Genomic DNA, 57,671 nt, shown 5'->3' with positions numbered 1-57,671 from the left:
TCAATAAGTAATTTATCTAAAGGAGATTATGCAATAGTCAAAAAAGCCTTTACCAATAATGGGAAATTAAAATGGTACTATTTTATGTATAAAGAAGTCATTGTAAATATAAAATCTTTAGGCAATAAGCTTCAAGAAACTGAAATTGAACGAGAAAAACTTGAAGTTGCAAAAACCGATTGGCTTGCTGGTGTATCACATGATTTGAAAACGCCATTATCATACATCACAGGATATTCATCTCTAATGCTTAACAAAAACCACAGTTTTAGTGAAGAAGAGAGAACGATATTTTTAGATAACATATATAAAAAAGGAGTATATATTGAAAAATTAATAGACAATTTAAGTCTGACATTTTTTATAGATTCGTCTGGAAAAATACTGCTTAAACACACACAGGTTGAAATGGTTGCATTTCTTCAAAACCTTATTGCTGATGTAGCTAATAATCCAAAATCTAAAAAACAGATATTTGGATTTTATACAGATTTAGAATGTTTGTATTTAGCCATAGATGAGACATTAATGTATAGAGCTCTTTATAACCTTTTAATGAATTGTGTTGAACATAATCCTGATGGTACAGAAATAGAAATTTGCTTAAAACAGAGTTCTGAACAAATTTACATTAATACTACTGACAATGGGGTTGGGATAAATGCGAAAAAAGCAGATGATATTTTTGACAAATATTATAGTAGCAAAAATCATAATACACAAAACAAAGGATTAGGATTGTTTATTGTTAAACAGATTATTGATGCACATGGAGGGAATATTTCGGTTTCAAGCATTTTAGGGAAAAGTACATCCTTTCAAATTATATTGAAACAAGATAAAAATTAGTTATTATATAAAAATCCCAAGTTAAAATAAACTTGGGATTTTTATATAATAACCAATTTTTATAAAATTTCTTCTTTAAATTTATTTTGACAAAATAAATTTAAATTAACATATCAATATTTATACATAGCATATATGCAACTTATTCTTTTAATGCTACCAGGTTTATACTTAATATAATCATAGGTACAATTACATAAATAAAAGCTGTAGCTGATGACACAATTCCAGAGTCATTTACTAAAAGAGTTACAAAGCATCCTGCTATTGACGCTATAAAGCCTTTAAATACAATTGGGTATTCATCAATTAATTGTTTAAAATATCTAATCTGATTAATCATAAGAACTAAAATTACTCCGATTCCAGTTAGTAGTATATTTACCCATGCACTGGTTTGAGCTAGCTTCAAGTTCATCTCTATCTTTCTACTAAATGTTTGTATTATTTCTCCTGGTCCATTAGTATAAATTTCTTTTACAAACATACCTAAATGTGAGTTACTTCCTGAAATCATATCTATAGCTACAAAAACTCCTAAAACAAGCAATACTGCTATACCTAATAATACAACTTTTTTTAAGTCTATTTTTACATTGTATATCAATAGTATAAATAGTAAAAATGCAACACATTCAGAAATAGCACTTCCAACATTTGCTCCCATAATTGGAGATGCACTTGTAATTAATATAACTAAAGAAAAAACTATCACAGACCATTTTGGTATCTTTTTATATGTAAGTAAAACTGCAAACGTAAGTATCGCACTACCTATTGCTACTCCTTGATATTCATTACCTACTCCATAGTATCTAGCTCCAATTATACAATCATAACTCATTACATTACTTTTCATTAAATATGAACCAAATGCAGAATCAATAACCATAATCAATATGGTTAAACCTGTAAAGAATAACATGTTTTTTAAATCATTCTTTATTAAAACTTTGCTTATTAAGTATATAGTAAGCGTTATTATAATTATTCCTAAAGATATTGCTACTGGTGTTTTAAAATTCATTATTGGAGTTATCATAAATGATAATGGCATTACTATTCCTATTTTTAGAAATTCTTTTAGTATAAAAAATATTGTTTCTTTGTGATTTTTTAATATATGCTTTCTAAATAAAATTAGAATCATAGCAACTATCCACGACAAGAAGACTATACTTACAAATCCATTAAGTGTTATAGACCTTATACTTGAAACAGATACTATCTTTTGGTACTCATCCATCAGATATTCTTTATTATCATCTCTGTTAATAAGTTCATACTTCTTTCCAACCATATTTTGATTTTTTATATCAAAGTTATTTAATATCTCAGCTCCAACATCTAGATTAGTCACAATACCTTCTCTTCTCGTAGTTGAAGATGATAACAGCCCTTTTCCATTACCATTTAATTTTATTATTGGAGAAAGCCTTCTTTTATTTTTGTAATCTAAGTCACTTGGAAATGCACTTGATATATAAACAGTGTCATTCTCTCCAACCATAGAAAATACATTTTTTAAGTATACATCTATATTTTTTTCTATGTTATTTTTTATGCTCGCATATGTTTCTTCAGTTAGATTTGGTTTATATAAATCTAATCTATATGTATCTCCAAGCTCTACAAAAACTACATCATTGTTTTTGTAAGCTTCTCTAGTCTCTGTAATCAATTTATTATAATCAGTTGATATTCCATAAGGCATAGATAAATCTTTCTTATTTATATTATCTACATTTCCATTAGGAATTCTCCCATACTCATCCATTGCAACTAGGCATAAGTTTCTATTTTTTATGAGTTGACCATTTTCAATTATATCTGCATTTCCCAACACAGATGTTTTTAGCCCATTATCAGATAAACTTTGACCTAATGACCCTAGTACAGAACCATACTCCCCAAAGTTTAAATTTTCATTTATAGACTTATTTATGGTTAAGTTATTTATACCTTTTGCATTTTTTCCTGTAGCTGCTTTAAAAACTATGTCCCTATCTTTACTTGAGCTCTCAAAATTAATATCTTCTTCATTAGCTACATTAGCTCTTCCACCAGCACCCATACTAGCATATGACCGTCTGTCATCACTACCCTTATCGCCTCTTATGTTCATTAGACCGATATATCCTCTATTATCTAGTTCTTCTCTCAATGATTTTATTCTCAACATATTGCTCATACTAGTTCTATTCATATCTATAAATACTACTTTTCCATATGTTGGCATATCATCTGCAAAACTATATTGACTCATCGATGTTAATATTATGATAAATGTTGCTAAGAAAGATATAATTTTTTTTCTCATAAATTCTCCCTGCTTTCTGATTTAAATCCTCACCTTTAAGAATACATTAAACATTGTCGTTATAAATAAATAAATTTGGACCATCTATTTAAAATAAACAGCCCAAACTATTGGTTTATTTGAATATATTAATTTTTAGGTTTTGCAAATATCATTCTACCTGCAGGAGTTTGAAGAACAGATGTCACAAGCACCTTTATAGTCTCATTCATATGCTTTCTTCCTCCATCAACAACTATCATAGTTCCATCATCTAGATATGCAACACCTTGTTGAGCCTCTTTTCCTTCTTTAACCACTTGAACAACCATATCTTCACCTGGTATCGCAACTGGTTTTATGGCATTAGCTAACTCATTTATATTTAATACTTCAACACCTTGGAATTGAGCAACTTTATTTAAGTTATAATCGTTGGTAACAACTTTTCCATTTAAAACTTGAGCAAGCTTTAGTAATTTGCTATCAACTTCAGCTATTTCGTCAAAGTCTCTCTCACTTATTTCAACTTCTATATTTAATTCTTTCTGAATTATATTTAATATATCCAGACCTCTTCTACCTCTTACTCTTTTTAAATCATCTGAAGAATCTGCAATGTGTCTTAGTTCCTCCAAAACAAAAGCAGGAATAATAAGTTTTCCCTCTATAAATCCTGTTTTACAAATATCTGCTATCCTTCCATCAATTATTACACTTGTGTCTAATACTTTTGGAGGAATTGCTTTTATATCTTTTTTATTTTCTTTGTCCTTATCTTTATCTTTAATAGGATTTGCTAATCTTCCTAATTTTCCAATATTAAATAAATCATTTTTACTTTTAAGCGCAACTTTCATTCCAAGATATCCTAGGAATAAATATAATAGTAAAGATAGTATCCCACCTACTATTGGTATTCTATTTACTAATCCACTTAATAAATATGCAATCACAAATCCTACTATAAGCCCCATAGACCCTAACAATATATCAGTTTGAGGATATTTTGATAATTCTTTATCCACTATTTTAGCAATTTCTTTTACTCTATTTACAACCCATGGTTCTATAAGATATCCTAAAATGGCTATTATTATACCTGCTACTACAGCTGCGATATAACCATATGTTTCTTTCCCAAATGTTAATATTTCAAAATCTTTCATTAATGTTAAATAGGTCGTTATACCTATCGTAAATCCAAGTAAAATAAACAATATCCTTGTTACTTTCCTTATCAATGCTTCACCCCCTAGTTATACTTATCTATTATAGACCAAAGTGTATATTATATTCAAGAAAAAAGTAGTAAAATTCATTTAAAATTCATCATATGTGTCTATCTAATAATACTAATTGTTTCATTTTTATGAGTCCATTTTTTATATATGTTGCTCTTATTTCACCTATTCCTTCAACTTCATCTAATTCTTCAATAGACGCATCTAATATTTGCTGGAAGTTTTCAAAATAATTTACTAAGTTTTCTATTATTGCTGTTGGTAGTCTATGTATTTTACTAAGAATTCGATAGCCTCTTGTTTTTATAGGCATATCCATACTTTCTGAAAAACCACTATACCCTAATAGTTTTGCCATATTAACCAATTCTATTAGTTCTTCTGAATTTAAATTTTTAACTTTTTTCATAAGTTCCTTTATTTCTGTATTTTCTTTATTATAATCTTTGAATATTAATTTCTGATCTATTCTAGTTGTACCCATTAATTCTTCTAATTGCATACTTACTAAAGTTCCCTCATCACCCAATTCTATCACATATTTTTCAATTATACTTGTAACTCTCATTACCATTTCCATTTTTTGCATGACTAATGCAACATCATAAATAGTTACCAAATCATTAAACTCTAAAGCGTTTAAATTTGTTATAGCTTGATCTAATACGGTCTTATATTTTTCTAGAGTTTGTATAGCCTGATTTGCCTTAGTAAATATCTTAGATATATCTTCGACCACATACTTCTCATTTCCTCTATAAACTGTTATAACATTTCTTCTTTGTGATATTCCTATGACTATAGCACCAGTCTGTTTTGCTACTCTTTCAGCTGTTCTATGTCTTGTTCCAGTTTCTGATGTTTCTATAAAATAATCTGGTATAAGTTGTGCATTAGCAAATAGTATTTTCTTTATATCACCACTTAAAACTATTGCTCCATCCATTTTAGCTAATTCATATAAATATGATGGCGAATATTCTGCATTTATAGCAAATCCACCATCTACTATTTTCATTACATCTTCGTTAGTTGCAATTACAATTAAGCCACCTGTCTTAGCTCTTAGTACATTGTTTAGACCTAATCTAAGTGGAGTTCCAGGAGATATCATTTTTAATGCATATAACATATTTTTATTATCTAGAAAGTTCTCCATATTTATTGATTCCTCCCAAGCACTATATTTATGGCTTGTCTTAAGTTATCTACTGGCCATATTTCTATACCTTTGGTGTCTTTTACAACCTCATAATTACTTCTAGGAACTACTATCTTTTTAAATCCAAGTTTTTTACATTCAGCTATTCTCTTTTCTATAAAACTTACTGCTCTAACTTCTCCTGTAAGACCCACTTCTCCTGTAACAGCTATATCTTCATCTATAGGTATATTTCTAAAACTAGATGCTACAGAAATAGCTATTCCTAAATCAATTGAAGGTTCATTTATTTTTATCCCTCCAACTATGTTTATATAGACATCTTGATTTTGTATTTGCAATCCTACACGTTTTTCTAATACTGCTAATAACATACCTACTCTATTATAATCTACACCTGTAGATGTTCTCTTTGGTATACCAAAGCTTGTAGGTGAAACTAATGCCTGTAATTCAAGTAACATCGGTCTTGTACCTTCTACAGTAGATATTATTACTGACCCTGCCACATCTTTAGGTTTCTCAGATATTAAAATTTTAGATGGATTATCAAGTTCTACTAATCCTAAATCTCTCATTTCAAATACTCCAAGTTCGTTCGTTGAGCCAAATCTATTTTTGACAGCTCTCACTAATCTATAAGTATTATATCTTTCACCTTCAAAATATAGAACAGTATCAACCATATGCTCTAATAATTTTGGTCCTGCTAGTGAGCCTTCTTTTGTCACATGACCAACTATAAATGTTGAAATACCCATTTTTTTAGAAATTTTCATAAATTTTGAAGTACCTTCTTTAATTTGGCTGACAGTTCCTGGTGCCGAGGATATTTCTGGACTAAAGACAGTTTGAATTGAGTCTAGAATTATTAATTCTGGATTTACACTTTCTAAATAAGATTCAATTATGCTTAAATTATTTTCAGCAAATATATACAGATTTTCTGAGTTAATTCCTAATCTTTTAGCTCTCATTTTTATTTGAGATTCTGATTCTTCTCCAGTTATATATAAAACAGTTTTTCCCAAATTAGCAACGTTACTAGAAACTTGAATTAAGAGTGTCGACTTACCTATACCAGGGTCTCCACCAACAAGTACTAAGGAACCTTTAACTATACCTCCTCCAAGTACTCTATCCAGTTCATTTATATCGGTTGTAAATCTTTCTTCTTCTTTGCTTTCTATTGAATTTATACTAACTGGTTTAGATGAAGATTTATCTATTATAAAGACCTCTTTTTTTGTGCTTTTTTGGTCTACTTCTTCTACAAATGTATTCCACTTTGTACATTCAGGACATTTTCCAAGCCATTTAGCTGTTTCATATCCACAAGATTGACATACATATTTTGTTTTTATTTTTGCCATACTTTTATCATCCTTAATTTATTATTATATACTATAATTTTAGCATATGTGAAAGACAATATGTAAAGATTAAATAAAATAATTAAGGGCAATGAATTATTATAGATTCATTGCCCTTAAAATTTTGTTTAAGTTATAAAACTTGTATCTACAAGATTTTAAAATGCAACTCTATTAAATTATTTAGTTTCAAAAACTATTTTTTCATCTTTTACTTTTGCTACTACATTACTTCCCTTTTTCACATCACCTTTTAATATTGCTTCAGATAATTCATCTTCTAACTCTTTTTGTAAAGCTCTTTTAAGAGGTCTTGCTCCATATTCTAAATCAAATCCAGATTTAGAAATTAATTTAACGGCTTCGTCACTCATTTCTAATTTTATATCCATTTCTTTTAGTCTTTCTTGTAACTTAGCCACCATTAAAAGTATTATTTTTGATATGTGGTTTTCATTTAATGAATGGAAAACAATTATATCATCTATTCTGTTCAAAAACTCAGGTCTGAATCTCTGTTTTAATTCACCCATTATATTTTCTTTCATTTTTTCATATTGAGACTTTTCTTCTTCATCTCCTTTAGCTATACTAAAACCTAAAGTTTTTTGTCTTCCAATCGTAGACGCCCCAACATTTGATGTCATTATTATGATAGTATTTTTGAAATCTACAGTTCTTCCTTTTGAATCAGTCAATCTACCATCATCTAAGATTTGTAATAGAATATTAAATACATCTGGATGAGCTTTTTCTATCTCATCAAATAAAATAACTGAATATGGATTTCTTCTTACCTTTTCAGTTAATTGGCCACCTTCATCATGACCAACATAACCTGGAGGTGAACCTATCATTCTTGATACAGCATGTTTTTCCATATATTCAGACATATCTATTCTTATTGTTTGATTTTCATCTCCAAACTGTACCTCTGCTAATGCCTTAGATAACTCCGTTTTACCTACTCCTGTAGGACCTAAAAATAAAAACGAACCAATTGGTCTATTAGGGTCTTTAAGACCTGCTCTTGACCTTCTAATTGCCTTTGAGATAGCTTTTACTGCTTGCTCTTGACCTATGACTCTATTGTGTAAGATTTCTTCAAGTCTTAGAAGTCTATCAGCTTCTTCTTCAAGAATTTTATTGACAGGTATTCCTGTCCATAAGCCAACTACTTCAGCAATAACTTCTCCATCAACTAAATCAGAATGTTTAGATGATTTATTCCATCTTTCTCTTACATCTTCTAATTGTTTTTTTAGTAGACCTTGTTCATCTCTTATTTTTGCTGCTTTTTCAAAATCTTGGCATCTTACAGCTTCTTCTTTTTCTTTATCTATATTTTCTATTTCTAGTTCTAATTTTTTTATTTCTGAAGGAGGTGTATTTTCCTTTAATCTTACTTTTGATGCGGCTTCATCAATCAAGTCTATAGCTTTATCTGGTAGATATCTATCTGATATATATCTAGTTGATAATTCTACAGCTGACTTTATAGCATCGTCAGTTATCTTAACTTTATGATGAGCTTCATATTTATCCCTTAATCCTTCTAATATTTTTATTGAATCTTCTTTACTTGGTTCATCTACCATAACTGGTTGGAATCTTCTTTCTAGTGCAGAATCTTTTTCAACATGCTTTCTATATTCATCAATTGTAGTTGCACCTATAACTTGTATTTCCCCTCTTGCTAAAGCTGGCTTTAATATATTCGATGCATCTATAGAGCCTTCTCCTGTAGACCCAGCTCCTATTATAGTATGCATTTCATCTATAAATAAAATTATATTTCCATTTTTAACAACTTCATCTACAACTTCTTTGATTCTCTCTTCAAATTCTCCTCTATATTTAGCACCTGCTAATAAAGAACCCATTTCTAAAGAGTATAATGTTTTATTTTTTAATGTTTCTGGTACATTTCCTAGAGCTATATTTGTTGCTAAACCTTCCGCTATAGCTGTTTTACCCACTCCTGGGTCTCCTATTAACACTGGATTATTTTTTGTTCTTCTACTTAATATTTGTATTACTCTTTGTATTTCTTTTTCTCTACCTATTACTGGGTCTATTTTATTCTGTTTTGCATATAGAGTAAGGTTTCTTCCATACTTATCAAGTACCTTAGACTCCACTTGATTTTGGTTGCTCGTGTAACTATTTTCTGCTTTATATTGATTTTTATCACTAATTCCCATCATATCAATTGTTAATTGGGCAAGAGTTCTATCATTTACTCCTGCATAATTTAAAATCTTATTAGCTATTCCTTCACCTTCTTGAATGATAGATAATAGTATATGTTCAGTTCCAATATAATTTGTTTTTAATTTATTTGCAAACATTCCTGATAGTTCTAGTATTTGTTTACTTCTTGGACTTAATACTATATCCTCTGGAATCCCGTCTCCTTTGCCTTCCATATCAATTATTTTACCCTCTAAATAAGCCTCTGTAAATCCAACTTTACTTAGAACCTTAGCAGCTATACCTTCTTCTTCTCTTAAAAGACCTAGAAGTATATGTTCACTTCCAACAATATTATGTCCTAATGTTTTAGCTGATTCAAATGCTAAATCTATTGCCTTCTTAGCTCTTTGTGTAAATCTATTGAAGTTCATAATTTATCCCTCCTCTTAATTTTTCCAAAGTCTCTCTAATGTATGTTGCTCTATTTATATCTCTATTCTCAACATCATCACTCTTATACATTATTGACTGATGTGCAGGTTGTATACCTATCATAAGTTGTTCTATAGCTTTTAAATCTAATTTATCTATATAATTCATTTCTATGCCCATTTTTATATTTGATAGATGACTCATAGCCTCTGAGCTACTCATTACTCTTGAATTTTCAAGAATACCTATTGACCTAAATATTTTATCTTCTAATTTTATACCTAATTTTTTTTGCAATATTTCTCTTGATTTTATTTCTTTTGAAATTGCATCTTTTGTAAGACCACTTACATTCTCTATGATGTTAGATTCTGTTCTTCCAAGTGTAAGTTGATTGGATATTTGATATATGTTTCCTAATGCTTCTGTTCGTTCTCCATATATACCTCTTATAGCTATCCCTATTTGTGAGGATATTTTATAAAGTTCATCCATATAACCTAGTTGACTTAATGCTGGTAAATGCATCATTACAGAAGCTCTCATTCCTGTACCTGTATTAGTTGGGCAAGATGTAAGATAACCTAACTTTGTACTAAATGCGTATTCTAAACTTGATTCTAACAAATCATCTATCTCATTTGCTATGTTATATGCATATTCTAAATTTAAATCATCACACATAGTTTGTATTCTTATGTGGTCCTCTTCATTTATCATTATACTTACAGTTTTATCTTTCTTTACTATAACTGCACTTTTATCATTTTCCGCTAAATCAGGGCTTATTATATGTTCTTCAACCATAAGCATTTTTTTAGATTCATCTAAATCTTCAATTTTATAGAAATCAAACTCTTCTTTTTGTTCTAAACTAGAATTCATAAATACATTTTTTACTTTTTCTATTATTTCCATAGCACTTTCTTTATCTAATCTATTTGGAAAAGGATAATTATTTAAGTTTCTAGCTAGCCTAACTCTTGATTTCATGACTATGTTTTCTCTCATAATATCACTCCAATCTTAGTCAATAGAACCTTTTAAATATTTAATTTTATCTCTAAACTGAGCAGCCAATTCATACTCCTCATTTTTTATAGCTCTATCTAAGTCTTCTTTTAATTCCTTAATCTCATTTTCTACACTTATCTTATAAAAAGATTTTTTAGGTGCCTTACCTGTATGTTCTATATGTCCATGTATATTTTGAAGCATAGGATTTACTTGACTACTAAATGCATTATAGCATTCACTGCATCCAAACCTTCCATTATTCTTAAATTCACTGTATGTCATATTACAGTTTGGGCAAACTAACTTTTCTTCAAGTTCTTTTTTTGGTTGAAATCCTAAGTTAGAGAATATATCCATCATTGAAAAAGGCATATCTAAATTAAAATTCATTTCTGTATTCTCTTTTGCACATTCACTGCATAGGTACATTTCTGTCTTTTCTCCATTGACTATTTTATTATAATATACGGATGCTTTATTCTTATTACATTTTTGACATAGCATAAACTATCACTCCTCTATACTAAATAACCCTATTATTATATTCTTTAGAATGTTAGACCTTACCTTCTCTTTTAATTCATATATTGGCATACATAATGATTTATCATCTATTGCATATAATATTAATTTTAATTCTCTTTCACTAATTAGACCTGACTCTTTTAAACTTTCCAATAATTCTTTTGCTTTTTTATATGATATTTGATTTCCTATCTTTTCATTTAAAAGTTCTCTAATATGCCCATCTTTACTTTTTCGTATTTTTTCTATCTGAACATATCCTCCGCCACCTTTTTTACTTTCAATATAATATCCTTTATCTATTGTAAATCTTGTTGTTAACACATAATTTATTTGTGATGGTGCACAACTAAACAAGTTTGCTAGTTCATTTCTTTGAATTTGTATGCTATTATCTTCTTCCATCAAATCTTTAATAAATTTTTCAATTATATCTGTCATAGTTGCCATTAATATCACCACACACCTTTTTAATTTTGACTTTCTTTGACTATTATTTTACACCTATTATTTAAATTTTTAAAGCCCTAAATTATATATTTTTATATTTTTTATAACAATCTAGATATGAGTTTATGACTTCACTGATTGTAAGGTTTTATTTATTATACTTATAATAAATAAATTTAAAACTTTTGCTTTATTAGGTCTCAATACTTTTATATATCTTCTATATTTTAAATATACCTTCTCACTTTTATTATTAAACATTTCTAAAAAATAATAATAAAAAAATACTTTCTTTTTATTAAACCTTTTAAGAAAGTACTTTTTATTTTTTATCCATTAAAAATACATAAAAAACTAGGTATATGTTTGTCTAAAAAACCTATACCTAGTTTAAATACAAAAAATATTTTTAATAGTATCCTATTAATTATTTACTATTATATTTTGCTTATTATTTTGCAGTAGCTAATCCAATTATTTTTTCTGCAAATTGTGATGGTACTTCTCCATATTTTGCTAATTCCATTTCAAAGTATCCTCTACCTTGTGTCATTGCTCTTAAATCTATTGCATATTTAAATGTTTCTGCCTGTGGTGCTTCTGCAAATATTATTTGTTTACCTTTATTATCTGGCTCCATTCCAAATATTTTTCCTCTTCTCTTATTTATATCACCCATAACATCTCCCATATATTCTTCTGGCACAGTTATCTTTAATTTCATTATAGGTTCTAGTAGTATTGGATGAGCCTCTTCCATACCCTTTTTAAAAGCTGCACTTGCTGCCATTTTAAAGGCCATTTCAGAAGAGTCTACATCATGATATGAACCATCATAAAGTGTAGCTTTTATATTTGTAACAGGATAACCAGCTAATACACCTTTTTGCATAGAGTCTTTTAAACCTTTTTCAACTGCAGGTATATATTGTTTTGGTACAGAACCTCCAAATATCTCTTCTGTAAATTCAAAATCAGATTCACATCTTTCAAATCTTATTTTTACATCTCCATATTGACCATGACCACCTGATTGTTTTTTATGTTTTCCTTGTACATCTGCTGTCCCTTTTATAGTTTCTCTATAAGGCACTTTAAGGTCATTTAGTTCAACATCAACACCAAATTTATCTTTCATTTTATTTTTAATTGTTTTTATATGAAGTTCTCCTTGTCCTCCTAAAAGGGCTTGTTTTGTCTCTGTATTTCTATAAGAATGTAATGTAGGGTCTTCTTCTACTAGTTTATTTAATACAGATGCTACTTTTTCTTCATCACCTTTATTCTTAGGAGTTACTGCATAGTATATCTGTGGCTTAGGGAAATCTATATTTTCCAAAGCTTCTGCATCTTTATCTATAGATATGGTATCTCCTGTTTTTAGAGAGTTAATTTTAGTTACTACTACTACATCTCCAGCTTTAGCTTTTTCTACTTCCACTAATTCACTATTTTTCAATGTATATATATTAGCTATCTTTTCCTTTACATTTTTATTTATATTAAAGATATCTTTATCTTTAGAAAGTACACCTTCAGTAATTTTTATATATGACATTTTACCAACAAATGGGTCAACCATAGTCTTAAATACTAATCCTCTAAATGGTTTACTTTCTTCTGTAAAAATAGGTTCTAGGTAATTTGATATAGTATCTAATATTTCTTTTGTTCCTATATTATTTATAGTTGAACCACATATTACAGGTATAATATCACCTCTTTGTATCCCTATAACAATACCTTTTTGTATTTCTTCTGTAGTTAATTCTTCACCATTAAAATATTTATCTAATATTTGGTCATCTGTCTCTGCTATAAGTTCCATTAATGCTTCTTTAACACTCATAGCTTGTTCCTTGAATTCACCTTCTAAATCATCTATGTTTTCAAATACATTATGTAACTTTACAAAGTTTTTATCTTTATATATAGGACTTATCATAGGAACTATCTTATTGTTGTACTTTTCTCTTAACATTGCTATTGCGTCTTTATATCTTGCTTTTTCATTATCTATTTTATTTATAAACATTATCTTAGGAATACTCTCAGTTAGTTCCAATGATTTCTCTGTACCAACTTGAATAGGTGCTGTTGCATCTATTACTATTATTGCTGCATCACTTGCTCTAAGAGATGATACAACGTCTCCGCTAAAGTCAAAATATCCTGGGGTATCCAATAAGTTAAACTTATAATCATTATACTCTATAGGTATTAATCCCATACTATAAGTCATATTTACCTTGTCTGTTAATTTAGGTATCTTATTAGTGTTTGCTGTGTAAGCTATAGTTTCGATTAGATTTGTTTTTCCACATCCGCTATGTCCTAATACCGCTACATTTCTCAACATTTTACTATCATAAACCTTCATATAAGCACCCACCTTTTAAATTTATGTATTTTCTCTTAGCTGTTATTTCCTAAGAAATAGTCCAGAAAATGTTTATTATTTTTAGAATTTTTAGATAACATTTTCCTTACTAGCTTTATTTCTACATATGGATGTAATTTTCCTCTTTTTTTTAACAAAAATTTAATTTAAATAAATAAAAACACTCTAAAACATTTTTTATTAAATGTTCTAGAGTGTTTTTTTAATTATCTTAATTCAATTACTTCATTATCATTAATAATTGTTTATCTTCAACCATATCATCTTCTTTTACTTTGATTGACTTAATTACTCCATCAGTCTTAGCAACTATTATAGTCTCCATTTTCATAGCTTCTATAACTATTAGTGGTTGATTAGCTTTTACTTCATCCTCTTCTTTAACCATTATTTTTATAACTTTTCCTGGTATACTTGCTCCAATTTGAAGAGGGTCATTCATATCCGCTTTCTCAACATTATGAATTTTACCAGAGAAGTTTCTATCTTTTATTTCTACTTCTCTAACCATTCCATTCAATTCAAATCCTATAGTTCTAAATCCATTTTCCTTAACTTCACCGATTTCAACTAATCTTATTGTTAATACTTTACCTTCTTCTATCTCTACTTCACATTCTTCATTTTTATTTAAACCATAGAAGAATACATCACTTTCAAGTTTAGATATATCATTATAGTGTTGTAAATGCTTGATATAATCCTCATAAACTTTTGGATATAAAGCGTAACTTATAACATTTCTTATATTAGCATTTATATCATATTTCTCATCTAGATATTTAGCTATTTCATCAAAATCTTCTGCTGGTAATAATGAACCAGGTCTTACTGTAATAGCTTCTTCGCCTTTTAAAACTACTTCTTGTAAATCTTTTGGTATTCCACCTTCTGGTTGACCAATCATACCTTTACAGTAGTCCACAACAGAATCTGGGAATGATAAGTTTTTACCTTCTTCAATTATATTGTCTTTATCTAATTTATTTTTAGTCATAAAGATAGCTAAGTCTCCTACAACCTTTGAAGATGGAGTAACTTTTATTATATCTCCTACTACTTCATTAGCTTCTTTATATTTTTCTTTAACTTCGTCAAATCTATTAACTAATCCTAAACTATCAGCTTGAGGTTTTAAGTTTGTATATTGACCACCTGGTATTTCAAAATTATATATTTCTGCGCAAGAGTTAGTTAAATCACTTTCAAATTTGCTATAAACTTTTCTTAAATCCTTATAATATTTACCTAACTCATCATATCCAAATAAATCTATACCCGTATCTCTTTCTGTATTTTTAAGAGCTTCTACTATCGCATTAAGTGACGGTTGACTTGTAAGCCCTGCCATAGATTCTAATGCAGCATCAATTATATCTACACCAGCTTCTGATGCCATCAAACAAGTTGCTACACCATTTCCACTTGTATCATGAGTGTGTAAATGTATTGGTGCTTTTATATTTTTCTTTAGCTCTTTAACTAGAGTGTAAGCTGAATATGGTTTAAGAAGTCCTGACATATCTTTTATTGCTATTATATCTGCTCCTAAACTTTCTAATTCTTGTGCCATCTTAATATAATATTCTAGATTATACTTAGTTTTAGTCTTATCTAGTATATCACCTGTATAACACATAGTTGCTTCAACAATTTTTCCAGTTTCTAAAGCTGTATTTATAGATGGTTTCATATTTTCAACCCAGTTTAATGAGTCAAATATTCTAAATACATCTATACCTTGTCTAGCAGATTCTTTTGTAAATTCTTCTATTACATTATCTGGGTAGTTTTTATATCCAACTCCATTTGATGCTCTAAGCAACATTTGGAACATTATACTTGGTATTTCCTCTCTTAGCTTTTGCAATCTACGCCAAGGTGATTCTTTTAAAAATCTATATGCAACATCATAAGTAGCTCCACCCCACATTTCAAGTGAGAATAAATCTTTTTGATATTTTTCTGTTGGCTGAGCAGCTTTTAATAAATCATATGTTCTTATTCTTGTTGCTAATAATGATTGATGTGCATCTCTCATTGTTGTATCTGTTAGCAACAATTTCTTATCATTTTTTATCTTTTCTATATATGCAGATTTGCCTAACTTATCAAAAAGTATTTTGCTTCCTTCTGCCTTTGAACCATCTTTATCCATTCTTGGGTCATGTAATGCATCAAATAGTGGTTTTTCTTTACAAGCATTATCATTTACAATTACATCCCCTATAAATTGAAGTAATTTTGTACCTCTATCTTTACTTTCTGTTATTTCAAATAAATCTGGATTTTCATCTATAAACTTAGTACTACATTTACCATTTGAGAATATAGGATTATTTAAAACATTAACTAAGAATCCTACATTAGTTTTAACTCCTCTAACTCTAAGCTCTTTTACTGATCTTATAGTTTTATTTATAGCTCCTTGGAATGTTCTATCCCAAGAAATTGTTTTAACTAACAAACTATCATAGTGAGGACTTATATTTGCACCTGTAAATCCATTTCCACCATCTAGTCTTATACCAAATCCTGAACCAGTTCTATAAACTTGAATTTTTCCTGTATCAGGCATAAATTTATTCTTAGGGTCTTCTGTAGTTATTCTACATTGGATAGAATACCCTCTTATTTCTACATCATCTTGTGATTTTATATTTATTTCTTCACTATCTAAACTATAACCTTGAGCTATTAGTATTTGACTTTGAACTATATCTATTCCTGTAACCATCTCTGTTACAGTATGTTCAACTTGTACTCTTGTGTTCATTTCTATAAAATAATGTCCACCATTAGCATCTACTAAGAACTCTAATGTACCAGCATTAGAATAGCCAACATGTTTTGATAATTTAACTGCATCTTCACATATTTCTTGTCTTACTTTATCATCTAGTGAAAAAGCTGGGGCATATTCTATTATTTTTTGGTGTCTTCTTTGAACAGAACAGTCTCTTTCGTATAAATGAACTATATTTCCATAGTTATCTCCTAATATTTGAACTTCTATATGTTTTGGATCAGCTATATATTTTTCTATAAATATGATATCTTCTCCAAAAGCTTTTCTTGATTCACTACAAGCAGTCTCATATTCAATCTCTAAGTCTTCTTCACGGTGTACAATTCTCATACCTCTACCACCACCACCGTTAGATGCTTTTATCATAACAGGATAACCTATTTTATTTGCAACTTCTTTTGCTTCTTCAGTACTTTTTATTGCTTTTTCTACACCTGGTATAGTTTGAACATTAACTTCTTTTGCGATTTTCTTAGAATTTATCTTATCTCCCATCATATTCATTACTTTAGATGATGGTCCTATAAAAGTAATTCCATTCTCTTCACATTTACGAGCAAACTCTGCATTCTCTGCTAGAAAACCATATCCTGGATGTATCGCATCAACTTTTTTTCTCTTCGCCAAGTCAATTATTCCATCCATGTCTAGATATGCATCTATTGGACCTTTGCCTTCCCCTATCAGATATGATTCATCTGCTTTTGTTCTAAATAATCCATATTTATCTTCTTTACTATATATACCAACACTTTTTATCCCCAATTCTGAACAGGCTCTAAATATTCTTATAGCTATTTCGCCTCTATTAGCTACTAGTATTTTATTAAACTTTTTAAGCATACTCTATTCTTCTCCTTTATTGTTTGTGTAATATTAAAGATTATAGACTAAAATACTTTATTTTTGAAGATGTTTAAGCAAGTTCCTTAATTAATAAGATAAATTTATAAATATAAGTAATTTTTAGACTGTGTAAACTCAATTTACCTCACTAAAATTAAGGCATTTTTTATGGAATTTCAGGCAAATTTATGTGAAAATTTCTACAATTGACTTGATTTTATACTGTTTTTTCTTACGTTTACATAATTATTTTCATCTTTACGTAAGATTTTATATATTTTTTTAATATCGTTCATACCCTAATCTATTTGTCTAGATACCCTCTTCACTACATCTGAAAGTTTTAAATGACCTAAATCTGCATAAGCTATAGCCAATATTATTTTTACGACTCCATCTACCTCATCTAATTTATATGCTCTAGCATTTATTATTGTGTATTTTGGCATAAATTCTTCTAAATCTAGTGCAAGTTCATCAGATAAAGTCATATATTCATCAAATTTTTCTTCATCAGATAAGTTAACAGAATCATATTGTTCACTTATTATAGTATCTAAGTAACTCAAATCTATACTTAACTGATACGCAATTACATCTTCTCTCTTTGTACTTTTACTTAAATCTTTTTCAACTTTAAATTTGCTATTTTTATCTATAGTTACTTTTAGTTCTTCGCTATCAACTATTTCATTTCCTATTATTATATACAAGTTCCTTACCTCCAAAATATAAAAACTTTTTTAATCAAAAATAAAACCTCTAGTAAAATTACTAGAGGTTTGCACTGGTGGGATTAACAGGGCTCGAACCTGTGACCCCCTGCTTGTAAGGCAGGTGCTCTCCCAGCTGAGCTATAATCCCTCGATGTTTATATGGTGCGCCCAAAGGGACTCGAACCCCTAACCTTCTGATTCGTAGTCAGACACTCTATCCAGTTGAGCTATGAGCGCATTTTTATTGGAGGCGACACCCAGATTCGAACTGGGGATCAAGGAGTTGCAGTCCACTGCCTTACCACTTGGCTATGTCGCCGCCTTTTTGGTGATCTATCCGCGACTCGAACGCGGGACACCCTGATTAAAAGTCAGGTGCTCTACCGACTGAGCTAATAGACCGTATTAGTTGGGGTGGATAATGAGAGTCGAACTCACGACCTCCAGAGCCACAATCTGGCGCTCTAACCAACTGAGCTATACCCACCATGTATTCATAATTTAATGTGGTGGGCCATCAGGGACTCGAACCCCAGACCTACCGGTTATGAGCCGGGCGCTCTAACCAACTGAGCTAATGGCCCACATTAAATTTTGGTAGCGGTAATAGGAGTCGAACCTATGACCTTTCGGGTATGAACCGAACGCTCTAGCCAACTAAGCTATACCGCCATATTTTGGTGCCCAGAGGCGGAATCGAACCACCGACACGGGGATTTTCAGTCCCCTGCTCTACCGACTGAGCTATCTGGGCATTTGGCGGAGAGGGTGGGATTCGAACCCACGGCCCCTTTCGAAGTCACTGGTTTTCAAGACCAGCTCCTTAAACCACTCGGACACCTCTCCATTGGTGATCTATCCGCGACTCGAACGCGGGACACCCTGATTAAAAGTCAGGTGCTCTACCGACTGAGCTAATAGACCATGTTATTTGGCTGGGGATGCAGGACTCGAACCTACGCATACATGAGTCAAAGTCATGTGCCTTACCGACTTGGCTAATCCCCAATATATATGTGGTGAGCGCACAGGGATTCGAACCCCGGACACACGCCTTAGAAGGGCGTTGCTCTATCCAGCTGAGCTATGCACCCACATTACAATATAAACATAAAATTTGGAGCGGGAAACGAGATTCGAACTCGCGACTTCAACCTTGGCAAGGTTGCGCTCTACCACTGAACTATTCCCGCTCGTTTATTAAATTGAATAAAAATGGTGCGGATGAAGGGAGTCGAACCCCCACGCCAATGGCGCTAGATCCTAAGTCTAGTGCGTCTGCCAATTCCGCCACATCCGCGCATTTTTTTGGTGGAGGATGGTGGATTCGAACCACCGAAGTCGATGACAACAGATTTACAGTCTGCCCCCTTTGGCCGCTCGGGAAATCCTCCGTATTAATTTTACATGGAGCTGGTGATAGGAATCGAACCTACAACCTGCTGATTACAAGTCAGCTGCTCTACCGTTGAGCCACACCAGCATTTTTTTGTTTTGGCGACCTGGAAGGGGTTCGAACCCTCGACCTCCAGCGTGACAGGCTGGCATTCTAACCAACTGAACTACCAGGCCGCAAATGGTGGGACCAACAGGGCTCGAACCTGTGACCCCCTGCTTGTAAGGCAGGTGCTCTCCCAGCTGAGCTATGGTCCCATTTTTGGAGCGGGTGAAGGGGATCGAACCCTCACAGCTGGCTTGGAAGGCCAGAACTCTACCATTGAGCTACACCCGCATATTTAATTGGTGACTCGTAGGGGAATTGAACCCCTGTTACCGCCGTGAAAGGGCGGTGTCTTAACCTCTTGACCAACGAGCCGTTTTGATTTTTAATGGTTGCGGAGGCAGGACTCGAACCTACGACCTTCGGGTTATGAGCCCGACGAGCTGCCAACTGCTCCACTCCGCGATATTGTTTTATAAGTGCCGAAGACCGGAATCGAACCGGTACGAGAGGTAAGTCCCGCAGGATTTTAAGTCCTGTGCGTCTGCCAGTTCCGCCACTTCGGCTTTTTTGGCTCCAAGGGTGGGGCTCGAACCCACAGCCTACCGGTTAACAGCCGGTTGCTCCACCGTTGAGCTACCTTGGAATATATTGGAGGCGACACCCAGATTCGAACTGGGGATCAAGGAGTTGCAGTCCACTGCCTTACCACTTGGCTATGTCGCCGCCTTTTGGTGATCTATCCGCGACTCGAACGCGGGACACCCTGATTAAAAGTCAGGTGCTCTACCGACTGAGCTAATAGACCATATTAGTTGGGGTGGATAATGAGAGTCGAACTCACGACCTCCAGAGCCACAATCTGGCGCTCTAACCAACTGAGCTATACCCACCTTAATTGGTCGAGGTGAAGGGACTCGAACCCCCGGCCCCATGGTCCCAAACCATGTGCGCTACCAAACTGCGCTACACCTCGAAGCTATTTGCTTAATTTAATGTGGTGGGCCATCAGGGACTCGAACCCCAGACCTACCGGTTATGAGCCGGGCGCTCTAACCAACTGAGCTAATGGCCCACATTAAATTTTAGTAGCGGTAATAGGAGTCGAACCTATGACCTTTCGGGTATGAACCGAACGCTCTAGCCAACTAAGCTATACCGCCATACTTTGGTGCCCAGAGGCGGAATCGAACCACCGACACGGGGATTTTCAGTCCCCTGCTCTACCGACTGAGCTATCTGGGCATTTGGCGGAGAGGGTGGGATTCGAACCCACGGCCCCTTTCGAAGTCACTGGTTTTCAAGACCAGCTCCTTAAACCACTCGGACACCTCTCCACATTAAGATACTTAAACTTACTTTAAAATCATACCTAACTATATTCAAAATAGAAATAATTTAAATATAGTTTAGCAAATATATTATTTGGCTGGGGATGCAGGACTCGAACCTACGCATACATGAGTCAAAGTCATGTGCCTTACCGACTTGGCTAATCCCCAATATATGTGGTGAGCGCACAGGGATTCGAACCCCGGACACACGCCTTAGAAGGGCGTTGCTCTATCCAGCTGAGCTATGCACCCACAATTATATATGTACAAATCAAATAAAAATGGTGCGGATGAAGGGAGTCGAACCCCCACGCCAATGGCGCTAGATCCTAAGTCTAGTGCGTCTGCCAATTCCGCCACATCCGCGCATTTTTTGGTGGAGGATGGTGGATTCGAACCACCGAAGTCGATGACAACAGATTTACAGTCTGCCCCCTTTGGCCGCTCGGGAAATCCTCCGTATTAATTTTACATGGAGCTGGTGATAGGAATCGAACCTACAACCTGCTGATTACAAGTCAGCTGCTCTACCGTTGAGCCACACCAGCACTTTTTTGTTTTGGCGACCTGGAAGGGGTTCGAACCCTCGACCTCCAGCGTGACAGGCTGGCATTCTAACCAACTGAACTACCAGGCCGCAAATGGTGGGACCAACAGGGCTCGAACCTGTGACCCCCTGCTTGTAAGGCAGGTGCTCTCCCAGCTGAGCTATGGTCCCATTTTTGGAGCGGGTGAAGGGGATCGAACCCTCACAGCTGGCTTGGAAGGCCAGAACTCTACCATTGAGCTACACCCGCATATTTAATTGGTGACTCGTAGGGGAATTGAACCCCTGTTACCGCCGTGAAAGGGCGGTGTCTTAACCTCTTGACCAACGAGCCGTTTTGATTTTTAATGGTTGCGGAGGCAGGACTCGAACCTACGACCTTCGGGTTATGAGCCCGACGAGCTGCCAACTGCTCCACTCCGCGATATTGTTTTATAAGTGCCGAAGACCGGAATCGAACCGGTACGAGAGGTAAGTCCCGCAGGATTTTAAGTCCTGTGCGTCTGCCAGTTCCGCCACTTCGGCTTTTTGGCTCCAAGGGTGGGGCTCGAACCCACAGCCTACCGGTTAACAGCCGGTTGCTCCACCGTTGAGCTACCTTGGAATATCCACGTGGCTATGTCCTACTCTCCCAGGCAGTTTCCCACCAAGTACCATCAGCGCTAAAGAGCTTAACTTCTGTGTTCGGAATGGGAACAGGTGTATCCTCTTTGCTATTATAACCACATATTGCCTATTTATAAGACAAGTATTATATTAACATCTTTATTTTTAAATGTCAATAGTTTTAAAGTACTAAATAGTAATTGTTTAATATGATATATACCATATTAATTGAAGTTAGTACTTTATCTAGAGTTAACACTCTAAAAACTACACATATATTTTATTGAATGAACATCAAATAATTTGGTCAAGTCCTCGACCTATTAGTATCGATAAGCTAAATACATTGCTGCACTTACACCTTCGACCTATCAACCAGATAGTCTTTCTGGGGTCTTACCCTTGCGGTGGGAAATCTTATCTTGAAGTTGGCTTCGCGCTTAGATGCTTTCAGCGCTTATCCATTCCGTACATAGCTACCCAGCCATGCCCTTGGCAGAACAACTGGTACACCAGAGGTACGTCCATCCCGGTCCTCTCGTACTAAGGACAGGTCTTCTCAAATTTCCTACGCCTGCGACGGATAGGGACCGAACTGTCTCACGACGTTCTGAACCCAGCTCGCGTACCACTTTAATGGGCGAACAGCCCAACCCTTGGGACCTACTACAGCCCCAGGATGTGATGAGCCGACATCGAGGTGCCAAACCTCCCCGTCGATGTGGACTCTTGGGGGAGATAAGCCTGTTATCCCCAGGGTAGCTTTTATCCGTTGAGCGATGGCCCTTCCACGCAGAACCACCGGATCACTAAGTCCGATTTTCATCCTTGCTCGACCTGTATGTCTTGCAATCAAGCTCTCTTTTGCCTTTACACTCTACGTACGATTTCCGACCGTACTGAGAGAACCTTTGAGCGCCTCCGTTACCTTTTGGGAGGCGACCGCCCCAGTCAAACTGCCCACCTGACAGTGTCCCAAGACCAGATTCATGGCCTATGGTTAGAGTCCCAGTACTACAAGGGTGGTATCCCAAGGATGGCTCCGCCAAAACTGGCGTCCTGGTTTCAAAGCCTCCCACCTATCCTGTACATGTAGTACCAAGACCCAATGTCAAGCTACAGTAAAGCTCCATGGGGTCTTTCCGTCCTGTCGCAGGTATCCGGCATCTTCACCGGAATTACAATTTCACCGAGTCTGTTGTTGAGACAGTGCCCAAATCGTTACGCCTTTCGTGCGGGTCGGAACTTACCCGACAAGGAATTTCGCTACCTTAGGACCGTTATAGTTACGGCCGCCGTTTACTGGGGCTTAAGTTCACTGCTTCGATTGCTCTAACAGATCCCCTTAACCTTCCAGCACCGGGCAGGCGTCAGCTCCTATACATCGTCTTGCGACTTAGCAGAAACCTATGTTTTTGGTAAACAGTCGCTTGGGCCTATTCTCTGCGGCCACCGGATGGTGGCACCCCTTATCCCTAAGTTACGGGGTCATTTTGCCGAGTTCCTTAACAACAGTTCTCTCGCGGGCCTTAGGATACTCTCCTCACCCACCTGTGTCGGTTTGCGGTACGGGTACCTTTAACCTCGATAGAGACTTTTCTTGACAGTGTGAAATCAGCTACTTCGCTACTAAATTTCGCTCCCCATCACATCCCAGCATTATCAAAGCGGATTTACCTACTCTGACTGCCTCAATGCTTGGGCACACATAACCAACAGTGTGCTTAGCTTATCCTACTGTGTCATCCCATCTCTCAAACGGTTATCGGTAGTACAGGAATATCAACCTGTTGTCCATCACCTACGCCTTTCGGCCTCAGCTTAGGTCCCGACTAACCCAGGGCGGACGAACCTTCCCCTGGAAACCTTGGGTTTACGGCCTGTGGGATTCTCACCCACATCTCGCTACTCATGCCAACATTCTCACTCCCATACTGTCCACATGTCCTTACGGTCATGCTTCAACCCGTATGGGAAGCTCCCCTACCCATCATAATGATGCCGTAGCTTCGGTAGTAAGTTTTAGCCCCGGAAATCTTCGGCGCAGGATCACTCGACCAGTGAGCTATTACGCACTCTTTGAATGAGTGGCTGCTTCTAAGCCAACATCCTGGTTGTCTGTGCAATCCCACATCCTTTACCACTTAACTTACATTTAGGGACCTTAGCTGACGATCTGGGCTGTTGCCCTTTCGACTATGAATCTTATCACCCACAGTCTGACTCCCAAGTATAAGATGACGGCATTCGGAGTTTGATAGTCTTCGGTAGGTGCAATACCCCCTAGGACATTCAGTGCTCTACCTCCGTATCTCTCACCTTGAGGCTAGCCCTAAAGCTATTTCGGGGAGAACCAGCTATCTCCGGGCTCGATTGGAATTTCACCGCTACCCACAAGTCATCCCCGAGCTTTTCAACGCTCGTGGGTTCGGACCTCCACGAAATTTTACTTTCGCTTCATCCTGCTCATGGGTAGGTCGCCCGGTTTCGGGTCTACGTCAAGTAACTGAACGCTCAGTTAAAACTCGCTTTCGCTACGGCTCCACACCTTAAGTGCTTAACCTTGCTACTTAACGTAACTCGTTGGCCCGTTCTACAAAAAGTACGCGGTCACACAAGAAATGTGCTTCCACAGCTTGTAAGTGCAGGGTTTCAGGTTCTATTTCACTCCCCTCCCGGGGTTCTTTTCACCTTTCCCTCACGGTACTATACGCTATCGGTCACTAGGTAGTATTTAGCCTTGGAGGGTGGTCCCTCCTGCTTCCCACAGGGTTTCACGTGTCCCGTGGTACTCTGGATCATATCTAAAGTCTTCTCGTTTAACATACAGGACTATTACCTTCTGTGGTGGGTCTTTCCAAACCTCTTCAATTACGATACCTCTTCGTTATGATATGTCCGCAACCCCAATAAAGAAAACTTTAATGGTTTGGGCTCTTCCGCGTTCGCTCGCCGCTACTTACGGAATCGAATTTCTTTCTCTTCCTTCAGGTACTTAGATGTTTCAGTTCCCTGAGTTCCCCTCATTAAGCTATGTATTCACTTAATGATACTTAGACATTACTCTAAGTGAGTTTCCTCATTCGGAAATCTTCGGATCAAAGTTTACGTGCAACTCCCCGAAGCTTATCGCAGCTTATCACGTCCTTCATCGGCTCCTAGTGCCAAGGCATCCGCCCTGCACCCTTAATAACTTGACCAGTTAAAAAGGTTTGATAGATTAAAGTCTATCAACTTGATAATTTTTAAAAGTTATCAGCTTTATATATTACAAATTAGATGTCATATCACTAAATATATATGCAGTTTTCAAAGTGCTAACGCACGTCGCCAACGGATAAATCCCGTTGCTTAAAGTGCTAATGCACAGTGCCAACAAACAAACTTAACATTCGTTCAGTTTATTATGTTGCTTAAAGTGCTAATTTTGAGTATTCGTAAAAACGAACCCTCAAAATTAAACAGTAGGTAATTCTCCTTAGAAAGGAGGTGATCCAGCCGCACCTTCCGATACGGCTACCTTGTTACGACTTCACCCCAGTTATTGATTCCACCTTCGACGACTTCTTCCAAAAGGTTAGATAATCGGCTTCGGGCGTCTCCAACTCCCGTGGTGTGACGGGCGGTGTGTACAAGACCCGGGAACGCATTCACCGCAGCATTCTGATCTGCGATTACTAGTAACTCCAGCTTCATGTAGGCGAGTTTCAGCCTACAATCCGAACTGAGAGTAGCTTTAAGGGATTAGCTCCACCTTACGGCTTGGCAACCCTCTGTACTACCCATTGTAGCACGTGTGTAGCCCTAAGCATAAGGGGCATGATGATTTGACGTCATCCCCACCTTCCTCCAGGTTATCCCTGGCAGTCTCTCTAGAGTGCCCAACTTAATGATGGCAACTAAAGACAAGGGTTGCGCTCGTTGCGGGACTTAACCCAACATCTCACGACACGAGCTGACGACAACCATGCACCACCTGTCACCAATGTCCCCGAAGGGAACTCTCCGATTAAGGAGATGTCATTGGGATGTCAAGCTTAGGTAAGGTTCTTCGCGTTGCTTCGAATTAAACCACATGCTCCGCTACTTGTGCGGGTCCCCGTCAATTCCTTTGAGTTTCACTCTTGCGAGCGTACTTCCCAGGCGGAGTACTTAATGCGTTAGCTGCGGCACCGAGGGGGGTAACCCCCGACACCTAGTACTCATCGTTTACAGCGTGGACTACCAGGGTATCTAATCCTGTTTGCTCCCCACGCTTTCGTGCCTCAGCGTCAGTTACAGTCCAGAGAGCCGCCTTCGCAACTGGTGTTCCTCCTAATATCTACGCATTTCACCGCTACACTAGGAATTCCACTCTCCTCTCCTGCACTCAAGTCTCCCAGTTTCAAGAGCTTACTACGGTTGAGCCGTAGCCTTTCACTCCTGACTTGAAAGACCGCCTACGCACCCTTTACGCCCAGTAAATCCGGATAACGCTAGCCCCCTACGTATTACCGCGGCTGCTGGCACGTAGTTAGCCGGGGCTTCCTCCTCAAGTACCGTCATTATCTTCCTTGAGGACAGAGTTTTACGACCCGAAGGCCTTCATCACTCACGCGGCGTTGCTGCATCAGGCTTTCGCCCATTGTGCAATATTCCCCACTGCTGCCTCCCGTAGGAGTTTGGACCGTGTCTCAGTTCCAATGTGGCCGATCACCCTCTCAGGTCGGCTACTGATCGTCGCCTTGGTAAGCCGCTACCTTACCAACTAGCTAATCAGACGCGGGTCCATCCTGTACTGGCTCACCTTTGATATTTAAGAGATGCCTCTCAAATATATTATCCCGTATTAGCATACCTTTCGGTATGTTATCCGTGTGTACAGGGTAGGTTACCCACGCGTTACTCACCCGTCCGCCGCTCTTTACCGAAGTAAATCGCTCAACTTGCATGTGTTAGGCACGCCGCCAGCGTTCATCCTGAGCCAGGATCAAACTCTCAAATAAAAGTTTATCAGGCTCAGATACTATTGTTATCAAAATATCTGGCTTTATGGTTTGTTTCTTAATATAAATTAACCTACTGTTTAATTTTCAATGTTCGTGTTTATTTCTTTTTCCTTTTTTCAAGGACAAGTAATACTATATCACCTTTATTTATCCAAGTCAATATAATTTTTCATTTTTTTTAATTTTTTATTTCTCAGATATTTTTTATATTCAAATTTTTAAATTTAATACTGTTTAGAAGTGTTTATTTCATAAAACTAATATATATTCTATGCTCAATCTTCCTTTTTATTCTATAATTAAATTTTTTATTTGTAATAGATATTTATAATAGCATATATTTTCTAAGATTAATTTACATTTCTTTCACTTGTAATTTTTGTAATCTTGTATTAGATTAATATTAAAAAATAATTTATTAATAATTTGATTTACAATGACAATTTATATATATCAAAATATAATATCATACAAATACTATGCTACATTTTAGGAGGATTTTATTATGAGCAAAAAAGTATTAATCATGTCTGCTTCCACTGGTGGTGGACATAATAGAGCTGCTCTAGCTATTAAAGAAGAGCTTACTTCCAAAACAATTGATGGAGAACCAATTGAATGTGAAATAATAGATAGTTTAAAATTAGTTAATAACACAATGGATAAGATAATTTCAAGAGGATATGAAAAATCTGCTATATATACACCTAAAGCATATGGCAGTGTATATAGATTATCTGAAACGAATCTTTTATCAAAAAATGAATTTAAAGACAATTTAATAATAACATTTATGGCAAAAAAATTTAAAAAACTTATTAGAAATACAAAACCAGATTTAATTATTGGAACACATCCTTTTCCAATGATTGCTCTTAGTACATTGAAAAAAAACTTTAACTTACATAATAATGAATCAAATACTTATACAGAGTATTTTTATAAACATCACACAAACACGATTAATGTTCCTCCACTTATTTCTGTATTAACTGATTATACTACACATTCTACATGGATACAAAATGAAATTGATTATTATATAGTTGGTCATGAATATGTAAAAGAATTATTGGTATTTGATGGAGTTGAATCTAGCAAAATTAGAACCTTTGGAATTCCTGTAGAGAAATCATTTCTTTCCCATAGGGATAAAGAAGTTGTTCTTTCTGAGTTAAATTTATCGCCTGATAAATTGACAGTTTTACTTATGGGTGGTAGCTTTGGAGCTGGAAATATAAAAGAAACACTAGATGAGTTATTAGACACTGATAGAGACTTTCAGATACTTGTGATAACTGGTAGGAATGAAAACTTGAAAGAAAAAATAGAAAAAAAACTTATGTCTCGTTCTCATAATAAAAATGTATGTGTTCTTGGATATACTAATAAAATGAATGATATCTTAGCTTCTATAGATGTATTAGTAAGTAAACCTGGAGGACTTACTACAACTGAAGCACTTTTAAAAGATGTACCTATGATAGTTCCATATTACATACCTGGACAAGAAGAAGAAAATCTAGACTTTTTATCCAATTGTGGTGCTGCACTTAGAACTACAAAGAAATATAATTTATCAATATTATTAAAGGTTCTAATAGATGACCCAAGTAGATTAGAGATGTTAAAAGGAAATATTAAATCAATAAGAAAATCAAATTCAGCACAAAATATAGCTAATTTGATTTTAAGTATAATTTCTAATTGATAAAATAAATAAAATCCCTATAGTATATATTATCTATTAGGGATTTTTTATTTTCTAATTATTTAATATTAAATTGGTTCATAAAAGTCTTCTTCATAATCATACTGATAGTTTTTATAATTATTTCTGAATTCAGTGTTTTTGTTACGTGCAGTTTTCTTAGTTTTTTTCTTATTAGAAAAACTTATATCATCAAAATCATCATGTTTAGGTTTATCTTTCGATTTCATTTTTTTAACTCTTTTTTCTTTCATTGCATTATGTTCTTCTAAGTTCATAATTGGTTTCATGTTGCACCCCTATCAAAATTTTTAAATGATTTATACAACAAATTATACAATACAGAAGAAATTTATTCAATAAATCTAAATCAAAATTAATTTGAATTTAACACCAAAAAATTACAAAAATCGAGGTATTAACCTCGATTTTTATATTTCTCTTCTACCTTCTAATGCTTTTGATATTGTAACTTCATCTGCATACTCTAAATCTCCTCCAACAGGAAGACCATGAGCTATCCTAGTAACTTTAATTCCCATTGGCTTTACTAATCTAGCAATATACATAGCTGTAGCTTCTCCTTCAATTGTAGGATTTGTTGCCATTATTATCTCTTTGACATCTTGATTGCCAAGCCTTTGTATAAGCTCCTTTATTTTTAGCATATCTGGTCCAATTCCATCCATTGGAGAAATCACTCCATTTAATACATGATATTTACCTTTAAATTCTCTCGTTCTCTCCATAGCTGCTACATCTCTTGGATCTTCTACAACACATATGACACTTGAATCTCTACTTTTATTTGAACACATACTACATGGGTCTGTATCTGTTATGTTACAACAAATTGAGCAATATCTTATTTCTCTTTTTGCATCTATAATAGCCTTAGATAAAGCTTCCACATCATTAGTATTCATACTAATTATATGAAATGCTAATCTTTGAGCAGTCTTTCTTCCTACTCCAGGAAGCTTTGAAAATTCTTCTATAAGTCTCGTTATTGGACCTGTATAAACTTGCATAAATATCACCTACTAGAATAACCCTGGTATATTCATACCTCCAGTTACCTTATTCATTTGATTTGCTTGTATATCATCAATATTTCTCAATGCTTGATTTATCGCACTTAAAACTAAATCTTGTAACATTTCTATGTCATCTGGGTCAACTACTTCTGGCTTAATAGTTATATCCAAAACTTCTTTTTTACCATTAACCTTTACAGTAACTGCTCCTCCACCAACTGAGGCTTCTACTTCTTTATTTTCTAACTCTTGTTGAGCTTTTTGCATATTTTCTTGCATCTTTTGAGCCTGCTTTAATAAATTATTCATATTTCCACCACCAGGCATCATTCCGCCTCCAAAACCTTTTTTAGCCATAAATACTATTCCTCCTAAACTTATTTTCATTTTATTATTATATCATAATAATATTTTATTATTTACTTTCATTTTCATCAATACTATCTTTTATTTCTAATATCTCTTCATCTACTATGTTCTTTAATATCTCTTCACCAATATCCTTTTTCTCTTTAACTTCAAGATTTATATCTTTGACCTCTGATGTCAATACTATTTTCACACTAAAACTTCTATTTAAAACATCTCTTATTGTTTTTTCTAAATAAGTTATTGTATCTTGGGAGCTTAGTCTAGTTTTCGCGAAATCAAATTTATCATTAAATATAACATACAACATATTAGAATATACGTTAAAACTTTTTACCTCACTTAAAAGTGCATATATTGGCATTTTTTTATCTTTTTTAATTTGTTTAAGTATATTCTTCCAAGATGACTCTATAAGTATAACATCCTCATTTTTTACATCTTCATAAACTACACTTTCTTTATTTACATCTATTTCTCTATTGACATCATCTTCTTTTTCTTTGTTATTGCCCTGTTTTAAAACTTTAAAACTTCCCGATTCAATCATTTTTTCTAAGTTTTCAACTCTTTTAATAAGAGCTTCCTTACTTTCATCAAACATTGGTTGAGCAATTTTCATCATAGTTATTTCCACTAAAACTCTTGGATTTGAAGATGACTTTATATCATCTTGAGTTATTGATAATACATTTAAAATTCTTATCAAATCGTTTATATCTATGTTTTCAGATTGAAACTTAAGTTGTTCTATAGTTTCTTCTGGCAATGAAATTATTTCATCTAATTCTGATGACACCTTACATACCATTAAATTTCTAAAATGGTCAATCAAATCATTTATAAGGTTTCTTATATCTTTCCCCCATAAAACAAATTCATTTAATATCTCTAGAGATTTTTTAGTATCTTGTTCCACAATACATTGAGACAATTCAAATAACTGCTCTATATTGACGCTTCCCATCAATTCAACAACATCTTTATAATCTATTTTATTCTCTCCAAATGATATACATTGGTCTAATATACTAAGAGCATCTCTAAGCGCTCCTTGAGAATTCCTAGCTATTAAATTAAGAGCTTTATCATCTATATCAATTCCTTCATCTTCACAAATCCTTTTCATTCTAAGAGTCATGTCCTTAACTGTAACTCTTTTAAAATCATATCTTTGGCATCTCGATAAAATAGTTGCAGGTATCTTGTGAGGTTCAGTAGTAGCCAATATAAATATTACATATGATGGAGGCTCTTCTAATGTTTTTAATAGTGCATTAAAAGCTCCTTGAGACAACATATGAACCTCATCTATTATATATACTTTATATTTAGCATTAGCTGGAGAATATTTCACACTTTCTCTAAGTTCTCTTATATCATCCACACTGTTATTTGATGCTGCATCTATTTCTACAACATCCATTGTATTGTCCTTTAATATAGATTCACATATCTCACACTCATTACAAGGTTCTTCATTTATTTTATTTAAACAGTTAACTGCCCTTGAAAAAATCTTTGCAGTAGATGTCTTACCAGTACCTCTTGTCCCACAAAACAAATAAGCATGTCCTATATTATCATTGTATATTTGATTTTTTAAAGTCTTAATAATATGATCTTGACCAATAACATCCTCAAACTTTTGTGGTCTATATGCTCTATATAATGCTTTATGCATCTTTTTACCTCTCTTTAGTAAAATTAATAAAAAAATCCCTCATTATCTAAGGGATTAGTCTTTTATATATTAAATGCTGTACACCATCTATCGACTTAATTCCATAGGCGTTACCAAAACAGTTAGCTCAACTTAGGCACCCCCGCGGCACACAAAAGTGATCACTTACCGCTGCTTCCTTCCGGATCTGACGGGGTTCATGAGCTTTCATTGCGCAGGACCTAAGCATCAACACCACTTATTTAGGGCGGCCCTACAGAAAATAAGCCTTTAGATGGAATTCAATCCTGCTATAGCGGATTGCAGGTTACAGGGCACCGCTACCTCCCCATCTAGTACAGCAAAATTACAACCATATTTAATTACTTTTATTGTTTCTGGCGGAGAGAGTGGGATTTGAACCCACGATACAGTTTTACCCATATACTCGCTTTCCAGGCGAGCGCCTTCGACCACTCGACCATCTCTCCTTAATCTCTTTTTCTTAATGCCTTAAAAAATTCTTGCAATATGATCGAGCATTCTTCTTGCAAAACATCAAAAGCCACTTTTACATTATTATTATTAAAATAATCTAATTTAAACTCATGTTGTTTTTCTATATATGAATTTTTTATATGTCTTGTCCCTATTATAAGCTTTTTTATTCTAGAATTAACTATTGCACCACTACACATTATGCAAGGTTCCATTGTAACATACAAATCACAATCAGTCAACCTCCAACCACCTATTTTTTCTGATGCTTGCTTTATTGCTAAAATCTCTGCATGAGCTGTAGAATCTTTTAATGTTTCTGTAAGGTTATGAGCTCTAGCTATTATCTGATTATCTTTAACTATGATAGCTCCTATTGGTGTTTCTCTTTTATTATATGCTTTATATGCTTCTTTTAATGCTTCTTTCATATAAAATGAACTTTCCATAATTCCTCCCAAAACTTATAACAAACTTATCTTATCATAATTCATTTTATAATTCAACTTAATTTTATTTTGTTTATTTAATTATTAATAGATATCTCTATATTTTATTTAAATTAGTTCCAAAATAATCTTTATCCATTTATATAAGTGTTGATTTATAAAGATGTTTAGCATTTTATGATAGATATTTGATTATATAAATTCACATAAAAAAGCTATGAAATTTAATAATTTCATAGCTTTTTTAATTTATTGTTCATTCATAGTATGTCTTTTACATCAAAATATATTTCTACATATAATATCAATAGAGTATTATCTTATAACATCAACACCCATGTAAGGTCTTAATTCTTCAGGAACTACTACAGAACCATCTGCTTGCTGATAATTTTCTAGTATAGCTGCTAGACATCTTCCTATAGCTAATCCAGAACCATTTAAAGTGTGAACATATTCTGCTTTTGATTTTTTATCCCTTTTAAATCTTATTCCTGCTCTTCTTGCTTGGAAATCTTCAAAGTTTGAACAAGAAGATATCTCTACATATCTATTGTAACTTGGCATCCAAACTTCTAAATCATATTTAAATGCAGCTGTAAATCCTAAATCCCCTGTACATATTTTTACAACTCTATATGGAAGACCTAACATTTGTAGCATAGTTTCAGCATCATGAGTTAATGATTCTAATTCATTATAAGAATCTTCTGGTTTAACAAACTTAACTAACTCAACTTTATTAAATTGATGTTGTCTAACTAAACCTCTTGTATCTCTTCCTGCTGAACCTGCCTCAGATCTAAAACAAGGAGTATATGCACAATATTTAATTGGAAGTTCTGCAACATCTAATATCTCATTAGCATGTATATTAGTAACAGGTACTTCAGCTGTTGGTATTAAGAAATACTCTAATCCTTCTATCTTGAACATATCTTCTTCAAATTTAGGAAGTTGACCAGTACCTATAAAACTATTTCTATTAGCCATAAATGGAGGTAAAACTTCTGTATATCCATGTTTAGCTGTATGAGTATTTAAAAAGAAATTCATTAAAGATCTTTCTAATCTAGCACCTAAACCTCTATATAAAGTAAATCTTGAACCAGTTATTTTTCCAGCTCTTTCAAAATCTAATATACCTAGACCAGTACCAATATCCCAATGTGCTTTGTGTTCGAAATCAAATTTAGTAGGTTCTCCCCAAGTTCTTATTTGAACATTATCTTCATCTGTTTCGCCTTGTGGAACCTCTGGATGAGGAACATTTGGTATTCTCATCAATGTGTATTCCATTTTTGCTTCTACTTCTTTTACTTTCTCATCAATACCTTTTATCTTATCTGATAACTCTTTTAATCTTGCTTTTTCTTCTGTTACATCTTTGCCTTCTTTTATTAATTGTGGTATGTTTTTAGAATTTACATTTAATTCATTTTTCATAACCTCAACTTCTTGAAGTATCTCTCTTCTTTTATTATCTAATTCAACCACAGCATCAAGGTCAAATTCTCTTTCGCCTCTTCTTTCCATAGCTTTCTTGATATCATCTAAATTTTCTCTTATTCTTTTAATATCTAACATATTAATTCCTCCTAATAATTTTGATAATATAAATTATAATTCCAATTAATTTACAAGTATTCTAGCTGTAAACTTTTAATTTAAACAAATTTGAAAAATAAAAAAAGACCTCCGTTTACCCTATAAAAGGGACGAAAATCTTTTATCCGCGTTGCCACCCTAATTGATTATACTAAAACGTATAATCCTCTCAGACCTATAACGTAGGTAAACCGTCTAGCTTTAACTAGAAGCTCTAGAGTAGATTCAAAAACCATTGTAATGAGTTCTCACCATCCACTCATTCTCTGAATACAATCTGTTTTTTACTATTTTCCTTCACCGCTTTTTAACTAATTGTTTTATTTGATAATCATTATATTATATATATTAACATCTTTCAATACTATTATTCAAATTTTTTTAGAATTTTCTTTAATTTTTTATATTAAATTCACTTTTTTACTTAATTGAAATTCTATCTTTTATCCATTGTATTTAAATTGCTCATATTATTAAATAATAATGAGGAAGGAACAAATGGAACTTTTATATTATTTTCGTCAAATTTATTTTTGACTTTTTCCATTACATCAAAGTAAACATCCCAGTAATCATCAGTTTTAACCCATGGCCTAGCAACTATTTGCATAGTGTTGTTTCCTATAGAGTTTAAACCTATAATTGGTTTTGGGTCATCCAATATCCTTTTTTCATTTATAAAAATTTCATTCAATATGGACTTAACTACATCGATATCACTATCATATGAAATATTATATGAAAAATCTATCCTTCTTTTATTTTGATGTGTGTAATTAATTATATTGTTACTTGTCAATTGAAAGTTTGGTATAATTATGGTTTTATTATCTGGGGTTTTAAGAACAGTACTAAATATTTGTATATCAGAAACTGTACCTTCTACACCTGAGCCTTGAATATAATCGCCTATATTAAATGGCTTAAAAAATAAAATAATCATACCTGAACCTAAATTTGATAATATTTCTTTAAATGCTAAACCTATACTAAATCCAGCAGCTCCTAATACAGCTACAACTGATGTAGTTTGTATCCCTATAATACCCAAGCTTATCAATGATATAATAGATAACATAGATATGTATATTCCATATACAATGAAATTATTTACACCTTTGCTCATTCCATATTTGATTAAAAACCTTGAAACCATCTTTTTTACTATCCTAGATATATAGATACCTATTACAAATACGATTATTGCATATATAATATTTGGTATATTATCACTAAAGTTATTAAGCATATTTTCTAAAGTTCTTTTAGTTATATTACTATTTGTTGAAGCAGTCTTAGCTAATGATAAAAAATTCATTTAACTCCTCCTTATGATAATATTCCTCTGTCCTCTAATTCTTTTGTTATAACTTCTATAGTCTCTTCTTTTAGTGTCTCAATTGTATGAATATGACTACATTCAGTTAGAACTGATAACTGTTTAAATTCATTTGTCTCAACCTTCTTCATAAAATTATCTATATCCATTTTAGAGTAAATATTAAGCTCTGCAGTTATCTGACCATATGTTGGATGATTTACGATGACATCCTTAACAATTCCACCTAAATCTACAATAATCTTTAATTCATCATAAATTTCTTTAGAATTCCTGTGATTCTTACATTTTATTTGCTTTGTAAAATATGGTTGATTATATATTATATATCCTTGAGGTGTAGCTATTATTTCAAATCCTCTAGCTCTTATAAGGGCTATATCTTGTACTATTACTTGCCTACTTACATTTAATATCTCAGCTAGCATTCCACCTTTTACAGGGCACTTAGATTCTTTTAAAATATCTATTAATTTGCTTCTTCTTTCATCAGAATTCATATTACACCTTCTTTCTAAATCAAAAACTTTACCTATACTATATAATTCTATATTTTATCTTATTATAAATCAATATTGATTTTATATTCTATTTAATATTAAACTTTATTACAAATAAAAAAGATTACGTGGCTACGTCCTACTCTCCCAGGCAGTTTCCCACCAAGTACCATCAGCGCTAGAGAGCTTAACTTCTGTGTTCGGAATGGGAACAGGTGTATCCTCTCTGCTATTGTAACCACATAATCTTTATGCTTAATATTTCTATTAAGTTTTTAGAATCTAGTAATACTAGTTTCTTTAGAGTTAACACTCTAAAAACTACACATATATTTTATTGAATGGACATCAAATAATTTGGTCAAGTCCTCGACCTATTAGTATCGATAAGCTAAATACATTGCTGCACTTACACCTTCGACCTATCAACCAGATAGTCTCTCTGGGGTCTTACCCTTGCGGTGGGAAATCTTATCTTGAAGTTGGCTTCGCGCTTAGATGCTTTCAGCGCTTATCCATTCCGTACATAGCTACCCAGCCATGCCCTTGGCAGAACAACTGGTACACCAGAGGTACGTCCATCCCGGTCCTCTCGTACTAAGGACAGGTCTTCTCAAATTTCCTACGCCTGCGACGGATAGGGACCGAACTGTCTCACGACGTTCTGAACCCAGCTCGCGTACCACTTTAATGGGCGAACAGCCCAACCCTTGGGACCTACTACAGCCCCAGGATGTGATGAGCCGACATCGAGGTGCCAAACCTCCCCGTCGATGTGGACTCTTGGGGGAGATAAGCCTGTTATCCCCAGGGTAGCTTTTATCCGTTGAGCGATGGCCCTTCCACGCAGAACCACCGGATCACTAAGTCCGATTTTCATCCTTGCTCGACCTGTATGTCTTGCAATCAAGCTCTCTTTTGCCTTTACACTCTACGTACGATTTCCGACCGTACTGAGAGAACCTTTGAGCGCCTCCGTTACCTTTTGGGAGGCGACCGCCCCAGTCAAACTGCCCACCTGACAGTGTCCCAAGACCAGATTCATGGCCTATGGTTAGAGTCCCAGTACTACAAGGGTGGTATCCCAAGGATGGCTCCGCCAAAACTGGCGTCCTGGTTTCAAAGCCTCCCACCTATCCTGTACATGTAGTACCAAGACCCAATGTCAAGCTACAGTAAAGCTCCATGGGGTCTTTCCGTCCTGTCGCAGGTATCCGGCATCTTCACCGGAATTACAATTTCACCGAGTCTGTTGTTGAGACAGTGCCCAAATCGTTACGCCTTTCGTGCGGGTCGGAACTTACCCGACAAGGAATTTCGCTACCTTAGGACCGTTATAGTTACGGCCGCCGTTTACTGGGGCTTAAGTTCACTGCTTCGATTGCTCTAACAGATCCCCTTAACCTTCCAGCACCGGGCAGGCGTCAGCTCCTATACATCGTCTTGCGACTTAGCAGAAACCTATGTTTTTGGTAAACAGTCGCTTGGGCCTATTCTCTGCGGCCACCGGATGGTGGCACCCCTTATCCCTAAGTTACGGGGTCATTTTGCCGAGTTCCTTAACAACAGTTCTCTCGCGGACCTTAGGATACTCTCCTCACCCACCTGTGTCGGTTTGCGGTACGGGTACCTTTAACCTCGATAGAGACTTTTCTTGACAGTGTGAAATCAGCTACTTCGCTACTAAATTTCGCTCCCCATCACATCCCAGCATTATCAAAGCGGATTTACCTACTCTGACTGCCTCAATGCTTGGGCACACATAACCAACAGTGTGCTTAGCTTATCCTACTGTGTCATCCCATCTCTCAAACGGTTATCGGTAGTACAGGAATATCAACCTGTTGTCCATCACCTACGCCTTTCGGCCTCAGCTTAGGTCCCGACTAACCCAGGGCGGACGAACCTTCCCCTGGAAACCTTGGGTTTACGGCCTGTGGGATTCTCACCCACATCTCGCTACTCATGCCAACATTCTCACTCCCATACTGTCCACATGTCCTTACGGTCATGCTTCAACCCGTATGGGAAGCTCCCCTACCCATCATAATGATGCCGTAGCTTCGGTAGTAAGTTTTAGCCCCGGAAATCTTCGGCGCAGGATCACTCGACCAGTGAGCTATTACGCACTCTTTGAATGAGTGGCTGCTTCTAAGCCAACATCCTGGTTGTCTGTGCAATCCCACATCCTTTACCACTTAACTTACATTTAGGGACCTTAGCTGACGATCTGGGCTGTTGCCCTTTCGACTATGAATCTTATCACCCACAGTCTGACTCCCAAGTATAAGATGACGGCATTCGGAGTTTGATAGTCTTCGGTAGGTGCAATACCCCCTAGGACATTCAGTGCTCTACCTCCGTATCTCTCACCTTGAGGCTAGCCCTAAAGCTATTTCGGGGAGAACCAGCTATCTCCGGGCTCGATTGGAATTTCACCGCTACCCACAAGTCATCCCCGAGCTTTTCAACGCTCGTGGGTTCGGACCTCCACGAAATTTTACTTTCGCTTCATCCTGCTCATGGGTAGGTCGCCCGGTTTCGGGTCTACGTCAAGTAACTGAACGCTCAGTTAAAACTCGCTTTCGCTACGGCTCCACACCTTAAGTGCTTAACCTTGCTACTTAACGTAACTCGTTGGCCCGTTCTACAAAAAGTACGCGGTCACACAAGAAATGTGCTTCCACAGCTTGTAAGTGCAGGGTTTCAGGTTCTATTTCACTCCCCTCCCGGGGTTCTTTTCACCTTTCCCTCACGGTACTATACGCTATCGGTCACTAGGTAGTATTTAGCCTTGGAGGGTGGTCCCTCCTGCTTCCCACAGGGTTTCACGTGTCCCGTGGTACTCTGGATCATATCTAAAGTCTTCTCGTTTAACATACAGGACTATTACCTTCTGTGGTGGGTCTTTCCAAACCTCTTCAATTACGATACCTCTTCGTTATGATATGTCCGCAACCCCAATAAAGAAAACTTTAATGGTTTGGGCTCTTCCGCGTTCGCTCGCCGCTACTTACGGAATCGAATTTCTTTCTCTTCCTTCAGGTACTTAGATGTTTCAGTTCCCTGAGTTCCCCTCATTAAGCTATGTATTCACTTAATGATACTTAGACATTACTCTAAGTGAGTTTCCTCATTCGGAAATCTTCGGATCAAAGTTTACGTGCAACTCCCCGAAGCTTATCGCAGCTTATCACGTCCTTCATCGGCTCCTAGTGCCAAGGCATCCGCCCTGCACCCTTAATAACTTGACCAGTTAAAAAGGTTTGATAGATTAAAGTCTATCAACTTGATAATTTTTAAAAGTTATCAGCTTTATATATTACAAATTAGATGTCATATCACTAAATATATATGCAGTTTTCAAAGTGCTAACGCACAACGCCAACGGATAAATCCCGTTGCTTAAAGTGCTAACGCACGTCGCCAACAAACAAACTTCACATTCGTTCAGTTTATTCTGTTGCTTAAAGTGCAATGTAAGAGTCTACTAGATAAATCAAAGATTTAAGTAATATGCTCTTAAATGGTGGAGATGAGGAGAGTCGAACTCCTGACCCCTTGCTTGCAAGGCAAGTGCTCTCCCAACTGAGCTACACCCCCAAATATAAAGTTCATAAAGAACTTTCAAAATTAAACAGTAGGCAATTCTCCTTAGAAAGGAGGTGATCCAGCCGCACCTTCCGATACGGCTACCTTGTTACGACTTCACCCCAGTTATTGATTCCACCTTCGACGACTTCTTCCAAAAGGTTAGATAATCGGCTTCGGGCGTCTCCAACTCCCGTGGTGTGACGGGCGGTGTGTACAAGACCCGGGAACGCATTCACCGCAGCATTCTGATCTGCGATTACTAGTAACTCCAGCTTCATGTAGGCGAGTTTCAGCCTACAATCCGAACTGAGAGTAGCTTTAAGGGATTAGCTCCACCTTACGGCTTGGCAACCCTCTGTACTACCCATTGTAGCACGTGTGTAGCCCTAAGCATAAGGGGCATGATGATTTGACGTCATCCCCACCTTCCTCCAGGTTATCCCTGGCAGTCTCTCTAGAGTGCCCAACTTAATGATGGCAACTAAAGACAAGGGTTGCGCTCGTTGCGGGACTTAACCCAACATCTCACGACACGAGCTGACGACAACCATGCACCACCTGTCACCAATGTCCCCGAAGGGAACTCTCCGATTAAGGAGATGTCATTGGGATGTCAAGCTTAGGTAAGGTTCTTCGCGTTGCTTCGAATTAAACCACATGCTCCGCTACTTGTGCGGGTCCCCGTCAATTCCTTTGAGTTTCACTCTTGCGAGCGTACTTCCCAGGCGGAGTACTTAATGCGTTAGCTGCGGCACCGAGGGGGGTAACCCCCGACACCTAGTACTCATCGTTTACAGCGTGGACTACCAGGGTATCTAATCCTGTTTGCTCCCCACGCTTTCGTGCCTCAGCGTCAGTTACAGTCCAGAGAGCCGCCTTCGCAACTGGTGTTCCTCCTAATATCTACGCATTTCACCGCTACACTAGGAATTCCACTCTCCTCTCCTGCACTCAAGTCTCCCAGTTTCAAGAGCTTACTACGGTTGAGCCGTAGCCTTTCACTCCTGACTTGAAAGACCGCCTACGCACCCTTTACGCCCAGTAAATCCGGATAACGCTAGCCCCCTACGTATTACCGCGGCTGCTGGCACGTAGTTAGCCGGGGCTTCCTCCTCAAGTACCGTCATTATCTTCCTTGAGGACAGAGTTTTACGACCCGAAGGCCTTCATCACTCACGCGGCGTTGCTGCATCAGGCTTTCGCCCATTGTGCAATATTCCCCACTGCTGCCTCCCGTAGGAGTTTGGACCGTGTCTCAGTTCCAATGTGGCCGATCACCCTCTCAGGTCGGCTACTGATCGTCGCCTTGGTAAGCCATTACCTTACCAACTAGCTAATCAGACGCGGGTCCATCCTGTACTGGCTCACCTTTGATATTTAAGAGATGCCTCTCAAATATATTATCCCGTATTAGCATACCTTTCGGTATGTTATCCGTGTGTACAGGGTAGGTTACCCACGCGTTACTCACCCGTCCGCCGCTCTTTACCGAAGTAAATCGCTCAACTTGCATGTGTTAGGCACGCCGCCAGCGTTCATCCTGAGCCAGGATCAAACTCTCAAATAAAAGTTTATCAGGCTCAGATACTATTGTTATCAAAATATCTGGCTTTATGGTTTGTTTCTTGTTTTATAAATTAACCTACTGTTTAATTTTCAAAGTTCTTTAAATTATTGTGGTGGGCCATCAGGGACTCGAACCCCAGACCTACCGGTTATGAGCCGGGCGCTCTAACCAACTGAGCTAATGGCCCACAATAATTTGTGGTGCCGAAGACCGGAATCGAACCGGTACGAGAGGTAAGTCCCGCAGGATTTTAAGTCCTGTGCGTCTGCCAGTTCCGCCACTTCGGCACATCACCTGGCTATGTCCTACTCTCCCAGGCAGTTTCCCACCAAGTACCATCAGCGCTAGAGAGCTTAACTTCTGTGTTCGGAATGGGAACAGGTGTATCCTCTCTGCTATTATAACCAGATTATTGTCTAAATTTTCATTTAATTTTTTTCTAAGACAAGTATTATAATAACATCTTTGTCTTATTGTGTCAATACTTTTTTTATTCGATTTTTTAATTAAAAAAGTATTAAAAATCTATAAGTTTTGACAAGTTTAAATATATAGAGTTAGCACTCTAAAAACTACACATATATTTTATTGAATGGACATCAAATAATTTGGTCAAGTCCTCGACCTATTAGTATCGATAAGCTAAATACATTGCTGCACTTACACCTTCGACCTATCAACCAGATAGTCTTTCTGGGGTCTTACCCTTGCGGTGGGAAATCTTATCTTGAAGTTGGCTTCGCGCTTAGATGCTTTCAGCGCTTATCCATTCCGTACATAGCTACCCAGCCATGCCCTTGGCAGAACAACTGGTACACCAGAGGTACGTCCATCCCGGTCCTCTCGTACTAAGGACAGGTCTTCTCAAATTTCCTACGCCTGCGACGGATAGGGACCGAACTGTCTCACGACGTTCTGAACCCAGCTCGCGTACCACTTTAATGGGCGAACAGCCCAACCCTTGGGACCTACTACAGCCCCAGGATGTGATGAGCCGACATCGAGGTGCCAAACCTCCCCGTCGATGTGGACTCTTGGGGGAGATAAGCCTGTTATCCCCAGGGTAGCTTTTATCCGTTGAGCGATGGCCCTTCCACGCAGAACCACCGGATCACTAAGTCCGATTTTCATCCTTGCTCGACCTGTATGTCTTGCAATCAAGCTCTCTTTTGCCTTTACACTCTACGTACGATTTCCGACCGTACTGAGAGAACCTTTGAGCGCCTCCGTTACCTTTTGGGAGGCGACCGCCCCAGTCAAACTGCCCACCTGACAGTGTCCCAAGACCAGATTCATGGCCTATGGTTAGAGTCCCAGTACTACAAGGGTGGTATCCCAAGGATGGCTCCGCCAAAACTGGCGTCCTGGTTTCAAAGCCTCCCACCTATCCTGTACATGTAGTACCAAGACCCAATGTCAAGCTACAGTAAAGCTCCATGGGGTCTTTCCGTCCTGTCGCAGGTATCCGGCATCTTCACCGGAATTACAATTTCACCGAGTCTGTTGTTGAGACAGTGCCCAAATCGTTACGCCTTTCGTGCGGGTCGGAACTTACCCGACAAGGAATTTCGCTACCTTAGGACCGTTATAGTTACGGCCGCCGTTTACTGGGGCTTAAGTTCACTGCTTCGATTGCTCTAACAGATCCCCTTAACCTTCCAGCACCGGGCAGGCGTCAGCTCCTATACATCGTCTTGCGACTTAGCAGAAACCTATGTTTTTGGTAAACAGTCGCTTGGGCCTATTCTCTGCGGCCACCGGATGGTGGCACCCCTTATCCCTAAGTTACGGGGTCATTTTGCCGAGTTCCTTAACAACAGTTCTCTCGCGGGCCTTAGGATACTCTCCTCACCCACCTGTGTCGGTTTGCGGTACGGGTACCTTTAACCTCGATAGAGACTTTTCTTGACAGTGTGAAATCAGCTACTTCGCTACTAAATTTCGCTCCCCATCACATCCCAGCATTATCAAAGCGGATTTACCTACTCTGACTGCCTCAATGCTTGGGCACACATAACCAACAGTGTGCTTAGCTTATCCTACTGTGTCATCCCATCTCTCAAACGGTTATCGGTAGTACAGGAATATCAACCTGTTGTCCATCACCTACGCCTTTCGGCCTCAGCTTAGGTCCCGACTAACCCAGGGCGGACGAACCTTCCCCTGGAAACCTTGGGTTTACGGCCTGTGGGATTCTCACCCACATCTCGCTACTCATGCCAACATTCTCACTCCCATACTGTCCACATGTCCTTACGGTCATGCTTCAACCCGTATGGGAAGCTCCCCTACCCATCATAATGATGCCGTAGCTTCGGTAGTAAGTTTTAGCCCCGGAAATCTTCGGCGCAGGATCACTCGACCAGTGAGCTATTACGCACTCTTTGAATGAGTGGCTGCTTCTAAGCCAACATCCTGGTTGTCTGTGCAATCCCACATCCTTTACCACTTAACTTACATTTAGGGACCTTAGCTGACGATCTGGGCTGTTGCCCTTTCGACTATGAATCTTATCACCCACAGTCTGACTCCCAAGTATAAGATGACGGCATTCGGAGTTTGATAGTCTTCGGTAGGTGCAATACCCCCTAGGACATTCAGTGCTCTACCTCCGTATCTCTCACCTTGAGGCTAGCCCTAAAGCTATTTCGGGGAGAACCAGCTATCTCCGGGCTCGATTGGAATTTCACCGCTACCCACAAGTCATCCCCGAGCTTTTCAACGCTCGTGGGTTCGGACCTCCACGAAATTTTACTTTCGCTTCATCCTGCTCATGGGTAGGTCGCCCGGTTTCGGGTCTACGTCAAGTAACTGAACGCTCAGTTAAAACTCGCTTTCGCTACGGCTCCACACCTTAAGTGCTTAACCTTGCTACTTAACGTAACTCGTTGGCCCGTTCTACAAAAAGTACGCGGTCACACAAGAAATGTGCTTCCACAGCTTGTAAGTGCAGGGTTTCAGGTTCTATTTCACTCCCCTCCCGGGGTTCTTTTCACCTTTCCCTCACGGTACTATACGCTATCGGTCACTAGGTAGTATTTAGCCTTGGAGGGTGGTCCCTCCTGCTTCCCACAGGGTTTCACGTGTCCCGTGGTACTCTGGATCATATCTAAAGTTTTCTCGTTTAACATACAGGACTATTACCTTCTGTGGTGGGTCTTTCCAAACCTCTTCAATTACGATACCTCTTCGTTATGATATGTCCGCAACCCCAATAAAGAAAACTTTAATGGTTTGGGCTCTTCCGCGTTCGCTCGCCGCTACTTACGGAATCGAATTTCTTTCTCTTCCTTCAGGTACTTAGATGTTTCAGTTCCCTGAGTTCCCCTCATTAAGCTATGTATTCACTTAATGATACTTAGACATTACTCTAAGTGAGTTTCCTCATTCGGAAATCTTCGGATCAAAGTTTACGTGCAACTCCCCGAAGCTTATCGCAGCTTATCACGTCCTTCATCGGCTCCTAGTGCCAAGGCATCCGCCCTGCACCCTTAATAACTTGACCAGTTAAAAAGGTTTGATAGATTAAAGTCTATCAACTTGATAATTTTTAAAAGTTATCAGCTTTATATATTACAAATTAGATGTCATATCACTAAATATATATGCAGTTTTCAAAGTGCTAACGCACAGCGCCAACGGATAAATCCCGTTGCTTAAAGTGCTAACGCACGTCGCCAACAAACAAACTTCGCATACGCTCAGCTTATTCTGTTGCTTTAAGTGCTAGTTTTGAGTATTCGTAAAAACGAACCCTCAAAATTAAACAGTAGGTAATTCTCCTTAGAAAGGAGGTGATCCAGCCGCACCTTCCGATACGGCTACCTTGTTACGACTTCACCCCAGTTATTGATTCCACCTTCGACGACTTCTTCCAAAAGGTTAGATAATCGGCTTCGGGCGTCTCCAACTCCCGTGGTGTGACGGGCGGTGTGTACAAGACCCGGGAACGCATTCACCGCAGCATTCTGATCTGCGATTACTAGTAACTCCAGCTTCATGTAGGCGAGTTTCAGCCTACAATCCGAACTGAGAGTAGCTTTAAGGGATTAGCTCCACCTTACGGCTTGGCAACCCTCTGTACTACCCATTGTAGCACGTGTGTAGCCCTAAGCATAAGGGGCATGATGATTTGACGTCATCCCCACCTTCCTCCAGGTTATCCCTGGCAGTCTCTCTAGAGTGCCCAACTTAATGATGGCAACTAAAGACAAGGGTTGCGCTCGTTGCGGGACTTAACCCAACATCTCACGACACGAGCTGACGACAACCATGCACCACCTGTCACCAATGTCCCCGAAGGGAACTCTCCGATTAAGGAGATGTCATTGGGATGTCAAGCTTAGGTAAGGTTCTTCGCGTTGCTTCGAATTAAACCACATGCTCCGCTACTTGTGCGGGTCCCCGTCAATTCCTTTGAGTTTCACTCTTGCGAGCGTACTTCCCAGGCGGAGTACTTAATGCGTTAGCTGCGGCACCGAGGGGGGTAACCCCCGACACCTAGTACTCATCGTTTACAGCGTGGACTACCAGGGTATCTAATCCTGTTTGCTCCCCACGCTTTCGTGCCTCAGCGTCAGTTACAGTCCAGAGAGCCGCCTTCGCAACTGGTGTTCCTCCTAATATCTACGCATTTCACCGCTACACTAGGAATTCCACTCTCCTCTCCTGCACTCAAGTCTCCCAGTTTCAAGAGCTTACTACGGTTGAGCCGTAGCCTTTCACTCCTGACTTGAAAGACCGCCTACGCACCCTTTACGCCCAGTAAATCCGGATAACGCTAGCCCCCTACGTATTACCGCGGCTGCTGGCACGTAGTTAGCCGGGGCTTCCTCCTCAAGTACCGTCATTATCTTCCTTGAGGACAGAGTTTTACGACCCGAAGACCTTCATCACTCACGCGGCGTTGCTGCATCAGGCTTTCGCCCATTGTGCAATATTCCCCACTGCTGCCTCCCGTAGGAGTTTGGACCGTGTCTCAGTTCCAATGTGGCCGATCACCCTCTCAGGTCGGCTACTGATCGTCGCCTTGGTAAGCCATTACCTTACCAACTAGCTAATCAGACGCGGGTCCATCCTGTACTGGCTCACCTTTGATATTTAAGAGATGCCTCTCAAATATATTATCCCGTATTAGCATACCTTTCGGTATGTTATCCGTGTGTACAGGGTAGGTTACCCACGCGTTACTCACCCGTCCGCCGCTCTTTACCGAAGTAAATCGCTCAACTTGCATGTGTTAGGCACGCCGCCAGCGTTCATCCTGAGCCAGGATCAAACTCTCAAATAAAAGTTTATCAGGCTCAGATACTATTGTTATCAAAATATCTGGCTTTATGGTTTGTTTCTTAATATAAATTAACCTACTGTTTAATTTTCAATGTTCGTATTTATTTCTTTTTCCTTTTTTCAAGGACAAGTAATACTATACCACCTTTAAAACAGTAGGTCAATACTTTTTTTATATTTTTTTATAAATTCTTTTCATATTCTTTTTTTAGCTTTTCTACTACTTTTTTCTCCAGTCTAGAAACAGTCATCTGAGATATCTCTAATTCCTTAGCTATACTAGATTGTGTTTTATCAAAGAAAAATCTATCTTTAAATATTTTTACTTCCAATTCATTCAAAGTTTTAATAAACTTATTAATAAAATCTTCATACTCTATACTTCCAAAATTACCTTCTTCTTTTCCTATCTTGTCAATAAGAGTTATATCTTTATCTTCTGAATCATCATTACTTGATGAATCTAAAGACATAGGTTGATACCCGTAAGAAGCTTCCATGGCCTCTAGAACATCTTCTTCACTAACTCCTATATAATCAGCTATATCTTTTACTTTCGGATGCTTTTTATTTTCTTGTTCCAATTTAATCTTTGCATCACTTATCTTTTTACTTAGTTCCTGTATTCTTCTTGGTACTCTAAGTGTCCATACTTTATCTCTAAAATATTTTTTTATTTCTCCTACTATAGTTGGTGTCGCGAAACTGGAGAATTCAAATCCTTTTTCAACATCATATCTATCAATAGCATAAATTAACGCTAATGAAGCAACTTGATATATATCTTCAAAATCAACACCCTTATTTATATACTTCTTAGCTAACAATCTTGCTAAATACAGATGCCTTTCAATAAGAATATTCCTAATATCTACATTTTTATTTTTATTATATAAATTAAATAGCTCTTTTGTATCCATATTTAGGTAATGTGTAGCATTAGCTACATTTTTCATTAAATATCAACTCCTAAATATTTAGTCATTTTTATTTTTGTTCCTTGATTGTGTTCCGATTCAATATCTACATCATCCATTAAAGTTCTAATTATAAATAGTCCAAGACCACTCTCTTTTGGATTCTCTAAATCTGGTGTACTTATTGAGCTAACATCGTATCCTTTTCCATTATCCTGAATTTCTATATTAATTGCATTGTCTAAGATATTAAATACTATATTGAACACATCATCTTTACTGTGCTTTATTGCGTTTGTACACGCTTCTGATACTGCTACCTTTATATCTTCTATATCATCTATTGGAAATCCCATTTTATTAGCAATTCCAGACGCTGTTAATCTTATTATACTAACATAATCCGGATTTGTAGTAATTTCCATCTTTATAGTCTCACAAGCCAAAGTCTATCCCTCCACTTTAAATATTTTATCTAGACCTGTTATAGTAAAAATCTTTCTGACATTACTCTTAGGATTTACTATGTATATCTCTTTTTCGTTTATTTTTAATTTTTTTAATACACCTATCATAGCTCCTAAACCTGTTGAATCTATATAATCTAAATCTTTAAGATTAATTTTTACATCTAACATATTTTTTTCTATCAAGTTATGCAAATGTTCCTTTAGTTTATCTGCTGTAGAAACATCAAGTTCTCCATCAAGACAAACATTCCAAAATTTATTTTGAGAATCTAAATTTGAATCTATATTCATAGACATGTAAAAACCTCCTATTTCCTCTTAATAATTTTAAATATATTTCCTATACTCATTATTTTGTTAATTACATAAACTATATCATCTATTCCCTTTGATATTGATGACGCATTCTCAACAATATCCTGTATGTGTCTCTCATTATAATCTACAATTTTATAAGCCTTTTCAACAACCTTATTTAGACTATTTAGAGTTTTTGCTAAATAAATTGCTACTATAAGAGCAGAACTACCTACTAACACTGCTCCAATCTGCCACCCCCATGCATTCATTAGTTAACATCTCCCTCCTCATCAAAGCTTTTACTTATTACTATATCTTCTTCAGAAATCTTTATATCTTCTTCATTATTATCATCATCTACTAAATTTATTATTCTCTCTTTGACATCATTAAATGTTTCATGTAGAACTTCTTTTGGATTTTCTTTCACATCATTAAACTTCTCTTTTGTTTCTTTTCTTAATTCAGAACCTTTTTTTGGTGCAAAAAACAGACCAAATACAAAACCTAAAATAGCTCCTATTAATAAAAATCCACCTTTTTTACAACTTTTTTTATTACACATAACAATTACTCCTTTCAATTTTAAATTTTTATCTAAGTACATTATACAAAAAGAATAGGATATTTATCCTATTCTTCTTCAATATTTATTTTGGCAATCGAAACTACATTGACCTCGTCATTAGTTTTCATTAATTTAACACCACTTGTAACCCTTCCAAATAGTGATATCTCATTAACTCTTATTCTAATAAGAACTCCATCAGAATTTATAATCATTATCTCATCATCTTCATTAACCATATCTGCACCTACAATTGTGCCAGTCTTTTCAGATATATTATAAGTTTTAATTCCTTTACCAGCTCTTATTTGGCTTCTGTATTCTTCTATATTTGTTCTTTTTCCAAAGCCATTTTTACTTACAACTAATACATCTGTACCTTTACTACAAAGGTTCATAGACACAACAAAATCGTCTTTACTTAAAGTTATACCTTTTACACCCATTGCTGTTCTACCCATATATCTTATATCATTTTCATCAAATCTTATAGACATACCATCTTTAGTGACTAAAAGTACTTCTTGTTTTCCATCTGTAAGTTCTACTCCAATAAGTTCATCATCATCTCTTAAACCTATAGCAATAAGACCAGATTTATTTATATTTCTAAACTCTTCTCTCTTAGTCTTTTTAACAATACCTTTTTTTGTTGTAAGTAGTAAATATTCATTTTCATCATTTCCATCTATAGGTATCAATGTAGCAATTTTTTCATCTGCTGATAATTGAAGTAAATTCACTATAGCAGTACCTTTAGCTTGTCTTTTACCTTCAGGTATTTCATATGCATTTAGTTTAAATACTCTGCCTTTATTTGTAAAGAATAACAGTCTACTATGAGTAGTTGTAGTTATTAAGTGTCTTACAAAATCTTCTTCCCTAGTTGTAAGTGCTGAAATACCTCTTCCACCTCTTTTTTGACTCTTGTAAGTGTCCGATGGAAGTCTCTTTATATAACCAAAGTGAGTAAGAGTTATTGCTATTTCTTCATCGCTTATAAGGTCTCTCATATCTATTTCGCCTTCAGCATGTCTTATCTCAGTTCTTCTCTCATCAGCATAGTTCTCTTTTATTATTGTAATTTCGTCTTTTATTACATTTAAAAGTAATCTTTCATCAGCTAAAATTTCTTTTAATCTATTTATCTTCTTAATTAGCTCTTCATATTCAGCTTCTATCTTATCTCTTTCTAGACCTGTAAGTCTTTGAAGTCTCATATCTAATATAGCTTGTGCTTGAATTTCAGTTAAATTAAATTTATCTATTAAACCTTGTTTAGCCTCTTGACCTGTTTTTGAAGCTCTTATCAAGCTTATAACTGCATCTATATTATCTAAAGCAATTTTTAATCCTTCTAAAATATGTGCTCTTGCCTCAGCTTTATTTAATTCAAATTTAGTTCTTCTTGTAACAACATCTTCTTGATGTTTAATATAATGATATAATATTTGCTTAAGATTTAAAACTCTTGGTTGTCCATCTACAAGTGCAAGCATTATTATACTAAAAGTATCTTCCATTTGAGAATGTTTATACAGATTATTTAATACTATATTAGCATTAGCATCTCTCTTTAATTCTATAACAATTCTCATACCATTTCTATTACTTTCATCTCTTAAATCTGATATACCTTCTATTCTTTTTTCTTTAACTAACTCAGCTATTCTCTCAACTAATTTAGCTTTATTTACTTGATAAGGTATCTCTGTAACTATTATTTGTTGTTTTCCCTTTGGAAGCTCTTCTATAAAAGCTCTAGACCTAACTTTAACTTTACCTCTCCCAGTTCTGTATGCTTCTGCTATACTCTCTTTTCCCATTATAATCGCAGCTGTAGGAAAATCTGGACCTTGCACAAATTTTATTAAATCATCTACACTACACTCTGGATTATCAATTAAATATATCGTTGCATCAATTACCTCAGCTAAATTATGTGGAGGTATTGAAGTTGCCATACCAACAGCTATACCATTAGAACCATTCACTAATAAATTAGGATATCTTGCTGGTAATACTGAAGGCTCTTTTAATGACTCATCAAAGTTTGGTTTAAAGTCTACAGTTTCTTTTTCTATATCTCTTAATAACTCTAATGATAATTTACTCATTTTGGCTTCTGTATAACGCATAGCTGCTGGTGAATCTCCATCAACAGAACCAAAGTTACCATGACCATCTACTAAAAGTGCTCTAGTTGAAAAATCTTGAGCCATTCTTACCATTGCATAATAAACAGCAGTATCTCCATGAGGATGGTACTTACCTAAAACGTCCCCAACAATACGGGCTGATTTTCTGTAAGGCTTATCTGGAGTTAAATTTAATTCACTCATTGAGTACAATATTCTTCTATGAACTGGTTTTAAACCATCTCTAACATCAGGAAGAGCACGTCCAGCTATAACACTCATAGAATAATCAATATATGATTTTTTCATTTCTTCCGCTATTTCAATAGGGAGTATTTTGTTTTTTTCTTCCATGTATACTAATCCCCTCTCTCTATATATCTAAGTTTCTAACAAATCTTGCATTTTCTTCTATAAATTCTTTTCTTGGAGCAACCTTATCACCCATAAGCATTGAAAATACTTCATCTGCTATTGCCGCATCCTCTACTGTTACTTGTAACAATGTTCTTGTATCAGGATTCATAGTTGTATCCCATAATTGCTCTGCATTCATCTCTCCAAGACCTTTGTATCTTTGAAGCTCCGCACCATTTCTTCCAATTTCATCTAATAAGATATTTAGTTCTTTATCTGAATAAACATAATGTTCCTTTTTTTGCTTTGTTACTTTATATAAAGGCGGTTGTGCTGCATAAACATAACCTTCATCTATAAGAGGTCTCATATATCTAAAGAAGAATGTTAATAATAAAGTTCTTATATGAGCTCCATCTACATCGGCATCGGTCATAATTATAATTTTATGGTATCTAGCTTTATCTATATCAAAATCTTCTCCAATACCACAACCATAAGCTGTTATCATATTTTTTATTTCATCTGAAGATAATATTCTATCTAGTCTTGATTTTTCAACATTAAGTATCTTCCCTCTTAATGGAAGTATAGCTTGGCTATTTCTATCTCTACCTTGTTTAGCTGAACCTCCTGCTGAATCCCCTTCGACTAAGAATATTTCACTTTTGGCAGGGTCCTTTTCTGCACAATCTGCAAGTTTTCCAGGTAAGGATGTACTTTCTAGTACACTTTTTCTTCTTGTTAACTCTCTTGCTTTTTTTGCAGCTTCTCTAGCTCTTTGTGCTCTTAAAGCTTTATCAACTATTATTCTAGCTGTTGCTGGGTTTTCTTCTAGGAAGGACCCAAGTTCATCAACTGTTACACTATCAACTAAACCTCTCATAAAACTATTACCTAGTTTTGTTTTAGTTTGACCTTCAAATTGAGGCTCTGGTAATTTAACTGATACCACTGCTGTAAGACCTTCTCTTATATCTTCACCAAGTAAGTTAACATCATTTTCTTTTAAAAATTTATTTCTCTTAGCATAATCATTTACCGTTTTAGTAAGAGCAGCTTTAAATCCACTTAAATGAGAACCACCTTCATGTGTATTTATATTATTTGCAAAGGAATATATGTTCTCTGTATAACCATCTGTATATTGCATAGCTAATTCGACAAAACAATCATCGACCTTTTTATCTATATAAACTATGTCATCATGTATACCAGTTCTAGATTTATTTAAATACTTAATATATTCCACCAAGCCACCTGTATAGTGAAATTCTTTTCTTTTCTCTTGACCTTCTCTTTTGTCTTCAAATACTATTTTTATACCTTTATTCAAAAAAGAAAGTTCTCTAAGTCTATACTCCAATGTTTCATATTTAAATTCTATTTCATCAAATATTGTCTCATCTGGCATGAACTGAATCATTGTTCCTTTATCTTGTGATTCTCCAACTACTTCAAGTTTAGATGTTGGTAATCCCTTTTCATATGTCTGCTTGTATACTTTTCCATTTAAATAAACCTCTGCTAGCATCCATTTTGACAGTGCATTAACTACAGAAACACCAACACCATGAAGACCTCCAGATACTTTGTATCCTCCGCCTCCAAACTTTCCTCCTGCATGAAGATTAGTTAATACTGTTTCTAAAGTTGATTTACCAGTCTTAGGATGTATTTCAACAGGTATACCTCTTCCATTATCCTTTACTAAAACACTGCCATCTTCATTGATAGATACATATATGTCTGAACAATATCCTTGCAAAGCCTCATCTATACTATTATCTACAACTTCATAAACTAAGTGATGTAAACCTCTAGGGCTTGTACTACCAATATACATACCTGGTCTTTTTCTAACGGCTTCTAATCCCTCTAATACTTGTATCTGACTTGCACCGTATTCTTGTTTCATTTAATTTCCTCCATTCTCTATGCTAATAACATCGCCATTTTCAATATTAAATATTGTAACATCCTTTTCATCAAATATTTTTTTATGTGAAACCTCAGCACTTGTTATAAACATTTGAACATTGCTTAAATTGTTTACTAAAAGTTTTTGTCGTGCTTCATCTAACTCACTAAAAACATCATCTAAAATTAATATTGGATATTCTTCAACTTCATTTTTTATTAATTCTATTTCTGATAGCTTTAATGATATTGAAGCTGTTCTTTGTTGACCTTGTGAACCAAAAAGTCTTGCATCTAAATCATTTATGAATATATTTAAGTCATCTTTGTGTATACCATATCTGGTAGTCTTAGATTCTATATCATTAGGTCTATTCGATGACAACTTGGCTAAAAATTTATTATATACTGTCTCTATAGTATCTTCATCAGTTATATTTATTTGATTCTTATATCTAATTGACAATTTCTCAATTCCATTAGTCAAATTCATATGCATATTTTCAGATATATTAGCTATCTTTTTTACAAAATCTCTACGTAAAATATAAATATAACTTCCATACTTTGCTAATGTATCATCATATACATCTAATAAAGCCTCATCAACATGCATGCTTTTAAGCACTCTGCTTCTTTGAGAAAGTGTTTTATTATAATTGGTAAGATATTTATAATATTTAGGCATAATCTGACTAATCTCTTTATCTATAAATGTCCTTCTCTCTTTAGGTCCTTCTTTAACCAGTCTCAAATCTTCAGGAGAGAATATGACAACATTTAAGTTGCCAAGTAATTCCTGTATTTTTTGTAAAGGGACTTTATTTATTTGTATCCCCTTTTTATCTTTTCCAATAATTAGCTCTATTAGACTATATTTATTATATTTTGAAAAACTTCCTCCAATATATAAATTTTCACTATTAAATCTAACCATTTCTTTATCTTTGTTGGTTCTGAATGATTTACCAAAAGAGAGCATATAAATAGATTCTACTATATTTGTCTTTCCTTGACCATTTTTCCCAACAAGAAGATTTACTTTTCCATTAAATTCCAGATGCAACTTTTCATAATTTCTAAAATTAACAAGTTGCAAACTTTTAAGTTTCACAAAAAGTTCTCCTTTTTTACAATACTTTTATTTTAGTTCCTTCTATTTCAACTATATCTCCTGATTTTATCTTTTTTCCTCTTCTTAATTCTATTTCATCATTTACTGTCACTAAACCTTCTTGAATTAAAAATTTTGCATGGCCTCCTGTTGATGCAATCTCTGCTAATTTGAGAAATTGGTCCAACTTTATATATTCTGATTCTATAGTTATTTCAGTCATAATAGTTCCTCCTTGTCACTATTTTAGGTAAACCCCTATTGATACACTAAAAGTATATTATACCATAAATGTGCTTATAAAAGGAGTTGTCTAATATTAGAAAAATTTTTCTACAAAAGACAACTCCTTCATGTCTGCTATATATTTGATGATATTCTTACTGGAAGTAGTAAGTAAATATAATTAACATCATCTGTTGGTTTAATTATACAAGGATTTACATTTGTAGTAAATTCTATAAATATTTCTTCATTATCTATATTTTTTAAACCTTCAATAAAGTATCTAGAATTGAAAGCTATATCTAAATAATCTCCATCTAAATCTATTTCAACTTCTTCATATACATTTCCTTTTTCTGTATTAGAAGTAATTGCCATTACTTTATCTCTTATAGATAATTTTATAAGATTATTTTTTTCTGATTGAGATAATAAAGATGCCCTTTCTATACTATTTAAAAGTTCTTTAGTATTTAATTTAACTCTACTATTATGCTCTCTTGGTAATAATTTTTTATAATCGATAAAATCTCCTTCAAGCAATCTCGTAATAATTTTTGTATCATTAATTATAAAAATAGCATTTTTTTCATTAAATCCAACCTTAACATTATCTTCTCCAGAAAGTAAGCTATTTACATCTATAAGTGTCTTTCCTGGAATTATAACTTTTATATTTTCAGTTAAACTATCCACTGAACAACTTTTTACAGCCAATCTATATCCATCAATAGCGACTAAATTCAAATTTCTATCCACAATTTCTAAAAGTTCTCCCATTAAAATAGGTTTTGTTTGGTCCTGTGAAATAGCAAATACGGTTTGTTTAATCATATTTTTTAGAATTTCTTGAGGTATGCTATATAAATCTTCTTCGTTTAATTCTGGTAGCTTAGGAAATTCTTTAGTTGCATATCCTTTAATCTTGAATCTTGAATTTACACAATTTATGTAAATATTATTTTCTGAATCTGTTTCTATCTCAACAAACGAATCTGGTAATTTTCTAATTATATCTCCAAATAATCTTGCATCTACAACAACATCACCTTTTTCTATAATCTCTGCTTGTACATACGTTTCTATTCCTATCTCAGCATCATATCCAGTAAGTTTTAATTGACCTTCTTCTGTAGATATAAGTATACCTTTTAATAGTTCTATAGTTGTTTTTCCATTAATAGCTTTTTGAGCAATCCCAATTCTATTTGCTAGGATTTTTTGGTTACAAATTATTTTCAATGTGGATAACCTCCTTTGGTCTTTTATATAAAAAAATAAGTTAAAATCATAGTAGTAATAGTAGTAGGTGTTGTTGATAATGTTAATAAGTACTTATAACGTTATAAATACAAAGATATCAACATGTGTATAAAATGTTAATATCTTTGTTATTAGAGACTTAATTATTTGTTAATAATTTTTATTCAAAAAAAATATTAACAAGTTATCCAATAGATATAAACAGACAATTGTGTATAAATTATCCCTTTAAATCTGATATGATTTTCTCTATTTTAGTTTTAATTTCTTCGCTTTCTGCTATATCTTTAGATACCTTATCATGAGCATGAATTACTGTTGTGTGGTCTCTACCCCCAAACTCTTCTCCTATTTTGGGAAGGGATAAATCAGTAAGTTCGCGCGTTAAATACATAGCTATTTGTCTAGGATAAGCTATTGAGCGTGTTCTTTTTTTAGAATTAAAATCTTCCATTTTTATACTAAATACAGAAGATACTTTTTCTTTTATTCTAAGAACATTTATTTCTTCATTTTTAGATGTAGTTATAATATCTTTCAAAGCTTCTGTAGCAAGATCAAAAGATATCACTCTATTACTAAGAGAAGAATAGGCAACTACTCTAGTTAAGGCGCCTTCTAGTTCTCTTATGTTTGACTTAATATTTTTTGCTATATATGACATAACTTCATTTGGTACTTCGATGCGTTCCAATTGAGCTTTTTTTCTAAGTATAGCAATTCTCGTTTCAAAGTCTGGTGCTTGAATATCAGTTATAAGTCCCATTTCAAATCTCGATCTTAGTCTATCTTCTAGTGTAGGTATATCTTTTGGTGGTCTATCACTAGATATAATTATTTGTTTATTTGCCTCATGAAGAGTATTAAACGTATGGAAGAACTCCTCTTGAGTTCTTTCTTTTCCCGCTATAAATTGAATATCATCAATTAATAATACATCTACATTTCTGTACTTATTTCTAAATTCTTCGTTTTTATCGTCTTTTATAGAGTTTATAAGTTCATTAGTAAATTTTTCTGAAGAAACATAAACAACTTTTGAGTCTTTTTTTTGACTAACAATGTGATGCCCTATAGCGTGCATCAAGTGGGTTTTACCTAGCCCAACTCCTCCATACAAAAAAAGTGGATTGTAAGCCTTAGCAGGAGATTCAGCGACCGCAACACATGCAGCATGAGCAAATCTATTGCTATTACCAATAACGAACGTATCAAATGTGTATTTTGGATTTAGGTTAGGGTAAAGTACTCTATAATTTAAATCTGTACTATCAGAATTTAGGTCAGCAACCTCTTTTTCGCTCAATACAAATTTAATATTATATTTTTTTAATGACAGTTGATTTATGGCATCTTCAATTAAATGCAGATATCTGTTTTCTAAGATATCTTTATTAAAATCACTAGGAGCCAATAGTATTAAGTCATTAAGATGTATTTTTAATGGTACGATGTTTTTAAAAAAGGTATTAAAACTTACTGAAGTTAAGTCACCTTTTATTAATTGTAGGGTTTTGTCCCATAAAGAAACTATATCCAT

At 35.4% G+C, this 57,671-nt stretch carries 32 protein-coding genes, 47 tRNA genes, 9 rRNA genes, 1 other RNA gene and 1 other annotated feature (1 of these 90 running past the window's edge); of the genes, 2 read left to right on the top strand and 87 right to left on the bottom strand.

The genetic code is table 11. The features are described from left to right. On the top strand, positions 1–849 hold the 3' portion of the coding sequence (locus ACTG46_RS00445; protein ID WP_223195512.1) for a sensor histidine kinase. 249 nt of this gene lie to the left of the window's left edge; 849 of the gene's 1,098 nt are visible here — the last part of the coding sequence; its start codon lies off the left edge, out of view; it ends in the stop codon at positions 847–849. Between the two features lie 142 nt (positions 850–991). Here the strand turns inward: ACTG46_RS00445 and ACTG46_RS00440 are convergent, their stop codons facing one another. From ACTG46_RS00440 to ACTG46_RS00160, 57 genes are all read right to left on the bottom strand, one after another. Further along, the gene (locus ACTG46_RS00440) at positions 992–3,169 is read right to left on the bottom strand and encodes a hypothetical protein (protein WP_479923422.1); all 2,178 of its coding nucleotides are present in this window, start codon (positions 3,167–3,169) and stop codon (positions 992–994) included. A gap of 128 nt (positions 3,170–3,297) precedes the next feature. Then, entirely contained in the window at positions 3,298–4,392 is a 1,095-nt protein-coding gene (locus ACTG46_RS00435; RefSeq protein ID WP_021382466.1) for a PIN/TRAM domain-containing protein, read from the bottom strand. 88 nt (positions 4,393–4,480) lie between these two features. Beyond that, complete coding sequence (disA, locus tag ACTG46_RS00430; protein ID WP_054268646.1) at positions 4,481–5,551, bottom strand: DNA integrity scanning diadenylate cyclase DisA; 1,071 nt, start codon at positions 5,549–5,551, stop codon at positions 4,481–4,483. Between the two features lie 2 nt (positions 5,552–5,553). After that, the gene (gene radA, locus ACTG46_RS00425; protein WP_054268645.1) at positions 5,554–6,927 is read right to left on the bottom strand and encodes a DNA repair protein RadA; all 1,374 of its coding nucleotides are present in this window, start codon (positions 6,925–6,927) and stop codon (positions 5,554–5,556) included. Between the two features lie 179 nt (positions 6,928–7,106). Continuing rightward, positions 7,107–9,554 carry an ATP-dependent Clp protease ATP-binding subunit gene (locus tag ACTG46_RS00420; protein ID WP_054275550.1) on the bottom strand — a complete coding sequence of 816 codons (2,448 nt, stop codon included), beginning with the start codon at positions 9,552–9,554 and terminating at the stop codon, positions 7,107–7,109. Then, positions 9,541–10,566 carry a protein arginine kinase gene (locus ACTG46_RS00415; protein ID WP_054268643.1) on the bottom strand — a complete coding sequence of 342 codons (1,026 nt, stop codon included), beginning with the start codon at positions 10,564–10,566 and terminating at the stop codon, positions 9,541–9,543. Before ACTG46_RS00415 ends, ACTG46_RS00420 begins: the two co-directional genes overlap by 14 nt. 15 nt (positions 10,567–10,581) lie before the next feature. After that, on the bottom strand, positions 10,582–11,076 hold the full coding sequence (locus tag ACTG46_RS00410) for a UvrB/UvrC motif-containing protein (protein ID WP_044211945.1): 495 nt from the start codon (positions 11,074–11,076) through the stop codon (positions 10,582–10,584). Positions 11,077–11,082: 6 nt separating this feature from the next. Beyond that, complete coding sequence (locus ACTG46_RS00405; RefSeq protein ID WP_054268642.1) at positions 11,083–11,547, bottom strand: CtsR family transcriptional regulator; 465 nt, start codon at positions 11,545–11,547, stop codon at positions 11,083–11,085. A 451-nt stretch (positions 11,548–11,998) separates the two neighbouring features. Further along, positions 11,999–13,927 carry an elongation factor G gene (locus tag ACTG46_RS00400; RefSeq protein ID WP_054268641.1) on the bottom strand — a complete coding sequence of 643 codons (1,929 nt, stop codon included), beginning with the start codon at positions 13,925–13,927 and terminating at the stop codon, positions 11,999–12,001. A gap of 241 nt (positions 13,928–14,168) precedes the next feature. Further along, a complete protein-coding gene (locus ACTG46_RS00395) occupies positions 14,169–17,600 on the bottom strand; it encodes a pyruvate carboxylase (protein ID WP_054268640.1) in 3,432 nt (1,143 codons plus the stop codon). A gap of 302 nt (positions 17,601–17,902) precedes the next feature. Beyond that, a complete protein-coding gene (locus ACTG46_RS00390; RefSeq protein ID WP_054275548.1) occupies positions 17,903–18,316 on the bottom strand; it encodes a hypothetical protein in 414 nt (137 codons plus the stop codon). A gap of 75 nt (positions 18,317–18,391) precedes the next feature. Then, a tRNA-Val gene (locus ACTG46_RS00385) sits at positions 18,392–18,467 on the bottom strand. A 12-nt stretch (positions 18,468–18,479) separates the two neighbouring features. Further along, positions 18,480–18,556 (bottom strand) — tRNA-Arg (locus ACTG46_RS00380). 8 nt (positions 18,557–18,564) lie between these two features. Further along, positions 18,565–18,638, bottom strand: a tRNA-Cys gene (locus ACTG46_RS00375). Positions 18,639–18,645: 7 nt separating this feature from the next. Further along, positions 18,646–18,721, bottom strand: a tRNA-Lys gene (locus ACTG46_RS00370). 8 nt (positions 18,722–18,729) lie between these two features. Next, positions 18,730–18,806: transfer RNA gene (locus tag ACTG46_RS00365), tRNA-His, on the bottom strand. 20 nt (positions 18,807–18,826) lie between these two features. Next, positions 18,827–18,903, bottom strand: a tRNA-Ile gene (locus tag ACTG46_RS00360). Between the two features lie 11 nt (positions 18,904–18,914). Next, a tRNA-Met gene (locus ACTG46_RS00355) sits at positions 18,915–18,991 on the bottom strand. Between the two features lie 6 nt (positions 18,992–18,997). Then, positions 18,998–19,073: transfer RNA gene (locus tag ACTG46_RS00350), tRNA-Phe, on the bottom strand. 3 nt (positions 19,074–19,076) lie between these two features. Beyond that, positions 19,077–19,165, bottom strand: a tRNA-Ser gene (locus tag ACTG46_RS00345). Between the two features lie 2 nt (positions 19,166–19,167). Next, positions 19,168–19,243 (bottom strand) — tRNA-Lys (locus ACTG46_RS00340). Between the two features lie 8 nt (positions 19,244–19,251). Next, a tRNA-Gln gene (locus tag ACTG46_RS00335) sits at positions 19,252–19,327 on the bottom strand. Positions 19,328–19,336: 9 nt separating this feature from the next. Continuing rightward, positions 19,337–19,413, bottom strand: a tRNA-Arg gene (locus ACTG46_RS00330). Between the two features lie 24 nt (positions 19,414–19,437). Further along, positions 19,438–19,512 (bottom strand) — tRNA-Gly (locus ACTG46_RS00325). A 23-nt stretch (positions 19,513–19,535) separates the two neighbouring features. Next, positions 19,536–19,619, bottom strand: a tRNA-Leu gene (locus tag ACTG46_RS00320). A gap of 9 nt (positions 19,620–19,628) precedes the next feature. Further along, a tRNA-Tyr gene (locus tag ACTG46_RS00315) sits at positions 19,629–19,713 on the bottom strand. Between the two features lie 14 nt (positions 19,714–19,727). After that, positions 19,728–19,802, bottom strand: a tRNA-Thr gene (locus ACTG46_RS00310). Between the two features lie 12 nt (positions 19,803–19,814). After that, positions 19,815–19,891 (bottom strand) — tRNA-Asp (locus ACTG46_RS00305). Positions 19,892–19,896: 5 nt separating this feature from the next. Then, positions 19,897–19,972, bottom strand: a tRNA-Val gene (locus ACTG46_RS00300). Between the two features lie 5 nt (positions 19,973–19,977). Next, positions 19,978–20,051: transfer RNA gene (locus ACTG46_RS00295), tRNA-Gly, on the bottom strand. A gap of 9 nt (positions 20,052–20,060) precedes the next feature. After that, positions 20,061–20,135: transfer RNA gene (locus ACTG46_RS00290), tRNA-Glu, on the bottom strand. A 14-nt stretch (positions 20,136–20,149) separates the two neighbouring features. After that, positions 20,150–20,225: transfer RNA gene (locus tag ACTG46_RS00285), tRNA-Met, on the bottom strand. 15 nt (positions 20,226–20,240) lie between these two features. Continuing rightward, positions 20,241–20,326: transfer RNA gene (locus tag ACTG46_RS00280), tRNA-Leu, on the bottom strand. Positions 20,327–20,331: 5 nt separating this feature from the next. Beyond that, a tRNA-Asn gene (locus ACTG46_RS00275) sits at positions 20,332–20,406 on the bottom strand. Between the two features lie 6 nt (positions 20,407–20,412). After that, positions 20,413–20,486 (bottom strand) — tRNA-Cys (locus ACTG46_RS00270). 6 nt (positions 20,487–20,492) lie between these two features. Beyond that, positions 20,493–20,568 (bottom strand) — tRNA-Lys (locus tag ACTG46_RS00265). Positions 20,569–20,576: 8 nt separating this feature from the next. Further along, positions 20,577–20,653, bottom strand: a tRNA-His gene (locus tag ACTG46_RS00260). A gap of 6 nt (positions 20,654–20,659) precedes the next feature. Next, positions 20,660–20,736, bottom strand: a tRNA-Pro gene (locus ACTG46_RS00255). A gap of 22 nt (positions 20,737–20,758) precedes the next feature. Then, positions 20,759–20,835 (bottom strand) — tRNA-Ile (locus ACTG46_RS00250). Between the two features lie 14 nt (positions 20,836–20,849). Continuing rightward, positions 20,850–20,923, bottom strand: a tRNA-Met gene (locus ACTG46_RS00245). A gap of 6 nt (positions 20,924–20,929) precedes the next feature. Next, positions 20,930–21,005 (bottom strand) — tRNA-Phe (locus tag ACTG46_RS00240). 3 nt (positions 21,006–21,008) lie between these two features. Further along, positions 21,009–21,097: transfer RNA gene (locus ACTG46_RS00235), tRNA-Ser, on the bottom strand. A gap of 89 nt (positions 21,098–21,186) precedes the next feature. After that, positions 21,187–21,262, bottom strand: a tRNA-Gln gene (locus ACTG46_RS00230). Positions 21,263–21,269: 7 nt separating this feature from the next. Continuing rightward, positions 21,270–21,346, bottom strand: a tRNA-Arg gene (locus ACTG46_RS00225). A gap of 30 nt (positions 21,347–21,376) precedes the next feature. Then, a tRNA-Leu gene (locus tag ACTG46_RS00220) sits at positions 21,377–21,460 on the bottom strand. An 8-nt stretch (positions 21,461–21,468) separates the two neighbouring features. Next, positions 21,469–21,553: transfer RNA gene (locus ACTG46_RS00215), tRNA-Tyr, on the bottom strand. A gap of 14 nt (positions 21,554–21,567) precedes the next feature. Then, positions 21,568–21,642: transfer RNA gene (locus tag ACTG46_RS00210), tRNA-Thr, on the bottom strand. A 12-nt stretch (positions 21,643–21,654) separates the two neighbouring features. After that, positions 21,655–21,731 (bottom strand) — tRNA-Asp (locus tag ACTG46_RS00205). 5 nt (positions 21,732–21,736) lie between these two features. After that, positions 21,737–21,812 (bottom strand) — tRNA-Val (locus ACTG46_RS00200). Positions 21,813–21,817: 5 nt separating this feature from the next. Beyond that, positions 21,818–21,891, bottom strand: a tRNA-Gly gene (locus ACTG46_RS00195). A 9-nt stretch (positions 21,892–21,900) separates the two neighbouring features. Beyond that, a tRNA-Glu gene (locus tag ACTG46_RS00190) sits at positions 21,901–21,975 on the bottom strand. 14 nt (positions 21,976–21,989) lie between these two features. Next, a tRNA-Met gene (locus ACTG46_RS00185) sits at positions 21,990–22,065 on the bottom strand. A 15-nt stretch (positions 22,066–22,080) separates the two neighbouring features. After that, positions 22,081–22,166: transfer RNA gene (locus ACTG46_RS00180), tRNA-Leu, on the bottom strand. Positions 22,167–22,170: 4 nt separating this feature from the next. Next, a tRNA-Asn gene (locus tag ACTG46_RS00175) sits at positions 22,171–22,245 on the bottom strand. Between the two features lie 6 nt (positions 22,246–22,251). Continuing rightward, positions 22,252–22,368 (bottom strand): 5S ribosomal RNA (gene rrf, locus ACTG46_RS00170). A gap of 182 nt (positions 22,369–22,550) precedes the next feature. Beyond that, positions 22,551–25,447 (bottom strand): 23S ribosomal RNA (locus tag ACTG46_RS00165). A gap of 282 nt (positions 25,448–25,729) precedes the next feature. Beyond that, positions 25,730–27,232: ribosomal RNA gene (locus ACTG46_RS00160) — 16S ribosomal RNA — on the bottom strand. Together the 16S, 23S and 5S rRNA genes with 43 tRNA genes alongside form the textbook arrangement of a ribosomal RNA operon. Before the next feature lie 508 nt (positions 27,233–27,740). Between ACTG46_RS00160 and ugtA the strand changes: the two genes are divergently transcribed. After that, entirely contained in the window at positions 27,741–28,946 is a 1,206-nt protein-coding gene (gene ugtA, locus ACTG46_RS00155; RefSeq protein WP_054268638.1) for a glycolipid MHDRG biosynthesis glycosyltransferase UgtA, read from the top strand. Positions 28,947–29,014: 68 nt separating this feature from the next. Here the strand turns inward: ugtA and ACTG46_RS00150 are convergent, their stop codons facing one another. The 30 genes from ACTG46_RS00150 to dnaA all read right to left on the bottom strand — a co-directional run bounded on the left by ACTG46_RS00150 (position 29,015) and on the right by dnaA (position 57,671). Further along, positions 29,015–29,236: a hypothetical protein gene (locus ACTG46_RS00150; protein WP_054268637.1), complete on the bottom strand. Its 222-nt coding sequence runs from the start codon at positions 29,234–29,236 to the stop codon at positions 29,015–29,017. Positions 29,237–29,377: 141 nt separating this feature from the next. Beyond that, positions 29,378–29,977 carry a recombination mediator RecR gene (recR, locus tag ACTG46_RS00145; RefSeq protein ID WP_054268636.1) on the bottom strand — a complete coding sequence of 200 codons (600 nt, stop codon included), beginning with the start codon at positions 29,975–29,977 and terminating at the stop codon, positions 29,378–29,380. A 12-nt stretch (positions 29,978–29,989) separates the two neighbouring features. Continuing rightward, complete coding sequence (locus ACTG46_RS00140) at positions 29,990–30,340, bottom strand: YbaB/EbfC family nucleoid-associated protein (protein WP_021382454.1); 351 nt, start codon at positions 30,338–30,340, stop codon at positions 29,990–29,992. 58 nt (positions 30,341–30,398) lie between these two features. Further along, positions 30,399–32,036 carry a DNA polymerase III subunit gamma/tau gene (dnaX, locus tag ACTG46_RS00135; protein ID WP_479923421.1) on the bottom strand — a complete coding sequence of 546 codons (1,638 nt, stop codon included), beginning with the start codon at positions 32,034–32,036 and terminating at the stop codon, positions 30,399–30,401. 76 nt (positions 32,037–32,112) lie between these two features. Continuing rightward, positions 32,113–32,377: signal recognition particle sRNA large type (gene ffs / locus ACTG46_RS00130), an RNA gene on the bottom strand. 37 nt (positions 32,378–32,414) lie between these two features. Then, positions 32,415–32,506: transfer RNA gene (locus ACTG46_RS00125), tRNA-Ser, on the bottom strand. Further along, positions 32,507–32,962 (bottom strand): nucleoside deaminase, encoded by a 456-nt coding sequence (locus tag ACTG46_RS00120; RefSeq protein ID WP_054268634.1) that lies wholly within the window; start codon positions 32,960–32,962, stop codon positions 32,507–32,509. It abuts the tRNA gene before it with no gap. A 315-nt stretch (positions 32,963–33,277) separates the two neighbouring features. After that, the gene (gene serS, locus ACTG46_RS00115; protein WP_054268633.1) at positions 33,278–34,549 is read right to left on the bottom strand and encodes a serine--tRNA ligase; all 1,272 of its coding nucleotides are present in this window, start codon (positions 34,547–34,549) and stop codon (positions 33,278–33,280) included. Between the two features lie 124 nt (positions 34,550–34,673). After that, positions 34,674–34,880: a binding site (T-box leader), on the bottom strand. Between the two features lie 126 nt (positions 34,881–35,006). After that, complete coding sequence (locus tag ACTG46_RS00110) at positions 35,007–35,888, bottom strand: mechanosensitive ion channel family protein (protein ID WP_054268632.1); 882 nt, start codon at positions 35,886–35,888, stop codon at positions 35,007–35,009. Positions 35,889–35,899: 11 nt separating this feature from the next. Continuing rightward, entirely contained in the window at positions 35,900–36,409 is a 510-nt protein-coding gene (locus ACTG46_RS00105) for a transcription repressor NadR (RefSeq protein WP_021396376.1), read from the bottom strand. A gap of 126 nt (positions 36,410–36,535) precedes the next feature. After that, positions 36,536–36,652, bottom strand: a 5S ribosomal RNA gene (rrf, locus tag ACTG46_RS00100). Positions 36,653–36,766: 114 nt separating this feature from the next. Then, positions 36,767–39,663, bottom strand: a 23S ribosomal RNA gene (locus ACTG46_RS00095). A gap of 273 nt (positions 39,664–39,936) precedes the next feature. Further along, positions 39,937–40,012: transfer RNA gene (locus ACTG46_RS00090), tRNA-Ala, on the bottom strand. A 55-nt stretch (positions 40,013–40,067) separates the two neighbouring features. Continuing rightward, positions 40,068–41,570, bottom strand: a 16S ribosomal RNA gene (locus tag ACTG46_RS00085). A gap of 110 nt (positions 41,571–41,680) precedes the next feature. Beyond that, positions 41,681–41,757: transfer RNA gene (locus ACTG46_RS00080), tRNA-Ile, on the bottom strand. A gap of 11 nt (positions 41,758–41,768) precedes the next feature. After that, positions 41,769–41,857 (bottom strand) — tRNA-Leu (locus ACTG46_RS00075). Positions 41,858–41,862: 5 nt separating this feature from the next. Further along, a 5S ribosomal RNA gene (gene rrf, locus ACTG46_RS00070) occupies positions 41,863–41,979 on the bottom strand. A 199-nt stretch (positions 41,980–42,178) separates the two neighbouring features. Continuing rightward, positions 42,179–45,075 (bottom strand): 23S ribosomal RNA (locus ACTG46_RS00065). A 282-nt stretch (positions 45,076–45,357) separates the two neighbouring features. Then, a 16S ribosomal RNA gene (locus ACTG46_RS00060) occupies positions 45,358–46,860 on the bottom strand. 181 nt (positions 46,861–47,041) lie between these two features. Next, positions 47,042–47,815, bottom strand: coding sequence for a SigB/SigF/SigG family RNA polymerase sigma factor (locus ACTG46_RS00055; RefSeq protein WP_021386626.1), 774 nt, complete (start codon positions 47,813–47,815; stop codon positions 47,042–47,044). Beyond that, positions 47,815–48,222 carry an ATP-binding protein gene (locus tag ACTG46_RS00050; protein ID WP_021386612.1) on the bottom strand — a complete coding sequence of 136 codons (408 nt, stop codon included), beginning with the start codon at positions 48,220–48,222 and terminating at the stop codon, positions 47,815–47,817. Before ACTG46_RS00050 ends, ACTG46_RS00055 begins: the two co-directional genes overlap by 1 nt. 3 nt (positions 48,223–48,225) lie before the next feature. Continuing rightward, positions 48,226–48,543 carry an STAS domain-containing protein gene (locus ACTG46_RS00045; protein WP_054268631.1) on the bottom strand — a complete coding sequence of 106 codons (318 nt, stop codon included), beginning with the start codon at positions 48,541–48,543 and terminating at the stop codon, positions 48,226–48,228. An 11-nt stretch (positions 48,544–48,554) separates the two neighbouring features. Next, a complete protein-coding gene (locus ACTG46_RS00040) occupies positions 48,555–48,815 on the bottom strand; it encodes a hypothetical protein (RefSeq protein ID WP_021386594.1) in 261 nt (86 codons plus the stop codon). Further along, the gene (locus ACTG46_RS00035; RefSeq protein WP_054268630.1) at positions 48,815–49,111 is read right to left on the bottom strand and encodes a YtxH domain-containing protein; all 297 of its coding nucleotides are present in this window, start codon (positions 49,109–49,111) and stop codon (positions 48,815–48,817) included. Before ACTG46_RS00035 ends, ACTG46_RS00040 begins: the two co-directional genes overlap by 1 nt. Positions 49,112–49,179: 68 nt before the next feature. Next, positions 49,180–51,606, bottom strand: coding sequence for a DNA gyrase subunit A (gene gyrA, locus ACTG46_RS00030; RefSeq protein WP_054268629.1), 2,427 nt, complete (start codon positions 51,604–51,606; stop codon positions 49,180–49,182). Positions 51,607–51,625: 19 nt separating this feature from the next. Further along, the gene (gyrB, locus tag ACTG46_RS00025) at positions 51,626–53,527 is read right to left on the bottom strand and encodes a DNA topoisomerase (ATP-hydrolyzing) subunit B (protein WP_054268628.1); all 1,902 of its coding nucleotides are present in this window, start codon (positions 53,525–53,527) and stop codon (positions 51,626–51,628) included. Continuing rightward, a complete protein-coding gene (gene recF, locus ACTG46_RS00020) occupies positions 53,528–54,643 on the bottom strand; it encodes a DNA replication/repair protein RecF (RefSeq protein ID WP_479923420.1) in 1,116 nt (371 codons plus the stop codon). Between the two features lie 16 nt (positions 54,644–54,659). Continuing rightward, the gene (gene yaaA / locus ACTG46_RS00015) at positions 54,660–54,866 is read right to left on the bottom strand and encodes a S4 domain-containing protein YaaA (RefSeq protein WP_003420479.1); all 207 of its coding nucleotides are present in this window, start codon (positions 54,864–54,866) and stop codon (positions 54,660–54,662) included. A 137-nt stretch (positions 54,867–55,003) separates the two neighbouring features. Continuing rightward, positions 55,004–56,110 (bottom strand): DNA polymerase III subunit beta, encoded by a 1,107-nt coding sequence (gene dnaN, locus ACTG46_RS00010; RefSeq protein WP_479923419.1) that lies wholly within the window; start codon positions 56,108–56,110, stop codon positions 55,004–55,006. 241 nt (positions 56,111–56,351) lie between these two features. Further along, entirely contained in the window at positions 56,352–57,671 is a 1,320-nt protein-coding gene (dnaA, locus tag ACTG46_RS00005) for a chromosomal replication initiator protein DnaA (RefSeq protein WP_054268626.1), read from the bottom strand.

The sequence above is a fragment of the Clostridioides sp. LIBA-7678 genome (genome assembly GCF_056716065.1).
The sequence above is the reverse complement of the archived record's forward strand: the minus strand, read 5'-3'. Positions and strand labels throughout refer to the sequence as shown.

Coding starts and splice junctions, on each gene's coding strand:
- ACTG46_RS00440 (WP_479923422.1), bottom strand. CDS start 3,169: ATGAGAAAAAAAATTATATCTTTCTTAGCAACATTTATCATAATATTA.
- disA (WP_054268646.1), bottom strand. CDS start 5,551: ATGGAGAACTTTCTAGATAATAAAAATATGTTATATGCATTAAAAATG.
- radA (WP_054268645.1), bottom strand. CDS start 6,927: ATGGCAAAAATAAAAACAAAATATGTATGTCAATCTTGTGGATATGAA.
- ACTG46_RS00420 (WP_054275550.1), bottom strand. CDS start 9,554: ATGAACTTCAATAGATTTACACAAAGAGCTAAGAAGGCAATAGATTTA.
- ACTG46_RS00415 (WP_054268643.1), bottom strand. CDS start 10,566: ATGAGAGAAAACATAGTCATGAAATCAAGAGTTAGGCTAGCTAGAAAC.
- ACTG46_RS00410 (WP_044211945.1), bottom strand. CDS start 11,076: ATGCTATGTCAAAAATGTAATAAGAATAAAGCATCCGTATATTATAAT.
- ACTG46_RS00405 (WP_054268642.1), bottom strand. CDS start 11,547: ATGGCAACTATGACAGATATAATTGAAAAATTTATTAAAGATTTGATG.
- ACTG46_RS00400 (WP_054268641.1), bottom strand. CDS start 13,927: ATGAAGGTTTATGATAGTAAAATGTTGAGAAATGTAGCGGTATTAGGA.
- ACTG46_RS00395 (WP_054268640.1), bottom strand. CDS start 17,600: ATGCTTAAAAAGTTTAATAAAATACTAGTAGCTAATAGAGGCGAAATA.
- ugtA (WP_054268638.1), top strand. CDS start 27,741: ATGAGCAAAAAAGTATTAATCATGTCTGCTTCCACTGGTGGTGGACAT.
- ACTG46_RS00150 (WP_054268637.1), bottom strand. CDS start 29,236: ATGAAACCAATTATGAACTTAGAAGAACATAATGCAATGAAAGAAAAA.
- recR (WP_054268636.1), bottom strand. CDS start 29,977: ATGCAAGTTTATACAGGTCCAATAACGAGACTTATAGAAGAATTTTCA.
- ACTG46_RS00140 (WP_021382454.1), bottom strand. CDS start 30,340: ATGGCTAAAAAAGGTTTTGGAGGCGGAATGATGCCTGGTGGTGGAAAT.
- dnaX (WP_479923421.1), bottom strand. CDS start 32,036: ATGCATAAAGCATTATATAGAGCATATAGACCACAAAAGTTTGAGGAT.
- ACTG46_RS00120 (WP_054268634.1), bottom strand. CDS start 32,962: ATGGAAAGTTCATTTTATATGAAAGAAGCATTAAAAGAAGCATATAAA.
- serS (WP_054268633.1), bottom strand. CDS start 34,549: ATGTTAGATATTAAAAGAATAAGAGAAAATTTAGATGATATCAAGAAA.
- ACTG46_RS00110 (WP_054268632.1), bottom strand. CDS start 35,888: ATGAATTTTTTATCATTAGCTAAGACTGCTTCAACAAATAGTAATATA.
- ACTG46_RS00105 (WP_021396376.1), bottom strand. CDS start 36,409: ATGAATTCTGATGAAAGAAGAAGCAAATTAATAGATATTTTAAAAGAA.
- ACTG46_RS00055 (WP_021386626.1), bottom strand. CDS start 47,815: ATGAAAAATGTAGCTAATGCTACACATTACCTAAATATGGATACAAAA.
- ACTG46_RS00045 (WP_054268631.1), bottom strand. CDS start 48,543: ATGTCTATGAATATAGATTCAAATTTAGATTCTCAAAATAAATTTTGG.
- ACTG46_RS00040 (WP_021386594.1), bottom strand. CDS start 48,815: ATGAATGCATGGGGGTGGCAGATTGGAGCAGTGTTAGTAGGTAGTTCT.
- ACTG46_RS00035 (WP_054268630.1), bottom strand. CDS start 49,111: ATGTGTAATAAAAAAAGTTGTAAAAAAGGTGGATTTTTATTAATAGGA.
- gyrA (WP_054268629.1), bottom strand. CDS start 51,606: ATGGAAGAAAAAAACAAAATACTCCCTATTGAAATAGCGGAAGAAATG.
- gyrB (WP_054268628.1), bottom strand. CDS start 53,527: ATGAAACAAGAATACGGTGCAAGTCAGATACAAGTATTAGAGGGATTA.
- yaaA (WP_003420479.1), bottom strand. CDS start 54,866: ATGACTGAAATAACTATAGAATCAGAATATATAAAGTTGGACCAATTT.
- dnaA (WP_054268626.1), bottom strand. CDS start 57,671: ATGGATATAGTTTCTTTATGGGACAAAACCCTACAATTAATAAAAGGT.